Source organism: Caballeronia sp. GAWG1-1 (assembly GCF_023631465.1).
GTDB lineage: Bacteria > Pseudomonadota > Gammaproteobacteria > Burkholderiales > Burkholderiaceae > Caballeronia.
The window spans coordinates 172,542-228,674 of record NZ_JALQDB010000014.1; the positions used below are offsets into that span (position 1 = coordinate 172,542).

General features: G+C 62.9%; 54 protein-coding genes and 2 tRNA genes (2 of these 56 running past the window's edge). 25 read left to right on the forward strand and 31 right to left on the reverse strand.

Going from position 1 to position 56,133, the window contains the following annotated elements; genetic code table 11:
* The 4 genes from NCT03_RS09450 to NCT03_RS09465 form a co-directional block, all read right to left on the reverse strand.
* Nucleotides 1-138: the beginning of a hypothetical protein gene (locus tag NCT03_RS09450; protein ID WP_250492591.1), read on the reverse strand. Its footprint begins 354 nt before the window's first position; only the first 138 of its 492 coding nucleotides appear in the window; the start codon lies at nt 136-138; the stop codon falls past the left edge of the window.
* Nucleotides 135-422, reverse strand: a complete 288-nt coding sequence (locus NCT03_RS09455; RefSeq protein WP_250492592.1) for a hypothetical protein — start codon at nt 420-422, stop codon at nt 135-137. Before NCT03_RS09455 ends, NCT03_RS09450 begins: the two co-directional genes overlap by 4 nt.
* A gap of 253 nt (nt 423-675) precedes the next feature.
* Nucleotides 676-1,428 carry a 5'-methylthioadenosine/adenosylhomocysteine nucleosidase gene (locus NCT03_RS09460; protein ID WP_244825669.1) on the reverse strand — a complete coding sequence of 251 codons (753 nt, stop codon included), beginning with the start codon at nt 1,426-1,428 and terminating at the stop codon, nt 676-678.
* Nucleotides 1,425-3,788: a UvrD-helicase domain-containing protein gene (locus NCT03_RS09465; RefSeq protein ID WP_244825671.1), complete on the reverse strand. Its 2,364-nt coding sequence runs from the start codon at nt 3,786-3,788 to the stop codon at nt 1,425-1,427. Before NCT03_RS09465 ends, NCT03_RS09460 begins: the two co-directional genes overlap by 4 nt.
* Before the next feature lie 198 nt (nt 3,789-3,986).
* Here NCT03_RS09465 and NCT03_RS09470 point away from each other — a divergent pair, with 198 nt between their 5' ends.
* The gene (locus NCT03_RS09470) at nt 3,987-6,854 is read left to right on the forward strand and encodes a valine--tRNA ligase (protein WP_250492593.1); all 2,868 of its coding nucleotides are present in this window, start codon (nt 3,987-3,989) and stop codon (nt 6,852-6,854) included.
* A gap of 100 nt (nt 6,855-6,954) precedes the next feature.
* Nucleotides 6,955-7,836, forward strand: a complete 882-nt coding sequence (galU, locus tag NCT03_RS09475) for a UTP--glucose-1-phosphate uridylyltransferase GalU (RefSeq protein WP_244825674.1) — start codon at nt 6,955-6,957, stop codon at nt 7,834-7,836.
* Nucleotides 7,837-7,913: 77 nt separating this feature from the next.
* Here galU and NCT03_RS09480 read toward each other — a convergent pair whose 3' ends face one another.
* The 4 genes from NCT03_RS09480 to NCT03_RS09495 all read right to left on the reverse strand — a co-directional run bounded on the left by NCT03_RS09480 (nt 7,914) and on the right by NCT03_RS09495 (nt 11,096).
* Complete coding sequence (locus NCT03_RS09480) at nt 7,914-8,141, reverse strand: sulfurtransferase TusA family protein (protein ID WP_062601442.1); 228 nt, start codon at nt 8,139-8,141, stop codon at nt 7,914-7,916.
* 66 nt (nt 8,142-8,207) lie between these two features.
* The gene (locus NCT03_RS09485) at nt 8,208-9,224 is read right to left on the reverse strand and encodes a Gfo/Idh/MocA family oxidoreductase (protein WP_250492594.1); all 1,017 of its coding nucleotides are present in this window, start codon (nt 9,222-9,224) and stop codon (nt 8,208-8,210) included.
* Nucleotides 9,221-10,225, reverse strand: coding sequence for an inositol 2-dehydrogenase (gene iolG / locus NCT03_RS09490; protein ID WP_250492595.1), 1,005 nt, complete (start codon nt 10,223-10,225; stop codon nt 9,221-9,223). The genes NCT03_RS09485 and iolG overlap by 4 nt, the downstream gene beginning before the upstream one ends.
* On the reverse strand, nt 10,215-11,096 hold the full coding sequence (locus NCT03_RS09495; RefSeq protein ID WP_244825677.1) for a MurR/RpiR family transcriptional regulator: 882 nt from the start codon (nt 11,094-11,096) through the stop codon (nt 10,215-10,217). Before NCT03_RS09495 ends, iolG begins: the two co-directional genes overlap by 11 nt.
* Before the next feature lie 229 nt (nt 11,097-11,325).
* On the opposite strand from NCT03_RS09495, the gene NCT03_RS09500 reads away from it, so the two are divergent.
* From NCT03_RS09500 to iolB, 7 genes are all read left to right on the forward strand, one after another.
* Nucleotides 11,326-12,378 carry a sugar ABC transporter substrate-binding protein gene (locus NCT03_RS09500; RefSeq protein ID WP_250492596.1) on the forward strand — a complete coding sequence of 351 codons (1,053 nt, stop codon included), beginning with the start codon at nt 11,326-11,328 and terminating at the stop codon, nt 12,376-12,378.
* A gap of 127 nt (nt 12,379-12,505) precedes the next feature.
* Entirely contained in the window at nt 12,506-13,672 is a 1,167-nt protein-coding gene (locus NCT03_RS09505; protein WP_244825679.1) for an ABC transporter permease, read from the forward strand.
* A gap of 10 nt (nt 13,673-13,682) precedes the next feature.
* Entirely contained in the window at nt 13,683-14,471 is a 789-nt protein-coding gene (locus NCT03_RS09510) for an ATP-binding cassette domain-containing protein (RefSeq protein WP_244825680.1), read from the forward strand.
* Between the two features lie 19 nt (nt 14,472-14,490).
* On the forward strand, nt 14,491-16,479 hold the full coding sequence (locus tag NCT03_RS09515) for a bifunctional 5-dehydro-2-deoxygluconokinase/5-dehydro-2-deoxyphosphogluconate aldolase (protein WP_250492597.1): 1,989 nt from the start codon (nt 14,491-14,493) through the stop codon (nt 16,477-16,479).
* On the forward strand, nt 16,476-18,344 hold the full coding sequence (gene iolD, locus NCT03_RS09520; protein ID WP_250492598.1) for a 3D-(3,5/4)-trihydroxycyclohexane-1,2-dione acylhydrolase (decyclizing): 1,869 nt from the start codon (nt 16,476-16,478) through the stop codon (nt 18,342-18,344). Before NCT03_RS09515 ends, iolD begins: the two co-directional genes overlap by 4 nt.
* Before the next feature lie 10 nt (nt 18,345-18,354).
* Nucleotides 18,355-19,257: a myo-inosose-2 dehydratase gene (gene iolE / locus NCT03_RS09525; protein WP_250465221.1), complete on the forward strand. Its 903-nt coding sequence runs from the start codon at nt 18,355-18,357 to the stop codon at nt 19,255-19,257.
* Nucleotides 19,254-20,060: a 5-deoxy-glucuronate isomerase gene (iolB, locus tag NCT03_RS09530; RefSeq protein ID WP_244825684.1), complete on the forward strand. Its 807-nt coding sequence runs from the start codon at nt 19,254-19,256 to the stop codon at nt 20,058-20,060. Before iolE ends, iolB begins: the two co-directional genes overlap by 4 nt.
* 1 nt (nt 20,061) lies before the next feature.
* On the opposite strand, the gene NCT03_RS09535 is transcribed toward iolB, so the two are convergent.
* The 8 genes from NCT03_RS09535 to alaS form a co-directional block, all read right to left on the reverse strand.
* A complete protein-coding gene (locus NCT03_RS09535) occupies nt 20,062-20,760 on the reverse strand; it encodes an ABC transporter ATP-binding protein (RefSeq protein ID WP_250492599.1) in 699 nt (232 codons plus the stop codon).
* Nucleotides 20,757-21,494: an ABC transporter ATP-binding protein gene (locus NCT03_RS09540; RefSeq protein WP_250492600.1), complete on the reverse strand. Its 738-nt coding sequence runs from the start codon at nt 21,492-21,494 to the stop codon at nt 20,757-20,759. The genes NCT03_RS09535 and NCT03_RS09540 overlap by 4 nt, the downstream gene beginning before the upstream one ends.
* Before the next feature lie 76 nt (nt 21,495-21,570).
* Complete coding sequence (locus NCT03_RS09545; protein ID WP_250492601.1) at nt 21,571-22,698, reverse strand: branched-chain amino acid ABC transporter permease; 1,128 nt, start codon at nt 22,696-22,698, stop codon at nt 21,571-21,573.
* Entirely contained in the window at nt 22,691-23,572 is an 882-nt protein-coding gene (locus NCT03_RS09550) for a branched-chain amino acid ABC transporter permease (RefSeq protein WP_250492628.1), read from the reverse strand. Before NCT03_RS09550 ends, NCT03_RS09545 begins: the two co-directional genes overlap by 8 nt.
* A gap of 70 nt (nt 23,573-23,642) precedes the next feature.
* Nucleotides 23,643-24,080 (reverse strand): acyl-CoA thioesterase, encoded by a 438-nt coding sequence (locus NCT03_RS09555; protein WP_244825692.1) that lies wholly within the window; start codon nt 24,078-24,080, stop codon nt 23,643-23,645.
* Nucleotides 24,081-24,097: 17 nt separating this feature from the next.
* Nucleotides 24,098-25,135, reverse strand: a complete 1,038-nt coding sequence (locus NCT03_RS09560) for a threonine aldolase family protein (RefSeq protein WP_244828077.1) — start codon at nt 25,133-25,135, stop codon at nt 24,098-24,100.
* A gap of 401 nt (nt 25,136-25,536) precedes the next feature.
* Complete coding sequence (locus tag NCT03_RS09565; RefSeq protein ID WP_244825693.1) at nt 25,537-25,773, reverse strand: hypothetical protein; 237 nt, start codon at nt 25,771-25,773, stop codon at nt 25,537-25,539.
* Between the two features lie 124 nt (nt 25,774-25,897).
* A complete protein-coding gene (gene alaS, locus NCT03_RS09570; protein ID WP_250492602.1) occupies nt 25,898-28,522 on the reverse strand; it encodes an alanine--tRNA ligase in 2,625 nt (874 codons plus the stop codon).
* A gap of 251 nt (nt 28,523-28,773) precedes the next feature.
* On the opposite strand from alaS, the gene NCT03_RS09575 reads away from it, so the two are divergent.
* Nucleotides 28,774-29,994 (forward strand): CaiB/BaiF CoA transferase family protein, encoded by a 1,221-nt coding sequence (locus NCT03_RS09575; protein WP_250492603.1) that lies wholly within the window; start codon nt 28,774-28,776, stop codon nt 29,992-29,994.
* Between the two features lie 16 nt (nt 29,995-30,010).
* Here NCT03_RS09575 and NCT03_RS09580 read toward each other — a convergent pair whose 3' ends face one another.
* Entirely contained in the window at nt 30,011-30,211 is a 201-nt protein-coding gene (locus NCT03_RS09580; protein ID WP_244825697.1) for an ornithine carbamoyltransferase, read from the reverse strand.
* 374 nt (nt 30,212-30,585) lie between these two features.
* Between NCT03_RS09580 and NCT03_RS09585 the strand changes: the two genes are divergently transcribed.
* Nucleotides 30,586-32,295 carry a glutamine--tRNA ligase/YqeY domain fusion protein gene (locus NCT03_RS09585; RefSeq protein WP_244825698.1) on the forward strand — a complete coding sequence of 570 codons (1,710 nt, stop codon included), beginning with the start codon at nt 30,586-30,588 and terminating at the stop codon, nt 32,293-32,295.
* Nucleotides 32,296-32,418: 123 nt separating this feature from the next.
* The gene (locus NCT03_RS09590; RefSeq protein WP_250492604.1) at nt 32,419-33,402 is read left to right on the forward strand and encodes a transporter substrate-binding domain-containing protein; all 984 of its coding nucleotides are present in this window, start codon (nt 32,419-32,421) and stop codon (nt 33,400-33,402) included.
* A gap of 2 nt (nt 33,403-33,404) precedes the next feature.
* Here the strand turns inward: NCT03_RS09590 and NCT03_RS09595 are convergent, their stop codons facing one another.
* The 3 genes from NCT03_RS09595 to NCT03_RS09605 form a co-directional block, all read right to left on the reverse strand.
* On the reverse strand, nt 33,405-33,854 hold the full coding sequence (locus NCT03_RS09595) for an NUDIX hydrolase (protein WP_250465229.1): 450 nt from the start codon (nt 33,852-33,854) through the stop codon (nt 33,405-33,407).
* A 36-nt stretch (nt 33,855-33,890) separates the two neighbouring features.
* Nucleotides 33,891-34,289: an RT0821/Lpp0805 family surface protein gene (locus NCT03_RS09600; RefSeq protein ID WP_250492605.1), complete on the reverse strand. Its 399-nt coding sequence runs from the start codon at nt 34,287-34,289 to the stop codon at nt 33,891-33,893.
* 152 nt (nt 34,290-34,441) lie between these two features.
* Nucleotides 34,442-35,785 carry a cytochrome-c peroxidase gene (locus NCT03_RS09605; RefSeq protein ID WP_250492606.1) on the reverse strand — a complete coding sequence of 448 codons (1,344 nt, stop codon included), beginning with the start codon at nt 35,783-35,785 and terminating at the stop codon, nt 34,442-34,444.
* A 243-nt stretch (nt 35,786-36,028) separates the two neighbouring features.
* Here NCT03_RS09605 and NCT03_RS09610 point away from each other — a divergent pair, with 243 nt between their 5' ends.
* Nucleotides 36,029-37,591, forward strand: coding sequence for an acid phosphatase (locus tag NCT03_RS09610; protein ID WP_244825704.1), 1,563 nt, complete (start codon nt 36,029-36,031; stop codon nt 37,589-37,591).
* Nucleotides 37,592-37,637: 46 nt separating this feature from the next.
* Here NCT03_RS09610 and NCT03_RS09615 read toward each other — a convergent pair whose 3' ends face one another.
* Nucleotides 37,638-38,324 (reverse strand): GntR family transcriptional regulator, encoded by a 687-nt coding sequence (locus NCT03_RS09615; protein WP_250492607.1) that lies wholly within the window; start codon nt 38,322-38,324, stop codon nt 37,638-37,640.
* A gap of 130 nt (nt 38,325-38,454) precedes the next feature.
* On the opposite strand from NCT03_RS09615, the gene NCT03_RS09620 reads away from it, so the two are divergent.
* Together NCT03_RS09620 and NCT03_RS09625 are read left to right on the forward strand one after the other, a co-directional pair.
* On the forward strand, nt 38,455-39,645 hold the full coding sequence (locus tag NCT03_RS09620) for an amidohydrolase family protein (RefSeq protein WP_250492608.1): 1,191 nt from the start codon (nt 38,455-38,457) through the stop codon (nt 39,643-39,645).
* Nucleotides 39,642-40,946, forward strand: coding sequence for a cyanate transporter (locus NCT03_RS09625; RefSeq protein WP_250465233.1), 1,305 nt, complete (start codon nt 39,642-39,644; stop codon nt 40,944-40,946). Before NCT03_RS09620 ends, NCT03_RS09625 begins: the two co-directional genes overlap by 4 nt.
* Here NCT03_RS09625 and NCT03_RS09630 read toward each other — a convergent pair.
* Complete coding sequence (locus tag NCT03_RS09630) at nt 40,846-41,301, reverse strand: response regulator (protein WP_244825711.1); 456 nt, start codon at nt 41,299-41,301, stop codon at nt 40,846-40,848. The two genes, NCT03_RS09625 and NCT03_RS09630, sit on opposite strands and share 101 nt — an antisense overlap.
* 368 nt (nt 41,302-41,669) lie before the next feature.
* Here NCT03_RS09630 and NCT03_RS09635 point away from each other — a divergent pair, with 368 nt between their 5' ends.
* Together NCT03_RS09635 and NCT03_RS09640 are read left to right on the forward strand one after the other, a co-directional pair.
* Nucleotides 41,670-42,092: a ribbon-helix-helix domain-containing protein gene (locus NCT03_RS09635; protein WP_244828079.1), complete on the forward strand. Its 423-nt coding sequence runs from the start codon at nt 41,670-41,672 to the stop codon at nt 42,090-42,092.
* Between the two features lie 38 nt (nt 42,093-42,130).
* Complete coding sequence (locus NCT03_RS09640; protein ID WP_250465306.1) at nt 42,131-43,174, forward strand: extracellular catalytic domain type 1 short-chain-length polyhydroxyalkanoate depolymerase; 1,044 nt, start codon at nt 42,131-42,133, stop codon at nt 43,172-43,174.
* 125 nt (nt 43,175-43,299) lie between these two features.
* Here NCT03_RS09640 and rpoD read toward each other — a convergent pair whose 3' ends face one another.
* The 3 genes from rpoD to NCT03_RS09655 all read right to left on the reverse strand — a co-directional run bounded on the left by rpoD (nt 43,300) and on the right by NCT03_RS09655 (nt 46,008).
* Nucleotides 43,300-45,288: an RNA polymerase sigma factor RpoD gene (gene rpoD, locus NCT03_RS09645; protein ID WP_250492609.1), complete on the reverse strand. Its 1,989-nt coding sequence runs from the start codon at nt 45,286-45,288 to the stop codon at nt 43,300-43,302.
* Nucleotides 45,289-45,391: 103 nt separating this feature from the next.
* A complete protein-coding gene (locus NCT03_RS09650) occupies nt 45,392-45,607 on the reverse strand; it encodes a hypothetical protein (RefSeq protein WP_244825715.1) in 216 nt (71 codons plus the stop codon).
* Between the two features lie 119 nt (nt 45,608-45,726).
* Nucleotides 45,727-46,008, reverse strand: a complete 282-nt coding sequence (locus NCT03_RS09655) for a hypothetical protein (protein WP_244825717.1) — start codon at nt 46,006-46,008, stop codon at nt 45,727-45,729.
* 348 nt (nt 46,009-46,356) lie between these two features.
* Here NCT03_RS09655 and NCT03_RS09660 point away from each other — a divergent pair, with 348 nt between their 5' ends.
* Both NCT03_RS09660 and NCT03_RS09665 read left to right on the forward strand, forming a co-directional pair.
* Nucleotides 46,357-46,608, forward strand: coding sequence for a hypothetical protein (locus tag NCT03_RS09660; protein ID WP_250465235.1), 252 nt, complete (start codon nt 46,357-46,359; stop codon nt 46,606-46,608).
* 271 nt (nt 46,609-46,879) lie between these two features.
* The gene (locus NCT03_RS09665) at nt 46,880-47,902 is read left to right on the forward strand and encodes a S1 family peptidase (protein WP_250465236.1); all 1,023 of its coding nucleotides are present in this window, start codon (nt 46,880-46,882) and stop codon (nt 47,900-47,902) included.
* A gap of 155 nt (nt 47,903-48,057) precedes the next feature.
* On the opposite strand, the gene NCT03_RS09670 is transcribed toward NCT03_RS09665, so the two are convergent.
* Together NCT03_RS09670 and NCT03_RS09675 are read right to left on the reverse strand one after the other, a co-directional pair.
* A tRNA-Arg gene (locus NCT03_RS09670) sits at nt 48,058-48,134 on the reverse strand.
* A 109-nt stretch (nt 48,135-48,243) separates the two neighbouring features.
* Nucleotides 48,244-49,074, reverse strand: a complete 831-nt coding sequence (locus tag NCT03_RS09675) for an undecaprenyl-diphosphate phosphatase (RefSeq protein WP_244825722.1) — start codon at nt 49,072-49,074, stop codon at nt 48,244-48,246.
* A 565-nt stretch (nt 49,075-49,639) separates the two neighbouring features.
* Between NCT03_RS09675 and NCT03_RS09680 the strand changes: the two genes are divergently transcribed.
* From NCT03_RS09680 to NCT03_RS09690, 3 genes are all read left to right on the forward strand, one after another.
* The gene (locus NCT03_RS09680; RefSeq protein ID WP_250492610.1) at nt 49,640-50,542 is read left to right on the forward strand and encodes an aldose epimerase family protein; all 903 of its coding nucleotides are present in this window, start codon (nt 49,640-49,642) and stop codon (nt 50,540-50,542) included.
* 113 nt (nt 50,543-50,655) lie between these two features.
* On the forward strand, nt 50,656-51,342 hold the full coding sequence (locus NCT03_RS09685) for a peptidoglycan DD-metalloendopeptidase family protein (RefSeq protein WP_250465238.1): 687 nt from the start codon (nt 50,656-50,658) through the stop codon (nt 51,340-51,342).
* 28 nt (nt 51,343-51,370) lie between these two features.
* The gene (locus tag NCT03_RS09690; protein WP_370652024.1) at nt 51,371-51,691 is read left to right on the forward strand and encodes a hypothetical protein; all 321 of its coding nucleotides are present in this window, start codon (nt 51,371-51,373) and stop codon (nt 51,689-51,691) included.
* Between the two features lie 38 nt (nt 51,692-51,729).
* Here NCT03_RS09690 and NCT03_RS09695 read toward each other — a convergent pair whose 3' ends face one another.
* From NCT03_RS09695 to NCT03_RS09705, 3 genes are all read right to left on the reverse strand, one after another.
* Entirely contained in the window at nt 51,730-51,873 is a 144-nt protein-coding gene (locus tag NCT03_RS09695) for a hypothetical protein (protein WP_250465239.1), read from the reverse strand.
* Between the two features lie 289 nt (nt 51,874-52,162).
* On the reverse strand, nt 52,163-52,342 hold the full coding sequence (locus NCT03_RS09700) for a hypothetical protein (RefSeq protein ID WP_250492611.1): 180 nt from the start codon (nt 52,340-52,342) through the stop codon (nt 52,163-52,165).
* 82 nt (nt 52,343-52,424) lie between these two features.
* Nucleotides 52,425-52,501 (reverse strand) — tRNA-Pro (locus NCT03_RS09705).
* A gap of 138 nt (nt 52,502-52,639) precedes the next feature.
* Here NCT03_RS09705 and NCT03_RS09710 point away from each other — a divergent pair.
* Entirely contained in the window at nt 52,640-53,098 is a 459-nt protein-coding gene (locus NCT03_RS09710; RefSeq protein WP_244825730.1) for a SixA phosphatase family protein, read from the forward strand.
* A gap of 139 nt (nt 53,099-53,237) precedes the next feature.
* Nucleotides 53,238-54,050, forward strand: a complete 813-nt coding sequence (locus tag NCT03_RS09715) for a GNAT family N-acetyltransferase (RefSeq protein ID WP_244825731.1) — start codon at nt 53,238-53,240, stop codon at nt 54,048-54,050.
* An 18-nt stretch (nt 54,051-54,068) separates the two neighbouring features.
* On the opposite strand, the gene ppx is transcribed toward NCT03_RS09715, so the two are convergent.
* Nucleotides 54,069-55,580, reverse strand: coding sequence for an exopolyphosphatase (ppx, locus tag NCT03_RS09720; protein ID WP_244825732.1), 1,512 nt, complete (start codon nt 55,578-55,580; stop codon nt 54,069-54,071).
* A 253-nt stretch (nt 55,581-55,833) separates the two neighbouring features.
* On the opposite strand from ppx, the gene ppk1 reads away from it, so the two are divergent.
* Nucleotides 55,834-56,133, forward strand: the beginning of a protein-coding gene (ppk1, locus tag NCT03_RS09725; RefSeq protein ID WP_250492612.1) for a polyphosphate kinase 1. It continues 1,764 nt past the right edge of the window; only the first 300 of its 2,064 coding nucleotides appear in the window; its start codon is at nt 55,834-55,836; its stop codon lies beyond the right edge, outside the window.

Consider the following 56,133-nt stretch of genomic DNA (forward strand, 5'->3'; position numbering starts at 1 on the left):
CGGCTTGACGGCGCGTCGGCGCAGGCGCACGAGCGGAAAGCGGCTGGCGTCGAACATGCGGGCATCGAGATCGAGATCGGGAAGCGGGACGGACGATGAAAGCGACTCGCGCTTTGAATGGAGATTGGCGGCATTCACAGAGGTTTTGGACTCCAGTAATTCAGCGCGGCAACCAGGCTCGGCCAGCGCGACTGTCGCGGCACGGCCCGCTTTTTCGGTTTCGTGGCGCGCGGCAACCGGCGCGCGGCTTCTTTCGGTGCTTCCGATGCCTGGCTCCACGCGTGACGCGTGGTTTCAAGCACTTTTGCGGCGTTGGCCGCGACCGCGCATTCGTTGCGCGCCTCGTGAATTTCGCCTGCCTCGGATACGCCGCCCTGCTCGCGCGTCAAGCCGATGGCAGTGGGAATGGAATCGTTGGTCATGTATGTTCGGGCCTCGTTGGTCGGACGAAGCCGGCGGTTTCGCGCCGGCTTCGGCTCCGATGCAAAGCTACGGATAAGCGCTGACGGCAGCGCTGTGTCTCGGATCAGGCCGGGATGGCGGTCGTCGAAGCAGCGGTTCGCGCTTCTTTGCGGCATGCCGATATCCGCGCTTGTGATGCATTGTATTGAGAATCATTCTCAATTACAAGCGGCAAATGGTCTGGCGGCAGAAGGGAAAACCCGAGCGTTGGAGCTAATGCACAGACCGAAGAAACCGCACCAGAATCCCCGACGAATACGCACCCGCGATCGCCACGAGAAACTCCGCGAACGATTCAGGCGCGGCGGCATCGGCGGTATCCGAGATGGTGCGCACGACGGCGCACGGCACCGCGTGTTCGAAACAAACCTGCGCGAGCGCCGCGCCTTCCATTTCGACCGCGAGCGCATCGGGCAAAGCGTCGCGCAGCGCCAGCACGCCTTCGTTGCTCGCGACGAAGCGATCGCCACTCACAATCAACCCGCGATGCACACGCGGCGCATGCACCGCGAAGCGCTCGGCAAGCGAGCTGCCCTCATCGGCGATGAAACTCGCGGCCGCCAGCGCGAGCGCATTGCAAAAGCTGGGATCGGCGGCGAAATGAGAGCGGGCCAGAAGCGGCACTTCATAGCGCGGAAAAAGCGGCGAGGCATCGAGATCGTGCTGCAGGAGCGTGTCGCCGATGACGATGTCGCCCACCCGGACATTTGCATGCACGCCGCCCGCGACGCCCGTGAAAACGATCGCATCGACCTTGAACACGTGAATGAGCGCGCTCGCCGTCGCCGCCGCCGCGACCTTGCCGATGCGCGCGAGCGTCGCCACCACGCGCACGCCATGCGCATGGCCGACGTGATACTCGCGCTGACCGAGCGTCACCGTCTCGACTTCGCCCGCCGCATGCATCTGCGCGACGAGATCGCCCAGTTCCTGCGGCAGCGCCGCCATGATGCCGAGCATCGTCATTCGACCGCTTGCAGTTTCGCCACCGCGAGCGCGAGCCATTTCTCGCCGTGCCGCTTGAAGCGAACCTGCGCGCGCGCATCGCCGCCGGAACCTTCGAGCCCGATCACCGTGCCCTCGCCGAACTTCGTGTGGAACACCGCTTGTCCGACCTTGAAGCCGCTTTCCGCCGCGCGCTGCTCGTTGGCGAACGACGGCAACGCCGGTGCGGACGCGGCGGAACCGCCGTAAGCCGAACCGCCGCGCTCCTGGCCTGGGCGCGCGAACCAGTCGCGGCCCCAGCCGGCGTTATCCGCGCGCCCGCCCCAACGCGCGCCCGGCTCGATCTTCGGCGTGAGCCACTTGAGCGAGCCTTCGGGCAATTCGTCGAAAAAGCGCGAGCGAATGTTGTAGCGCGTCTGTCCATGCAGCATCCGGCTCTGCGCGAACGACAGATAAAGCCGCTCTTTCGCCCGCGTGATCGCCACGTAAGCGAGCCGCCGCTCTTCTTCGAGGCCGTCGGTTTCCTGCGCGCTGTTCTCGTGCGGAAAGAGCCCTTCTTCCAGTCCGGTGATGAACACCGCCGTGAATTCCAGCCCTTTCGCCGCGTGCACGGTCATGAGTTGCACGGCATCCTGGCCGGCCTGCGCCTGGTTGTCGCCCGCTTCGAGCGATGCATGCGAGAGAAACCCCGCGAGCGGCGTCATGGTGTCGGGGTTCTGCGCGGGATCGGCAATGCCGGGCGCGTCAAGCACTTCGATCTCGCCGTCCTCGCTCACGATTTCCGGCGCCGCCGTCGCGCCGGGGCGCAGCGGCACGGAACGCGCGGGGGTATCGAGCCCGTAGCCTTCCTCGCTCACGAACGCCGCCGCCGCGTTGACCACTTCCTGCAAGTTCTCCAGACGGTCCTGGCCTTCGCGCTCGGTCTCGTAGAACGCGGCGAGACCGCTCGCGCGCACGACGTATTCGACCGTTTCCGGCAGACTCATCTGCTGCGTTTCGGCGCGCATCTTCGCGACGAGCGTGGCGAATGCGCCGAGGCTCGAACCTGCCTTTCCCGTGACGTAGGGCACGGCGGCGGCCATCGAACAGTTGTAGAGACGCGCGGCATCGGCGAGTTGCTCGATGGAGCGCGCACCGATGCCGCGCGTCGGGAAATTGACCACGCGCGCAAACGCCGTGTCGTCGTTCGGGTTGTCGATCAGACGCAGATACGCGAGCGCATGCTTCACTTCCTGACGCTCGAAGAAGCGCAAGCCGCCATACACGCGATACGCAATGCCCGCGTTCACGAGCGTGTGCTCGATGGTCCGCGACTGCGCATTGCTCCGGTACAGCACCGCAATCTCCCCGCGCGCGAGCCCCGTATTGATGAGCGCCTTGATCTCCTCGACGATCCAGCCCGCTTCCTGCGAATCCGTCGCGGCTTCGTAGACGCGCACCGGTTCGCCGTGCCCCGCATCCGTGCGCAGGTTCTTGCCGAGCCGCCGCGAGTTGTTGGCGATCAGGAAGTTCGCGGTATCGAGAATATGGCCGTGCGAGCGATAGTTCTGCTCCAGCTTGATGAGATTACGCACGCGGAATTCGCGCTCGAAGTCGTGCATGTTGCCGACGTTCGCGCCGCGAAACGCGTAGATGGACTGGTCGTCGTCACCGACCGCGAAGATGGCGTTGCTCTCGCCCGCGAGCTGCTTGAGCCACGCGTACTGCAGCTTGTTGGTGTCCTGAAACTCGTCGACGAGGATATTGCGAAAGCGTGCCTGATAATGCGCGCGCAGCGGCGCATTGAACGCGAGCAGTTCGTGGCAGCGCAACAGCAGTTCGGGGAAATCCACGACGCCTTCGCGCTGGCATTGCTGATCGTAGGCTTCGTACAGTTCGACGAACTTGCGGTTGAAGGCGTCCGTGGCGTCCACGTCCTTCGGACGCAAGCCCTGCTCTTTCGCGTTGTTGATGAAGTACTGAAGGTTCTTCGCCGGATATTTTTCGTCGTCGACATTGAGCCCTTTCATCAGCCGCTTGATGGCGGAGAGCTGATCGGCGGTGTCGAGAATCTGGAAAGTCTGCGGCAGCCCCGCGTCGCGATAATGCGCGCGCAGCATGCGGTTGCACAGGCCGTGGAAGGTGCCGATCCACATGCCGCGCGTGTCGATGGGCAAGAGCGCCGAGAGCCGCGACATCATTTCGCGCGCGGCCTTGTTCGTGAAGGTCACGGCGAGAATGGTCGGCGGCGACGCGTAGCCCTGCTGGATCAGCCACGCGATTCGCGTGATGAGCACGCGCGTCTTGCCGCTGCCCGCGCCGGCGAGAATCAGCGCGGGCTCGTTGGGCAGCGTCACGGCGGCGAGTTGTTCGGGGTTGAGGTTCGCGAGCAGGTCGGGCATGGGAGCAGGTGGACGGCGAAAAGCGGGCCAAAGTCTCTGGCGGCGGGCCGACCATTATAAGACCGCGCCGATGGCGTCGCCGGCGCCTGGCATCCGCGCCTGGCCGCAGGCCACCCCGAATTCGTCCGATTGACTCGCTCGAACCTTATAATCAGGGATTACCCCGCACTTTTCACGCATTTTTCGGCAGATTTCACGATGAGCGACAACACGCTTGCGAAGAGCTTCGAGCCTCAGAACATCGAGTCCCAATGGGGCCCGGAATGGGAAAAACGCGGCTACTCCGCCCCGACCTTCCAGGAAGGCGCGAAGAATTTCTCCATTCAACTGCCGCCGCCGAATGTCACCGGCACGCTGCACATGGGCCACGCGTTCAACCAGACCATCATGGACGGCCTGACGCGCTATCACCGCATGCTCGGCGAAAACACGCTGTGGGTGCCGGGCACGGACCACGCGGGCATTGCCACGCAGATCGTCGTCGAACGCCAGCTCGACGCCAAGAAAATCTCCCGCCATGACCTCGGCCGCGAAGAATTTCTGAAGCGCGTCTGGGCGTGGAAGCAGGAATCCGGCTCGACCATCACGAATCAGGTACGGCGTCTGGGCGCTTCCATCGACTGGTCGCGCGAATACTTCACGATGGACGACAAGATGTCCGCCGCCGTGCGCGACGTCTTCGTGACCTTGTACAAGCAAGGGCTCATCTATCGCGGTAAGCGGCTCGTGAACTGGGACCCGGTGCTGGGCACGGCCGTGTCCGACCTCGAAGTCGTCAGCGAGGAAGAAAACGGCAGCCTTTGGCATATCAAGTACCCGCTGCCCGACGGCTCCGGCCATCTGACGGTCGCGACCACGCGGCCCGAAACCATGCTCGGCGACGTTGCGGTGATGGTGCATCCGGAAGACGAGCGGTATCGGCATCTGATCGGCAAGACGGTCGTGCTGCCGCTTGGCGACCGCGAGATTCCGGTGATCGCGGACGACTACGTGGACCGCGAGTTCGGCACGGGCGTCGTGAAGGTCACGCCCGCGCACGACTTCAACGACTACGCGGTCGGCCAGCGCCACAAGCTGCCGCAGATCGAAATCCTCACGCTCGACGCGAAGATCAACGACAACGCGCCCGCGAAATATCGCGGCATGGATCGCTTCGACGCGCGCAAGGAAGTGGTGAAAGATCTCGAAGCGCTCGGCCTGCTCGAGTCCGTGAAGCCGCACAAGCTCATGGTGCCGCGCGGCGACCGCACCAACGTGGTCATCGAGCCGATGCTGACCGACCAGTGGTTCGTCGCAATGACCAAGGCCGCTCCGGAAGGCACGTTCAATCCGGGCAAGTCGATCACGGAAACGTCGCTGGACGTGGTTCGCGGCGGGCAGATCAAGTTCGTGCCCGAGAACTGGACCACGACTTACTACCAATGGCTCGAAAACATCCAGGACTGGTGCATCTCGCGCCAGTTGTGGTGGGGCCATCAGATTCCCGCGTGGTATGGCGAAAACGGCGAGATCTTCGTCGCGAAGACGGAAGACGAAGCGCGCGCCGAAGCCGACGCCAAGGGCTACAAAGGTGCGCTGCGCCGCGACGAAGACGTGCTCGATACGTGGTTCTCCTCCGCGCTCGTGCCCTTCTCGTCGCTTGGCTGGCCGGACGAAACCAGGGAACTGAACGCGTTCCTGCCCTCCACCGTGCTTGTGACGGGCTTCGACATCATTTTCTTCTGGGTTGCCCGGATGGTGATGATGACCACGCACTTCACCGGCAAGGTGCCGTTCCACACGGTCTACGTGCACGGCCTCGTGCGCGACGCGGAAGGCCAGAAGATGTCGAAGAGCAAGGGCAATACGCTCGATCCCATCGATATCGTGGATGGCATCGAGCTCGAACCGCTCGTCGCCAAGCGCACCGCCGGCCTCATGAATCCGAAGGCCGCCGCGCAGATCGAAAAGAAAACGCGCAAGGAATTTCCGGAAGGCATTCCGGCCTTCGGCACCGACGCGCTGCGCTTCACGATGGCTTCCATGGCCACGCTGGGTCGCAATGTGAATTTTGATCTGGCACGCTGTGAGGGTTATCGCAATTTCTGCAACAAGCTCTGGAACGCCACGCGTTTCGTGTTGATGAATTGCGAAGGCCACGATTGCGGCTTTGCGAACCCCGGCGACTGCAAGCCGGGCGATTGCGGCCCGGGCGGCTACACGGATTATTCGCAGGCGGACCGCTGGATCGTGTCGCTCCTGCAGCGCGTCGAAGCGGAAGTCGAAAAGGGTTTCGCGGACTATCGCTTCGACAACGTTGCGAGCGCAATTTACAAGTTCGTCTGGGACGAATACTGCGACTGGTATCTCGAACTCGCGAAGGTGCAGATCCAGACCGGTACGCCCGAGCAGCAGCGCGCCACGCGCCGCACGCTGTTGCGCGTGCTGGAGACGGTGCTGCGGCTCGCGCATCCGATCATCCCGTTCATCACGGAAGCGCTGTGGCAGAAGGTGGCGCCGCTGACCGACGTTTTGCCCGAAGGCACGAAGGAAGGCGAGTTGTCGATCATGACGCAGGCCTATCCGCGCGCCGAGACGAAGAAGATCGACGAAACGGCGGAACAGTGGGCGTCCGAACTCAAGGCTGTCATCGACGCATGCCGTAATCTGCGCGGCGAAATGAACTTGTCGCCCGCGGTGAAGGTGCCGCTGCTCGCACATGGCGACGCCGCGCGTCTCCATACGTTTGCGCCGTACGTCGCCGCACTGTCGCGTCTTGCCGAAGTGAAGATCATCGACGACGAAGCCGCGCTCGATGCCGAAGCGGAAGGTGCGCCGGTGGCGATCGTCGGCGCGAACAAACTCGTGCTGAAGGTGGAGATCGATGTCGCCGCCGAACGCGAGCGTCTCACGAAGGAAGTAGACCGCCTGACTGTCGAAGCAGGCAAATGTAACGCGAAGCTCGGAAATGAAAGCTTTGTTTCAAAAGCGCCGCCCGCCGTCGTTGAACAGGAGCGAAAAAGGCTGGCAGAATACGAAACCACTATCGAGAAGCTTCGGGCGCAAATTTTGCGGCTGCCTGTCTGATTGGGCTGTCGTGAAGTAGCATCGCCGCGTGATCGGGGATGTTCGTCCGTTCGCCCAACTGCTCGACGTTCCAAATGATTAAGAGGATCAGGGTTATCACATGCTAAAAGTTACCAAAGCGGTTTTCCCCGTCGCGGGTCTCGGCACTCGGTTCCTCCCCGCGACCAAGGCGAGCCCGAAAGAAATGCTGCCCGTCGTCGACAAGCCGCTGATTCAATATGCGGTGGAAGAGGCAATGGCCGCCGGCATCACCGAAATGATCTTCGTGACCGGGCGCAGCAAGCGCGCGATCGAAGACCACTTCGACAAGTCTTATGAGATCGAAGCCGAACTGGAAGCGCGCGGCAAGGACAAGCTGCTCGAACTCGTGCGCAGCATCAAGCCGAGCCATGTCGACTGCTTCTACGTGCGTCAGGCCGAAGCGCTCGGTCTCGGCCACGCGGTGTTGTGTGCCGAAAAGCTCGTCGGCGACAACCCGTTCGCCGTGATCCTCGCGGACGACTTGCTGTACGGCAAGCCGCCCGTGATGTCGCAAATGATCGAAGTGTTCGACCACTATCACAGCTCCGTGATCGGCGTCGAGGAAATCCCGGCGGAAGATTCGAAGTCCTACGGCATCATCGACGGCAAGGAGTGGGAAGACAACATCTTCAAGCTCTCGGGTATCGTCGAAAAGCCGGAACCGGCCGTTGCGCCGTCGAACCTCGGCGTGGTCGGCCGCTATGTGCTGAAGCCCCGCATTTTCGATCACATCCGCTCGATCAAGCCCGGCGCGGGCGGCGAACTGCAGTTGACGGACGCCATCATGTCGCTCCTATCGGACGAACAAGTGCTCGCGTACAAGTACCACGGCACGCGCTTCGACTGCGGCAGCAAGCTCGGCTATCTGAAGGCGACGGTGGAATTCGCGCTGCGCCATCCGGAAGTGTCGAAAGACTTCGACGAGTATTTGCGCACGCGCTCGCCGAACCTGGCCAGCTGAGTCGAAGTAAGTCGAATTCGCCCGCGTCGGCAGGCGAAAAAAAAGCCCATCGCGTCATGTGATGGGCTTTTTCCTTTTCAGCGGCGTCGCATTAGAAAGGTGAACACTTTGTCCTGCGTGGTTACTTCGACGATCTCGTTGCCGGTCTGCCTTGCAAACGCCGCGAAATCGCGCTGCGATCCGGGGTCGGTGGCGAGCACCTTCAGAATCTGGCCGCTCGTCATGTCGGCGAGTGCTTTCTTTGCCCGCAGGATCGGCAACGGGCAGTTGAGCCCGCGCGCGTCGACTTCCTTGTGAACTTCCATCGCGATTTGAATTCCGTTAAGCCTTGCGTGTTGCGAAACATCGAAGGCCCGATTCTAACGCAGCGTTCACAAGTCCACCGGGCGGCCGGTCTCATACGCCTGCCGCATGGCGATGCCGATCCTCGTCGCCTCGCGCGCATCGTCGAGCGTGAGGCCGGTCGGCGTGCCATCTCGCACGAGCGCGACGAAGGCTTGCGCTTCGCGTAAAAACGCATCTTCGAAGCGCTCGAAGAAAGTCGGCGTGCAAACGTTTCGCATGCCGTGTGCATCGGCGATCTCGACGCGGTTCGCACGCGGATTGCGCCCAATGGCAAGCGCGCCCGCCGTGCCGATGACTTCTGTCTGCGTGTCGTGACCATGAGCCATCGTGCGGGAAGCGTAGAGCACGGCAAGCCGGCCATCGTCGAATTCGATCGTGCCCACGCCATTGTCGATATCGCCACATTCGCGCAAGCCTTCGTGGATTGCTATCGTGCCGCTCGCGAACACGCGCTTGGGCTTCGGATTACCGAGCATCCAGCGCGCGAGGTCGATGTCGTGCACGCTGCAATCGAGAAAGAGTCCGCCCGATGTCGGCGCGAAGCGCACGAAAAAACCATCCGGATCATTCTTGTCGCAGGTCTGCGAGCGCACCATGAACGGCCGGCCGATCGCGCCTTCGCCAATGCGCTCGAAGGCATCTCGATAACTCGCATCGAAACGGCGCACGAAGCCGATCATTACATGCAGATGCGCATGCCGCGCGTGTTCATCGATCACGCTGTCGCATTCGGCGAGATCGAGCGACAGCGGCTTCTCGCAGAACACATGTTTGCCCGCGCGCAACGCGGCGATGATCTGCCGCGCGTGCAGCGAAGTCGGCGTGACGAGCCACACGGCGTCGATGGACGGATCGGTCAGCAAGTCGGCGTAATCGGCATGGAGCGCGATTTCCGGCAGGTTGTCGCGAGCCCATTCGCGCTCTTGCTCAACCGGGCTGCACGCCGCGACGAGCCGCGCGCCCGGCACATGCCACGCGAGGTTTTCCGCGTGTCTGCGGCCGAGCCGCCCCAGCCCGACAATGCCCACCCGCACCGCGCTCATGCCGCGTTCTCCCCGAGCTTCACGATGCGCTTTTCGCGCCACGAAAGCGTCGCGGCCTCGGCGAGTTCGAGCGCCTTGAGGCCGTCGGCAACAGTGGTGCGCACGGGCTTGCCATTGGTCACGGCATCGAAGAAATGCGCGATTTCCGCGGCATACGCCGCGCGATACCGTTCGAGAAAGAACGCCTCGGGCACGTCGCTCGACACGCCCTTGGTCGAATATGCCGTCACTTCGGTCGGACGCACGTTGCCCGCTTGCAGCATGCCGAGACTGCCGAGCACCTCGAAGCGCTGATCGTAGCTGTAGCCCGAGCGCCGCGCCGTGTTGATCTGGCAGAGGCGTCCGCGTTTCGTGCGGATGGTGACGGCTGTCGAATCGATATCGCCGGCTTCCGCGATGGCGGGATCGGACAAACAACTGCCCGTGGCGTGCAGCGTGTCGGCTTCGTCGTCGAGCATCCAGCGGAAGATGTCGAAGTCGTGGATCAGCATGTCCTTGAAGATGCCGCCCGAATGCTTGATGTATTCCACGGGCGGCGCGCCCGGATCGCGGCTCGTCACGATCAGCATTTCCGGTTCGCCGATCTCGCCCGCTTCCACGCGCGTCCTCAATGCCGAGAAAGTTGGGTCGAAGCGCCGCTGAAAGCCGATCATGCAGACCACGCCCGCTTTCTGCACGGCATCGGCGCAGGCGCGCGCGCGTTCGAGCGTGAGGTCCACGGGCTTCTCGCAGAACACGTGCTTCATTTGCGCCGCCGATGCGAGGATCAGGTCCGCATGCGTGTCCGTGCTCGAACAGACGACCGTCGCGCCCACCGAGGCGTCGCCCATGGCGGCATCGACATCGGCGACTTGCGCGCCGTATTGCGCAGCGAGCGCCGACGCGGCCTCGCGGTTCACATCGACGACATACTTGAGGCGCACGCCAGGCTGCCGCGCGAGATTGGCCGCGTGAATCTTGCCAATGCGCCCTGCTCCGAATACCGCCACGTCAATCGTCATAGCCGCCTGTCTCCTTGGATTCTTCTACGTTGAGTTCGAGCCGGTACGCGAGCGCGATGAACAGCGCCTGGCACAAGCAAATGGTGCTCGTGAGCGAGCGGAACGCGAACGCGCTGCCCTCCTTCACGAGCAGACTCGCGCTCGCGTGACGCGCGAGCGGCGAAAGCTGGCTGTCAGTGATCACGAGCGTCTTCGCGCCGTGATGCTGCGCGGCGCGCACGCAATACTGCGTTTCCTTGCCATAAGGCGCGAAGCTGATGGCCACGACCACGTCGCCCTTTCTCACGCTCTTGACCTGTTCGCGGAACATGCCGCCGATGCCGGAGATCAGATGCACGCGCTTTCTGGTGTGCTGCAACGCGTAGACGATATAGCTCGCCACCGCGAACGAGCGCCGCACGCCGATCACATAGATGTTTTCCGCGTGTTCGAGCATTTCCACGGCGGCGTCGAACTGTTCGTCGTCGAGACCGGCTTCGAGTTCGTCGAGTCCCGTGCGGCTCGCCGCGATGAATTCGCGCGCCACGGAGACACCGGAGGCATCGCCCGCCTTTTCGTCGATGAGTTTGCGAATGCGCTGCTGATAACTCTGCTGCGAGCCATTGCCGCCCGCGAACGCCTGCCTGAACACGGCCTGCAAGTCCGAGAAGCCCGAAAAACCGAAGCGCTGCGCAAAGCGCACCACGGCCGACGGATGCACGCCGCACGCGGTGGCGATATCGCTCGTACGATCCATCATCACGCTCGACCGATGCTGCTCGATATACGTCGCGACGTTCTTCAACTGACGCGGCAACGTGTCGTAAGCGTCGGTGATGCGCTGCATCAGATCGTCGACGCTCTGCACGTCGGTGCTGGTCTCATCCTGCATGGATAGCTCATGTCGATGGCGCCGCGAAGGCAGACGCCGTGGAAGCGATTATAAGAAGGCTGCAAGGAAAATGGAACGTATTTTCCATTTATGGCATCGGTGCAATTCCTATTGCAGACCGGGAAAACTTGGCCTACTCTTGGTGCTGAGTTCGAAGCGGCCCCAAGCAACGGCTGCATCGACTCGCGGAAAAGTCAGATCAAACAACAAACCGAGATAGGTGGAGACAATGACCATTCGCAATGGCCGAGCCGCGTTGCGCGCGCTCGCGGCAGCCGCAATCCTGAGCAGCACAGCCTTGTTGACGGCGTCCGCCGCTCACGCGGCGCCCGACGCCAAGTTCGTCCTTATCAGCCACGCGCCCGACTCGGACTCGTGGTGGAACGTCATCAAGAATTCGATCAAGCAAGCCGACGAGGACTTCAACGTCCAGACCGACTATCGCAATCCGCCCAACGGCGACATTGCCGATATGTCGCGTCTCATCGAACAGGCCGCCGCGCGTAATTACGACGGCGTGATCACCACCATCGCGGACTTCGACGTATTGAAGAGCGCGCTCAACAAGGTGACGGCGAAGAAGATTCCGCTCGTCACGATCAACTCGGGCACCGAAGAGCAAAGCGAGCAACTCAAGGCGATCATGCATATCGGCCAGCCGGAATACGTGGCGGGCAAGGCCGCAGGCGAAAAGGCGAAGGCCGCGGGCGTCAAGTCGTTCCTGTGCGTGAACCATATCGCGACCAACACAGTGTCATTCGACCGCTGCCGTGGCTTCGCGGAAGCCATCGGCGTCGACTACAAGGCGTCCACCATCGACTCCGGTCAGGACCCGACGGAGATTCAGTCGAAGGTGTCGGCTTACCTGCGCAATCATCCCGATACGCAGGCTGTACTCACGCTCGGACCCACGCCCGCCTCGGCGACGCTCAAGGCCGTCACGCAAATGGGCCTGCAAAACAAGCTCTATTTCGTGACCTTCGACTTTTCCGATGACATCGCGAAGGGCATCAAGGACGGCACGATCAAGTTCGCAATCGATCAGCAACCGTACTTGCAGGGCTATATCCCCGTGGCCGTGCTCGCTATCGTCAAGAAGGATCACACCACGGACCCGGTGAAGATTCGCCAGATTCTCGAAGCGAATCCGAAGTTCAAGGCGCGTCTCGAAACGTATGGCCTCGCGCCGTCGTATGGACCGAAGAACATTCGTTCGGGTCCGGGTTTCATCACCAAAGAGAATCTCGACAAGGTCGTGAAATACGCCGGTCAATATCGTTGACCGTTCAGGGCGGCCGACTTTTCAGCGCCGCCCGCTATCACTGCATTTGCGCGGAACGTCGTGCGTCTGCTGCGTCTATTCCCGACGCGGCAGGAGCGCGCGCATCGGTATCAGTCAAGGAGCCATCATGGGCGTAGCCGGCAAGCATTACCCTCCACATGCGAATCCACAGCCAGAGTCGGCCGAGACGCAGGAGGCAGCAAAGCCCTCGGACGAACGCGTGCGCCGGCAATCGTGGTTCGGCCATCTGCTGAACCGGCCGGAGTTCGCCGCGATCTCGGGCACCGTGCTCGTGTTCATCGTGTTCGGCTTCGCGGCGGGTTCATCGGGCATGTTCAACCTCGACGGCGTGATGAACTGGTCGCAGGTCGCGGCCTACCTCGGCTTGCTCGCGGTCGGCGCGTGTCTTCTCATGATCGCGGGCGAGTTCGATCTGTCCATCGGCTCGATGATCGGCTTCGCGGGCATGATGGTCGCGCTGCCCTCGGTTTATCTGCACTGGCCGTTCTCGCTGTCGATTCTCTTCGCGTTCGTCGCTTCCATGCTGCTCGGCGCGTTGAACGGCTACCTCGTGATGAAGACGCGGCTGCCTTCGTTCATCGTCACGCTCGCGTTTCTGTTCATCCTGCGCGGCCTCACGCTCGCGCTCTCGATCATGTTCGCGGATCGCACCATCATTTCCGGCGTCGGCGATCTCGCTCAACAAGACTGGCTCGCCGACACGCTCTTTCGCGGCGTCGCGCTGCACGGCCTCTTCGCGTGGCTCGCGCACATGGGGATCGGTCAGTTGCTCGATAACGGCCAGCCGCTCGTGCCGGGCATTCCGAAGGTCATCATCTGGTGGCTCGCGCTCGCCGCCGTCTGCGCCTTCGTGCTCGCCAAGACGCGCTACGGCAACTGGATTCTCGCGGTCGGCGGCGACGCCAACGCGGCCAAGAACGTCGGCGTGCCGGTACGGCGCGTGAAGATTTCGCTCTTCGTGCTCACCGCCTTCTGCTCGTGTCTCTTCGCCGTGCTGCAGGTGTGCGATATCGGCTCGGCAGCGGCCGATCGCGGCTTGCAGAAGGAATTCGAGGCGATCATCGCGGCGGTCATCGGCGGGACGCTTTTGACGGGCGGTTATGGCTCGGTCGTCGGCGCGTGCTTCGGCGCGCTCATCTTCGGCGTCGTGCAGATCGGCATCACTTATACGAACGTGAGTTCCGACTGGTTCCGCGTGTTTCTCGGCGTGATGCTGCTGCTCGCCGTGCTGTTCAATCACTACGTGCGCCGTCGCGTATCGCAAGCTCAGTGAGGCCAACGCCATGAACGACGACAACATTCTCGCGCTGGAAAACGTCAGCAAGTTTTTCGGCAAGGTCATCGCATTGAACGGCGTGACCTTGCGCCTGAGACGCGGCGAAGTGCATTGCCTGCTGGGCGATAACGGCGCGGGCAAGTCCACGCTCATCAAGACGCTGGCGGGCGTGCACACGCCGTCCGCCGGCGACTATCTCGTCGATGGCAAGCCAGTGCGCTTCGAGTCGCCGAAGGAAGCGCTGGATTTGGGCATCGCCACGGTTTATCAGGATCTCGCGCTCGTGCCGCTCTTGTCCGTTGCGCGCAATTTCTTCATGGGCCGCGAGCCGCAGAAGAAACGCTTCGGTCTCTTCAGCGTGATGGATCTCGATCTTGCCGCGGAGACTTCGCAGGCGAAGCTCGCGGAAATGGGCATCAACGTGCGCGATCCGCATCAGCCTATCGGCACCATGTCCGGTGGCGAGAAGCAATGTCTCGCGATTGCGCGCGCCATTCACTTCGGCGCACGCGTGCTGATTCTCGACGAACCGACCGCCGCGCTCGGCGTGAAGCAGAGCTTCAACGTGCTGAAGCTGATTCACAAGGCGCGCGAAAAAGGCATTTCCGTGATCTTCATCACGCACAACGTGCACCACGCTTATCCGATCGGCGACTCCTTCACGCTGCTCAATCGCGGCCGCTCGATGGGCACCTACACCAAGGACACCATCTCGAAGAACGAAGTGCTCGACATGATGGCGGGCGGCGCCGAGATGCAGACGATGATCAACGAACTCGAGGGCGCGACGATCTGAGGATCGAGGACAACAAACCATGCCAGAACAACACACCTCACGTTTTGCAGCGGACCGCGCGCACGATATCGTGTGCCTCGGCCGCCTCGCGGTCGATCTCTACGCGCAACAGGTCGGCGCGCGGCTCGAAGACGTCGCGACGTTTGCGAAGTATCTCGGCGGGTCGTCGGCGAATATCGCGTTCGGTTGCGCGCGGTTGGGGCTCAAGTCGTCGATGCTCGCGCGCGTCGGCAACGATCACATGGGACGCTTTCTCGTCGAAACACTCGCGGGCGAAGGCTGCGACGTGAGCCACGTGCGCACGGACTTCGAGCGTCTCACCGCGCTCGTGCTGCTCGGCATAAAAGATCGCGATACCTTTCCGCTCGTGTTCTATCGCGAGAATTGCGCCGACATGGCCGTGGACGAAAACGATTTCGACGAAGCGTATATCGCCTCGTCGAAGGCATTGCTCATCACGGGCACGCACTTCTCCACGGAACAGGTGAATCGCACGAGCCGCCGCGCGCTCGAATACGCGCGCCGAAACAACGTGCGCACGATTCTCGACATCGATTATCGGCCGGTGCTGTGGGGTCTGACAGGCAAGGCCGACGGCGAAACGCGCTTCGTCGCCGATGAAAGCGTCACCGCGCATTTGCTGCACATCCTGCCGCTGATCGATCTCGCGATCGGCACGGAAGAAGAGTTCCGGATTGCGGGCGGCAAGGACGATCTGATCGATGCGCTCGCCATGGTTCGTACCGTTACTCATGCCACGCTCGTCGTGAAGCGCGGGCCGCTCGGCTGCTCGATCATCGAAGGCGCGGTGCCCGCTTCCATCGACGATGCGCCCATTCATGGCGGCGTCGAAGTCGAAGTGCTCAACGTGCTCGGCGCGGGCGATGCGTTCGCGTCCGGCTTCCTCTCGGGCTGGCTGCGCGACGAATCGCTCGAAGCGTGTGCGCGCGCGGCAAATGCGTGCGGCGCACTCGTCGTTTCGCGTCACGGCTGCGCGCCCGCCATGCCCACGCCCGAGGAACTCGTGTACTTCCTCGCGGCCGCAAAAGAAGACCCGGCACGCATGCGCCGTCCGGATCGCGATGCGGGCCTCGCGCGTCTGCATCGCGTGAGCCCCAGGCGCAAGCAATGGGACGAAGTGCTCGGCTTCGCGTTCGATCATCGCAACCAGTTTTTCGAGCTTGCGCAGCAGACCGGCGCAAACGAAACGCGCATTGCGAAGCTGAAGGGTCTTTTCGTCGATGCCGTCGCGAAGACGGAAGAAGAACGCGGACTGGCCGGCCGTATCGGCGTATTGATCGACGACCGCTACGGACAGGATGCGCTCAATGCCGCGACTGGCCGCGGCTGGTGGATCGGCCGTCCGGTCGAGTTGCCGGGCTCGATGCCGCTCGTGTTCGATCACGGCCGCGACGTCGGCACGACGCTCGTCGAATGGCCGCGCGAGCATATCGCGAAGTGTCTCGTGCACTATCACCCCGATCATCCGCATGACGTGCGCCTCGAACAGGAAGCGCAACTGCGCACGCTCTACGATGCGACACAGGCGAGCGGCAATGAACTGCTGCTCGAAGTGATCGTGCCGAAGAACGGACCGCCCGTGGAGGACGACACGGCGTATCGCGCATTGAAGCGCCTCTACAACCTCGGCATCTATCCCGAATGGTGGAAGCTCGAACCGATGAGCGCACAGCAATGGCAGGCCGTCGATGCGCTGATTGCCGAGCGCGATCCGTATTGCCGCGGCGTCGTGCTGCTCGGGCTCTCTGCGGCGGTCGATCAGTTGCGCGATGGCTTCAAGGCGGCGGCATCGTCCAAAACGTGCAAGGGCTTCACGGTCGGACGCACCATTTTTCACGAGCCGAGCCGCGCATGGCTCGCGGGTGAAATCGGCGACGACGAGTTGATCGCGCGCGTTCGCCACACGTTCGAAACGCTGATTTCCGCATGGCGCGAGGCGCGCGCGTCGCTGAATGCCGTGCAGCCAAGACAGGAGCAAGCAGCATGAATCAGCACGCTACCATCCGGCTGACCACCGCGCAGGCGCTCGTGCGCTATCTCGCCGCGCTGCGCACGGAAAGCGGCGAGGCGCTCTTCGGCGGCGTCTTCGCAATTTTCGGGCACGGCAATGTCGCGGGCATCGGCGAGGCGTTGTATCGGCATCGCGAGGAATTGCCGACGTATCGCGCGCACAACGAGCAAGCCATGGCGCATAGCGCGATCGCGTTTGCAAAGGCGCATATGCGGCGCCGCATGATGGCTGTCACGACGTCCATCGGGCCGGGCGCCACCAATCTCGTGACGGCGGCCGCGCTCGCGCATGTGAACCGGCTGCCGGTGCTGCTTCTGCCGGGCGACATCTTCGTGTCGCGCGCGCCCGATCCGGTTCTGCAACAAGTCGAGGACGCACACGACGGCGGCGTTTCCGCGAACGATGCCTTGAAGGCCGTGTCGCGTTATTTCGATCGCATCGTGCATCCGGCGCAGTTGTTGAGCGCGTTGCCGCGCGCGATCCGCGTGCTTACCGATGCCGCGCTCTGCGGTCCCGTCACGCTCGCGCTGCCGCAGGACGTGCAGGCGATGGCCTACGACTATCCCGCTTCGTTCTTCGAGCCGCGTGTGGTCGAGTTCCATGCGAGCGCGCCTTCACCGCATGAAATCGCGCGCGCCGCAGCGGCCTTGCGCGAGTCGCGCGAACCGCTGATCGTCTCGGGCGGCGGCGTGCTGTACGGCCTCGCCACCGACGCGTTGCGCGCCTTCGCGCACAAGCATGGCGTGCCCGTCGCGGAAACGCAGGCAGGCAAAGGCGCGCTCGCTTGGGACGACGCCCTGAACGCGGGCGGAATCGGCGTGACGGGCGCGGCATCGGCGAATGAACTCGCGCAATCGAGCGATTGCGTGCTCGCGGTGGGCACGCGCTTGCAGGACTTCACCACGGGATCGAACACGCTCTTTGCGCATACGCGGCTCGTTTCGATCAACGCCAATCCTTTCGATGCCCTGAAGCAAGACGCGCTGAGCGTCGAAGCCGATGCGCGCCTCGCACTCGATGCGCTTTCCGAAGCGCTCGGCGACTGGCGCGCGTCGTCGCAATGGACCACGCGCGCCAAACGTCTCGCCGACGACTGGCGCGAGACCGTCGCGCACGTGACGAACACGCCCGTCGCCGACAACGCCTTGCCGCGCGAAGCGGATGTCATCGGCGCGGTGCAGCGCTCGAAAGCCGATTCGCCGACTGACGATATCGTCGTGTGCGCGGCGGGCACCCTGCCGGCCGATCTGCAGAAGCTGTGGCGCACGAGCGCGCCGGGCGGCTATCACGTCGAATACGGTTATTCGTGCATGGGCTACGAGATCGCGGGTGGTCTGGGCGCGAAGCTCGCGCGGCCGGAGCGCGAGGTGATCGTGATCGTCGGCGACGGCAGCTATCTCATGATGAACAGCGAGTTGGCGAGCTCCGTCATGCTCGGCGCGAAGCTGATCGTCGTGTTGCTCGACAATCGCGGCTATGGCTGCATCAACCGTTTGCAACAGGCATGCGGCGGTGCGCCCTTCAACAACCTGATCGACGACTGCAAGCAAGGCCCGCTCGGCGCACCGACCATCGATTTCGCGATGCACGCGCGTGCGCTCGGCGCGTTGTCGGAGCATGTGGCGAGCATCGACGACTTGCAGGCCGCGATGCGACGCGCGCGCGCCGCCGAGCGCAGCTACCTCATCTCCATCGACACCGACCCCGCGCGCACGACCGACGAAGGCGGATGGTGGTGGGAAGTCGCGGTGCCCGAGGTATCGGATCGCGATGCGGTCTTGTCGGCGCGCGAGCGTTACGAGCGCGCGTTGAAAGCACGCAGCGAAGGCAACTCTATCTAGGACCGCGCACATGTCTCTGCACGTACGGATCGGAATCAATCCCTTGTCGTGGATGAACGACGATTTGCCATCGCTCGGCGGCGAGACGCCCTTGTCCGTCGCGCTGACCGAAGGCCGGCGGATCGGTTACGAAGGCTTCGAACTCGGCAACAAGTTTCCGCGCGAGCCGCAGGCGCTCAAGACGCTGCTGGCGCAATACGACCTCGCGCTGGTGTCGGGCTGGTACTCGGGCAGACTCGCCGAGCGCAGCGCGGAAGAAGAGATCGAAGCCGTGGGTGCCCATCTCGACTTGCTCGCGCAAAACGGCGCGAAGGTGATGGTCTATGGCGAAGTGGCGAATTCCATTCAAGGCGCGCCGCGCCCGCTCTATCAGCGCCCGCGTTTCTTTGCGGATGCGCAGTGGCAACAGTATGCCGAGCGGCTGAATCGTTTCGCGGAATACACGCTGTCACGAGGCGTTCGGGTCGCCTATCATCATCACATGGGCGCGTATGTGGAGACGCCCGCGGACGTCGACCGTCTGATGGCGGAGACCAACGATGCGGTGGGCCTTCTCTTCGATGCGGGCCACATCACCTTCGCGGGCGGCGACGCATTGACCACGCTGCGCAAGCATATTGCGCGCGTGTGCCATGTGCATTGCAAGGACGTGCGCCCGGAGATCGTGAAGCTGGCGCGCAATCGCAACTGGAGTTTTCTCGATGCGGTCATCAACGGCGCCTTCACCGTGCCGGGCGATGGCGCGGTGGATTATCCCGGCATCGTCGCGTGTCTGGCCGAGCATGATTACGACGGCTGGCTCGTCGTGGAAGCGGAGCAGGACCCGGTGATCGCGCGGAGTTACGAGTATGCCGACAAGGGTTATCGCACGTTGCGCACACTTGTCGATGCCACATTCAAGGAGACGGCATGAGCCTGTTAGTGAAGGCATCGCGCGAAGGCCAGACGATCGCGCGTGTGACACCGGAATCCGCTGGCTGGAAGCATGTCGGCTTCGCGGCGTACCGGCTGGAAGAAGGTGAAGTGCTGCATGTCTACGACGCCGGGCGCGAGAGCTGCATCGTCGTGCTGACGGGCACGGTGAGCGTCGAGGCGGGCGACGAGCACTGGCAGTCCATCGGCTCGCGCGACAGTGTGTTCGAAGACGCCGCGCCCTATGCCGTCTACGTACCGCCGAAGCTCGCGGCAATCGTGCGGGCGGAGCGCGAAACGGAACTCGGCGTGGCGAGCGCGCCGGCGACGGGCGTGTATCCGCCGCGACTCATCGAGCCCTCGCAAATGAAGCGTTCGACGCGCGGCAAGAACGCGAATACGCGACACGTGTGCGATATTCTTCCGCAGACCGAGGCTGCCGAGTCGTTACTCGTGGTCGAAGTGCGTACGCCGAGCGGCCATGCGTCGAGCTATCCGCCGCACAAGCACGATCACGACAACGTGCCTGTCGAAAGTTCGCTGGAGGAGACTTATTACCATCGGCTGAATCCGCCGCAGGGCTTTGCGTTTCAGCGTGTTTATACCGACGAGCGCGATCTCGACGAAACCCTGGCGGTGGAGAACCGCGACGTGGTGATGGTGCCGCGTGGGTATCATCCGGTCGTCGTGCCTTATGGCTACGATAATTATTATCTCAACGTGATGGCGGGCGATAAGCGCACGTGGCACTTTAAAAACGATCCGAAGCATGAATGGATCGTGGAGCGGGATAGCAAGGAGTGAGTTAACCCACGGACAGCCATTCTCGCTGCACATCGGCGCGTGTTTCCAGCTCCCCCAACGCCCCATCGAACTGAACCGCGCCGTGCCCCATCACCGCGACGCGCGCATCGAGCATGCGCGCGATCGTCAGGCGCTCTTCGATCAGCAGTATCGCCACGCCGCGTTCGCGCAGACCCGCGAGGCACGCCGCCACTTGCGTCAGCATTTGCGGCGCGAGCCCTTCGCCGGGTTCGTCGATGACCACCAACGACGGATCGCCCGCCAGCGTTCTCGCCAGCGCCAGCAATTGCTGTTCGCCGCCCGACAACGCGCCGGCCTTCACTCGCGCGCGCTCCCGCAACACGGGGAAGAGGCGATAAGCATCGTCCACACTGAAGCGCGTGCCCGGACGCTCGCCCAGCACGAGATTCTCGCGCACGCTCAAACCCGGAAACACATCGCGCGTTTCAGGCACGTAGCCAATTCCCATGCGCGCGATGCGAAACGGCCGCAGCCCGACGAGCGATGCATCGCGAAACCGCATCTCGCCCTCGCAGCGCACGAGGCCCATGATGGACTTCGCGAGCGTCGAGCGCCCCGAACCATTGCGGCCCACGAGCGCGACGATCTCGCCTTCGGCTATCGACAGGTTCACGCCGTGCAGCACCTGTGCCGCGCCATGCCACGCGCGCAGATCGTGGATACGCAACCCGGCGCTCATCGCGATTCCCCCAGATACGCCTCGCGCACCGCGCGATCGTCGCGAATCGCCGCAGGCGTGCCGGTGGCGATCACGCGCCCTTGAACCAGCACGGAGATGCGATCCGCGAGGCCGAACACCGCGTCCATGTCGTGCTCGATGACGACGAGCGTGCGCCCTTGCGTCGTCGCCCGAATCAGCGCCAGCGCGCGCGATGCCTCCGCGCGGTTCATCCCCGCCGTGGGTTCGTCGAGGAGAATGAGCGGCGCATCGGTGGCAAGCGCGATGCCTAGATCGAGCGCGCGCTGTTCCGCATACGTGAGCCGTGCGGCGGGTACGTCGGCGTGAGCGGCCAGGCCGATGGCATCTAGCATGGCGCGGGCGCGGTCTTCGAGCGCGCGCGACGGCAGCCAGCGATCGATCCTGCGCGAGGAAGCCGAGCCCAACGCCGCACAACGCAGATTGTCGAGCACGCTCAAGCCGGTGAAGACGCTCGTCGTCTGGAAGCTGCGCGCAAGCACTCGGCTAATGCGTTGCGGCGCGCGACCGGTGATGTCGATACCGATCGCCACGATGCGCCCTTCGTCGGGTTTGGTGCGCCCGGAAATGGTGTCGAAGAGCGTGGACTTGCCTGCGCCATTCGGGCCGATGAGCGCATGACGTTCGCCGCTTTGCACTTGCAGATCGATACCGCGCAGAACGCGCGTCGGACCGAACCGTTTCGCGATGCCGCGCAATTCGAGGGCGATGGTCATGGCGTGTACCCTTTGCGACCGGCGGCAAACATCGCCCTGAAGCGCTCGCCGAATTTACGCGGTTCAAGACCCATGTTCATCGCACGCCCCGCGCCCGTCGATCGATCCACGCGAGCCCAACGCCGACCGCGAAGCAAGGCAACGCGATCCACCAAACGCCGTGCGGCAACGCGCTTGCATCCGCTTGTCGCGCATAGAGCGTCTCCACCGCGACGACCACGGCCGCACCGAACGCCAGCGTGCTCGACATGGCATACATGGTCGAACGAAGCGGGCGCGTGCGCATGCGCGTGAAGAAGCCAGCGACGCCATCGGGCACCGCGACGATCACCCACACGAAGCACAGTCCGAGATACATCGGCCAGGCAGCGGACACGCTCGCCACCGCCACGCTGAAAAACGTGAGCAGCACCGCCCCGGCAATCGGCCCAAAGAAGCTTCCGGTCCCGCCGATGACCGTCGCCACCAGCACGCTCGTCGATCTCGCAAGCCCGACGCTTTCCGCCGATGCCAGTTCGACATTCACGAGCGACAACACGCCTGCAAGGCCCGCGAAGAACGCGGATACGACGAGCATCGTGAAGCGCACGCGCCGTGGCGACGCGCCTATCGCCGCCGCGCGCACGGGACTGTCGCGCACGGCGTTGGCGAGGCGACAAAGCGGCGTGCGAGAGAACGCGAACATCGCGCAAGCCGACACGACACACCAGCACGCGATCAACGCATACGCCTGCCGCAACGGGCCGAATGTCCATCCGAAGAGCGCAGCGCCGCTCGCGCGATCGATCGCCACGCCACCCTCGCCGCCGAACCAGCCCGGCACGAGCCAGACGCTTGCCGCAACCAATTCGCCGATGCCTAGCGTGATCATCGCGAAAGCCGTGCCGCCGCGTTGCGTCGAGATCGCGCCGAAGACGATGGCCGCGAGCACCGCAAAGCATCCGCCGATCAACGGCAGCAATGGCAACGGCACGCCAAAGCGATTGAACGCATGCGCGGCGGCGAAAGCGCCAAACCCCGCATAAACCGCGTGACCGAAGGAAAGCAAGCCCGTCTGCCCGAGCAGCAGGTTGTACGAGAGCGCGAAAACGATGAGCGTCGCCGTCTGCGCGAGATACGCAAGCAGCCAGGATCGATCGAAGCAAAGCGGCGGTAACGCAAGCGCCGCGACGAGTGCGAGCCACGGCGCGAGGGACTTAAGCATCGCGCGTCTCTTCACCGAAGAGTCCGCGTGGACGCGCCGCCAGCATCGCGACGAGCAACAGGTACGGCAGCACGGGCGCGAGTTGCGCGACGGTGAGCGTGGCCCAAGCGTCCGGCAAACGCACGCCGAACCAGGCAGCAATGCTCCCCGCCGATGCCGTCGTGCCCACGGCGAATGTCTGCACGCAGCCGATCAAGAGCGACGCGACGAGCGCCCCCGAAAGCGAGCCCAGCCCGCCGATGACCACGACGACGAACACGATGGGACCGACGGCGTCGGCCATCGACGGTTCGAGCACGGCAAGCGGCGCGCCGATCACACCCGCGAGCGCCGCCAGCGCCGTGCCGGCGGCGAACACCGTCGTGAAGACACGCGGGACATCGTGGCCGAGCGTTTCGACGGTCGCGGAATGCGTGAGCGCCGCGCGCACCACGAGCCCCGTCTTCGATACGCGCAACACGACATGCAACGCGCCGAGCATGACGATGGCAAGCAGCATCATGAACACGCGGTAGCGTGGAAATGCGGCGCCGTACCAGGTGAAGAGCGGCCCGTCGAGCACGGAGGGAATCGTCGCGGGCAACGGTCCGAGCCCCCATACGAGCTTCACGCCCTCGCCTATTACGATGGCCGCGCCGAACGTGAGCAGCAACTCGGCGAGCGCGCCGCGCGCATGCACGCGCTTGAGCAGATAGCGCTCGAACAACGCGCCCGCGCAGCCGACGATCAAAGGCGCCACGGCGAGTGCCAGCCAGAATCCGCCGTACGAAGCCAGCGCCTGACCGACATACGCGCCGAGCATATAGAAGCTCGCGTGCGCGAAGTTGAGCACGCCGAGCATCGAGAAGATGAGCGTGAGGCCCGCACAGAGCATGAAGAGCAGCAGCCCGACGCTCACGCCGTTGAGCAGGCTCACGCTGAACCACTGAAGCACGGAACAATCCTCAAGCGTTGACGAGCGGCTTCAAGGCATCGACGAGACGCTCGGGCAAAGGCACCGGCCGGCGCGTCATGCGGTTCACATAGACATGCACGAAATGGCCCTGCGCCGCCGCGCTCTTTGCGCCTTGCGTGAAGATGCCGACCTCGTAGCGCACGCTCGTCGTGCCGAGCTTTTCCACGCGCAAGCCCGCATCGATCAGATCGGGAAACGAAACCGACTCGAAGAAATTGCAGCGCGTTTCCACGACGAGCCCGATCGTCTCGCCGCCCGCGAAGTCGAGCACGCCCGAGCGCAGCAGATACTCGTTCACGACGGTATCGAAGTAGCTGTAGTAGACGACGTTGTTGATATGACCATAGACATCGTTGTCGGACCAGCGCGTGCTGATGGTGAGGAAGTGCGGATAGTCCGCGCGGCGCGTGGGTTGCGGTTTGCTCATCGTCGGCAGCGGCTGCATCAGCGGTTGATCGCTGCGAGTGCGCGGACTTCGTCGGCGAAGCGCTCGACGGTGTCCTCGCGCGTGTCCCATGCGCACATCAGGCGGCAGCCGCCCGACCCGATGAACTGATAAAACTTCCAGCCTTTCGCGCGCAAGGCGGTGGCGACGTGCGGCGGCAATTCCGCGAACACCGCGTTCGATTCCGGCTTGAAGAGCACCTGTACGCCGGGAATATTCGCGAGACGCTCGGCCATCAATTGCGCCATTGAGTTGGCGTGACGCGCGTTGCGCAGCCAGACATCGTTATCGAGCAAGCCGAGCCACGGCGCGGAGATGAAGCGCATTTTCGATGCAAGCTGCCCCGCCTGTTTCAGCCGATAAGCAAAATCCACGGCAAGCGCCTTGTCGAAAAACACGACCGCTTCGCCGACCGGCAAGCCGTTCTTGGTGCCGCCGAAGCACAGCACGTCGACGCCCGCGCGCCACGTAATCTCCGACGGATGCACGCCGAGCGTGGCGACCGCGTTGGCGAAACGCGCGCCATCCATATGCACGGTCAGGTGCCGCCGCTTGGCGATGGCCGCAATCGCGCGCACTTCCTCGACGGTATAGACCGTGCCCACTTCCGTCGATTGCGTGAGCGAGACGACTTTCGGCTTCGGATAATGGATATCGGCGCGTCGGGTGACGAGTTCCTCGATCGCATCGGGCGTGAGCTTGCCGTTCTCGCCCTTCGCGGTCAGGAGCTTGGAGCCGCCGGAGAAGAATTCGGGGCCGCCGCACTCGTCGGTTTCGATATGCGCGAGTTCGTGGCAAATGACCGAGTGATACGACTGGCACAGCGACGCCAGCGCAAGCGAATTGGCCGCCGTGCCATTGAAGACGAAGAAGACTTCGCAGTCGGTCTGGAACAGATCGCGGATGCGGTCGCACACGCGCGCGGTCCAGGAATCGTCGCCGTAAGCCGGTTCGTGGCCGCTGGTGTTGGCCTTGACGAGCGCATCGAGCGCTTCGGGGCAGATACCCGCGTAATTGTCGGAGGCGAAGTGCTGGATGGATTCGTTCGGCGCGGTCATGGAATTCGCTGGAAGACTGGTGGAAGGCGCTGCACGAGCTTCGTGACCCGGGACGAGTGAAGATCGCGTGGTCGCCATCGTTGCGTGCCGTGCAAGCAGTCCGCTCATTTTATCCGCATCGCGCCGTGCATGATTCGAATGCGATTGAGCGATAGATCGTGTGCCGCGCCCGTTCTAATCGCGCGACACTTAGGATACCGACGGGCAGCGTCGAACGATTGCGCTATCGGTGTTGAATTGCGCTTTGCCGCTACGAGCATCGACGACGTGGTGCCGTCAGCGCGCCGCTCCAATTCAACATGTCATCTGACGAAAAAGCGCGCCACCGAAGCCGGCGGCGCGCTTTATGGCGTAAACAATAACTTGGGTCGAGGCTGCGCTTACTTCGCTGTCGTGCCGCTGGCGGCGTTGGCTTGCTGCGCGGCCTTGTCCTTCTTGTTCGCTTCGTGATGGCCGATCGCGCAGCCACCCGCCGCGCCCACCACGCCGTGCTTGCCCGCGACGTGCCCCGCCACGCCGCCGACTGCCGCGCCTTCGAGACATCCCTTGGCCTGTGCTGCGCCCGTGGCGGCGATCATTGCGCCAGCCAGCACGATCGATGCAATCTTGTGGTTCATGTTTGTTCTCCCCTTTTGGTTGAAAGTACCGGAGAAGATGCACGAGATGTGCCTGACAGGCTGTAATGAAAAACGGCCCGGTGACTTTCGCCAACCGGACCGTTTTAAGCACTTCCACCGCGCTTTAAAGCTGCTGCTGCACCCAGCCTGTCACGCCTGCGAGTGCGGCCGGCAGCTTGGCCGGTTCCGTGCCGCCCGCCTGCGCCATGTCGGGACGGCCGCCGCCCTTGCCGCCCACTTGCTGCGCGACGAAGTTGACGAGCTCGCCCGCCTTGACCTTCTTCGATGCATCCGCCGTCACGCCCGCGATGAGACTGACCTTGCCGCCTTCGACGGAAGCCAGCACGATAGCCGCGCTCTTGAGCTTGTCCTTCAGCTTGTCGACGGTTTCGCGCAGCGTCTTCACGTCCGCGCCTTCGAGTTGCGCGGCGAGCACTTGAACGCCCGCGACATCGACGGCTTGCGAAACGAGTTCATCACCCTGGCTCGATGCGAGCTTCGACTTGAGCGCGCCCAGTTCCCTCTCCAGCGACTTCACGTGCTCCTGAACCTGCGCGATACGCTGCGTGAGTTCGGACGGTTGTGCCTTGAGGGCGCCCGCCGCCGCGTTGATACGCTGATCCAGCTCCTGCACATAGCGCACGGCATTGTCGCCCGTGATGGCTTCGACACGGCGAATGCCCGCCGCCACGCCGCCTTCCATCACGATCTTGAAGAGGCCGATGTCGCCCGTGCGCTGCACGTGTGTGCCGCCGCAGAGTTCGCGCGAAAAGCCCAGGTCCAGCACGCGCACCGTGTCGCCGTACTTCTCGCCGAAGAGCGCCATGGCGCCGCCCTTCACCGCTTCGTCGTAAGACATGACGCGCACGACGCCCGGCGCGTTCGCAAGCACTTCCTGATTGACGATCTGCTCGACGCGGCGGATCTCGTCGTCCGTCATCGGCGCGTTGTGTGCGAAGTCGAAGCGCGTCTTGTCGGCGTCGACGAGCGAGCCTTTCTGCTGCACATGACCGCCGAGCACTTCGCGCAACGCCTTGTGCATCAAGTGCGTGGACGAGTGATTGCGTGCGGTGCGCGCGCGGCGGATGGCGTCGATCCGCGCCTTCACCACGTCGCCGACCTTGAGCGTGCCCTGCTCCACCGTGCCGTGGTGGCCGACGACATCGGCCTGAACCTTGAGCGTGTCTGCCACCGCGAAGCGCGCGGAGGCATTCGCGAGCACGCCCTGATCGCCCACCTGACCGCCGGATTCCGCATAGAACGGCGTGTGATCGAGCACGACGACCGCTTGCTGGCCCGCTTGCGCCTCGCTCACCGACGCGCCCTCCACATACAGCGCGATGATTTTCGCGTCGTCGAAGATTTCCTTCTCGTAGCCGTGGAACGTGGTCTTGGCGCCCGAGTATTCGAGGCCGGCCGCGAGCTTGAACTTGCCCGCCGCGCGCGCCTGATCGCGCTGACGCGCCATGGCGTCGTCGAAGGCGGGTTCGTCCACCGTCACGCCGCGTTCGCGGCATACGTCGGCCGTGAGATCGAGCGGGAAGCCGTAGGTATCGTGCAGCTTGAACGCGAGTTCGCCGTCCAGTTGCTTCACGCCCTTCTTGTCGAGTTCGGCCAGTTCGCCTTCGAGAATCGACATGCCGTGCTCGATGGTCTCGAAGAAGCGCTCTTCTTCCTGGCGCAGCACATCGGTGACGCGCTGTTGAGCATCGACAAGTTCGGGGTAAGCCGCGCCCATTTCCGCGACGAGGTCCGGCACGAGCTTGTGGAAGAACGAGCCGCGCCGGCCGAGTTTGTAGCCATGACGAATGGCGCGGCGCACGATACGGCGCAGCACGTAACCGCGGCCTTCGTTGCCGGGAATCACGCCATCGACGATCAGGAACGAGCACGCGCGGATATGGTCGGCAATGACCTTCAGCGAGTTGTTTTCCAGATCGGCCGTATGGGTCTCGCGGCCCGCGGCCTTGATGAGCGTCTGGAAGAGGTCGATCTCGTAGTTGCTGTGCACGTGCTGCAGCACGGCGGCGAGACGTTCGAGGCCCATGCCGGTATCGACGCACTGCTTGGGCAGCGGCGTCATGTTGCCTTGCGCGTCGCGGTTGAACTGCATGAACACGAGATTCCAGATCTCGATGAAGCGGTCGCCGTCTTCCTCCGGCGATCCCGGCGGGCCGCCCCAGATTTCCGGACCGTGGTCGTAGAACACTTCGGAACACGGACCGCACGGTCCGGTGTCGGCCATTTGCCAGAAGTTGTCGGATGCGTAGCGCGCGCCCTTGTTGTCGCCGATGCGGATGATGCGTTCCGCCGGCACGCCGATTTCCTTTTCCCAGATGGCGTACGCTTCGTCGTCTTCTTGATAGACCGTGACGGTGAGCTTTTCCGGCGGCAGCATGTAGACCTTCGTCAACAGCTCCCAGCAGTAGTGAATGGCGTCGCGCTTGAAGTAGTCGCCGAACGAGAAGTTGCCGAGCATCTCGAAGAACGTGTGATGCCGCGCCGTATAGCCGACGTTCTCCAGATCGTTATGCTTGCCGCCCGCGCGCACGCTGCGCTGCGCTGTGGTTGCGCGCGAGTACGGCCGCGCTTCGGCGCCGAGGAACACGTCCTTGAACTGGACCATGCCCGAGTTGGTGAAGAGCAGCGTCGGGTCGTTGCCCGGCACGAGGCTCGACGAACGGACGATCGTATGTCCCTTCGATTCGAAAAACTTCAGGAATTTCTCGCGTATTTCGGCGGCTTTCATGGCGTACGGGGCGTTTTGCGTGTTCTGCTGGTTTTCTGACGAAGCCTTGGTAAAGCCCGTTTGAAGCCCTTCTGATGCGGGTTTCGGCAAGACTTAAGGCTATTCCGAGTAATTTTTGATTATACGGGATTCGCGGTGCCGAACCGGGGCGCGGCAGGCGTCTGCAACGGATAAAGCGCCCTCGCGCGCCTGTCCGTTCTATGCGACAGTCGCGTGGTCAGAAACCAAATCCGAGACGAGAGACACGACGCATGGGAGCACTCAGCCATATCCGCGTACTCGACCTGACCCGCGTGCTCGCGGGACCGTGGTGCGCGCAGACGCTCGCCGACCTGGGCGCGGAGGTCATCAAGATCGAGCGGCCCGAAACCGGCGACGACACCCGTCACTGGGGCCCGCCCTATCTCAAGAAGCCCGATGGCGAAGACACGCGCGAGGCCGCCTACTATCTCGCGGCGAATCGCAACAAGCGCTCGGTAACGGTCGATATCGCGAGCGACGAAGGTCAGCGGATCGTGCGCGCGCTCGCCGCTCGAAGCGATGTCGTGCTGGAGAACTACAAGGTCGGTCAGTTGAAGAAGTACGGGCTCGACTATGAATCGCTGAAAGAAGTGAAGCCGGATATCGTCTATTGCTCGGTAACAGGCTTCGGGCAGACCGGGCCATATGCGGAGCGCGCGGGCTACGATTTCATCATTCAGGGCATCGGCGGCTTCATGAGCATCACCGGCGAGCGCGACGGACAACCCGGCGGCGGTCCGCAAAAGGCAGGCGTCGCCATCGCCGACCTCATGACCGGCATGTACGCGACAGTCGGCGTGCTGGCGGCGCTCTCGCACCGGGATCGCACGGGCGAAGGGCAATATATCGACATGGCGCTGCTCGACGTGCAGGTCGCCATGCTCGCCAACATGAACACCAACTATCTCGCGAGCGGCAAGCCGCCGGTGCGCTGGGGCAACGCGCATCCGAACATCGTGCCGTACCAGACGTTTCAGACGAGCGATGGCTGGATCATCGTCGCGGTCGGCAACGACGGGCAGTTTCGCAAGTTCGTCGAGGCAGGCGCATGCGCGCATCTCGCCGACGATCCGCGCTTCGCGAAGAACCCGTCACGCGTGCGCAATCGCGACGTGCTCGTGCCGCTTCTCGCCGACATGGTCGCCACGCGCGGCAAGCACGAATGGCTCGCCGCGCTGGAAGCGGCGGGCGTGCCGTGCGGCCCGATCAACGATCTCGGCGAAGTGTTCGACGACCCGCAAGTGCTGGCGCGCGGGATGCGTATCGATCTGCCGCATCCGGAAGGCGGCGACGTGAAGCTCGTGGCAAGCCCCATCAAGATGAGCGCGACGCCGCCCGAAGCACGCACGCATCCGCCGATGCTCGGTGAACACACCACGAGCGTGCTCAAGGACGTGCTCGGTTACGACGATGCGCGCATTACGCAGTTGCGGGAGGGCAAGGTGATTTGAGCGCGATACGCCGGTATCAACGCGTTCCCGCGCCGATCAGCCCGCCGGCCGCCGCCCCGGCGATGGTCCCGAGCGGCCCGCCCGTGAGCACGTAGCCGAGCGCCCCGCCCGCGCCCGCGCCGATGGCCGCGTGAGCCTGCTGACGCGACACGCCCGCGCAGGCTGTGAGGCTCGTCACGAGCGCGGCCACCGCCGCGAGCTTGATGATCTTGTTCATGGTCGAATTCCCTGTGTTGTCGTTGTGTTGTCGTTGTGATGTCTTGTAGTCGGCACCGCTTGCCGGCTTGCAACCCGACCGGCGAGCCGATCATAAAAGCCCGCGCGCCCCGCCCACAACGCGATTTACCTTCCGTTACCCTCGTTACGGTGGCCGAATAAGTGCTTCACAGGTGTAACGCGGGAGCCGGAATATGCAGGCCGATCCGCAGCGCATGGAAACGCGGCATCGGCGAAACCCGCGAGCGCCTGCCCGCGCGGGTTGCGTAAGGTAGAATCATCCCGATATACCTAGCATTCGAACGCGTTCCGAGCCGCGAGGAACGTTTCCCGAACCGATCACACGCGAGCGCATCCGTTGGCACTTCTTTTCGCATGAACACCGATCGCAACGACGCCCCGGCGCCATCCAATTTCATTCGCAACATCATCGAAGACGACAACCGTTCAGGTAAGTGGTCGCAGCGTGTCGAGACCCGCTTCCCACCCGAGCCGAACGGTTATCTGCATATCGGTCACGCGAAAAGCATCTGCGTGAACTTCGGGCTGGCCGCGGATTACGGCGGCGTATGCCATCTGCGTTTCGACGACACGAACCCCGAGAAGGAAAGCGTCGAGTACGTGGATTCGATCATCGACGCGGTCGAGTGGCTAGGCTTCGAGTGGAACAAGGACGGCCGCGAACACAAATACTTCGCGAGCGACTACTACGACAAGCTGTACGAATGCGCCGAGCTGCTCATCAAGAAAGGCCAGGCCTACGTCGATAGTCAGACCGCCGAGGAAATGCGCGCCACGCGCGGCTCGGCAACCGAAGCGGGCATCAACTCGCCGTATCGCGACCGCACGCCCGATGAAAACCTCGACCTCTTCCGCCGCATGAAGGCGGGCGAGTTCAAGGAAGGCGAGCACGTGCTGCGCGCGAAGATCGACATGGCGGCGCCGAACTTCAACATGCGCGATCCGGTCATCTACCGCATCCGCTTCGCGCACCACTACCGCACGGGCGACAAGTGGTGCATCTATCCGATGTACGACTACGCGCATTGCGTGTCGGACGCGCTCGAAAACATCACGCACTCGCTGTGCACGCTGGAGTTCGAGGATCACCGGCCGCTCTACGACTGGTTCCTGGCGCAACTCGCCGACGACGGCGTGTTTGCGCGTCCGCTGCCGCAGCAGATCGAGTTCTCGCGCCTGAATCTCACGTATGCCATCACGAGCAAGCGCAAGCTCCTGCAACTCGTGCAGGAGAATCACGTGGACGGCTGGGACGACCCGCGCATGCCGACCATCGTGGGCGTGCGCCGCCGTGGCTTCACGCCGGAAAGCATCCGCTTGATGGTGGAGCGCGTGGGCGTGACCAAGGTCGATTCGTGGATCGACATGAGCGTGCTCGAAGGCGCGCTGCGTGACGATCTCGACGAGAAAGCCCCGCGCGCAATCGCGGTGCTCGATCCGCTCAAGCTCATCATCGACAATTATCCGGAAGGACAAAGCGAGGAATGCAGCGCGCCCGTGCATCCGCATCATGCTGAACGCGGCACGCGCAAATTTCCGTTCTCGCGCGAATTGTGGATAGAACGCGAAGACTTTCAGGAAACGCCGCAGAAGGGCTACTTCCGCCTTTTCCCCGGCAACAAGGTGCGGCTCAAGTACGGCTTCGTGGTGGAGTGCACGGGCGCGGACAAGGACGAGAACGGCAAGGTGATCGCCGTGCATTGCAACTACTTCCCGGACAGCAAGTCGGGCACGGACGGCGCGAACGCGTACAAGGTCAAGGGCACGATCCACTGGGTTAGCGCCGCGACGGCCTACGCGGCCGAAGTGCGGATCTACGACCGCCTGTTCAAGGAGCCGCAACCGGGCGCGGGTGGCGCGGAGTTTCTGGATGCGTTGAATCCGGATTCGAAGCGCATCGTCAATGCGTTCCTGGAACCCAGCGCGCGCGAAGCCAGCGCCGAAGACCGCTTCCAGTTCGAGCGCCACGGCTATTTCGTCGCGGACCGTCTGGATTCGCAACCGGGCAAGCCGGTGTTCAACCGTATCGTCAGCTTGCGCGATAGCTGGGGCAAGCCTGCCTGAGCGTCGCAACTTTAGTTGCAGAGTAACGGGCGCCGCACGCAAGAGGCGGCGTCCGGTCCCGCATCCGCGGTGCGAACAAGACAAACAGAGGGCCAGCAACACGCGCTTCCAGCGAGGACATCCATGAAGCAGTACTCAAGCGCGCCGCGAGCGGGCGCGTTCCGGGTCATTGTCGGAAACGTTTGCATCGCGACGTCCGCCGCGCTGACTTTCTGCTCTCCGGCATGGGCCGCCACGGCGAAAGAGCTCGCTTCCGCGCAGGCCGCCGTCGATCAGCTTCCGCCTTCCGCCACGCTGCGCAAGATCGCCGAGAACGGCGCGATCGTCCTGGGCGCGCGTGAATCGTCGGTGCCGTTTTCTTATCTGAACAAGCAGCAGCCGGTCGGCTACTCCTACGACATTGCGCTCAAAGTCGTCGATGAAGTGAAGCGCCGGCTCAACATGCCGAATCTCACGGTGAAGAACGTGGTCGTGACCTCGTCGAACCGCATCTCCTACGTGGTGAACAATCAGGTCGATCTGGAATGCGGCAGCACCGCGCATCTGGCCGAGCGCGATCCGCTGGTCGCGTTTTCCAACAGTTTCTTTTTGTACGGCATTCGCATGGTCGTGAAGCGCAAATCGGGCATTCGCGATTACGACGATCTCGCGGGCAAGACCGTCTCCACCACGGCGGGCACGTCGGACGAACGGCTGCTGCGGGAGATGAGCATCGAGCGCAAGCTGAATCTGCGTATCATCAGTGCGCGCGATCATGCCGAGGCATTTCAGGCGCTCAAGAGCGACCGCGCAGTCGCCTTCGTGATGGACGACCCGCTGCTCTATGGCAAGATCGCGCAGGAAGGCGTGGCGCGCCGCGACTACATGGTGACGGGCGAATCGCTTTCCAATGAATCGTACGGCTGCATGATGCGCAAGGGCGATCCCGAGTTCAAACGCATCGTCGACGATGTGATCGCCGGCATGCAGCGATCGGGCGAAGCGAAGAAGCTCTACGACACCTGGTTCATGCAGCCCATTCCGCCGGACGGCATCAATCTGCAGTTTCCGTTATCGGCGGACATGAAAGCGCTGTTCGCCAATCCGACCGACCATCTTGCCGAATGAATTCAGAGTGTGTCGTGCAGTTCGGCCAATGACAGCGTGGTTTGAAAGAGCTTCGCGAGGCTGCGGCTCGCGAAGCTGTCCACGTCGGCGGGACTGACCCAGCGATAGCCGTCCATCTCGGGAATCATGGTGCCGTCGCTGTAGCGCGGAAAATACGACTCGCACACGCAGTCTTCGAGCTTCACTTCGTCGTCGCTCACGCGCACGGCGAAGAGATGCAAGTCCTTGTCGCGACGATACACAAAGCGTCCGAGGTCTTTGAGACGCGCGGCCGGCAGCACGATGCCCGTCTCCTCGCGCAACTCGCGCAAGGCCGCGTCGATAGGCGCCTCGCCGGGATCGCCCTGTCCTTTCGGCACGTCCCAATGCGTGGTCTCGGTCGCGTGGCACAGGAGCACGTCGCCCCGCGGGTTCAGGATCACCACGCCGCACGATACGGTACGGGCGGTCATCGCGCGACGGCTCCGTTCAACATGCAAACCCGCACGTCATTGCTTCTTGAGTTGCCACTTGCCGCTCGCCTGCTTGCAGGCAGACGGCGTCCAGGTCTGCGTCTGCCCCTTCGCAATGGCCACGATCTCGACCTTGCGGCACTTAAGACCGGCGTCTTCGAAGGTATCGCGCGGCGTGATGGTGCCGTGGACCGGCACCGTATTGCCCGCGTCCTTGTTGTCCCAGTCTAGCGATTCGCCGTCTTTCTTGGTCTCGAGCGCGGTCTGCGCGGCGCGGTTGAGCGCCTGCAAGTCGCGCTGCTTCATGTAAGTGATGGGCGTGTTGTTCAGAAAACCGAGATTGGCCGCAAACGCCGAAGCGCTCGCGGCGACGAGCACGGTGGCCGTCAATGTCCGGATGCAGGCGCGCGCCAGCGGTCGATATTCGATCGGCATAGATTCTCCTCGTTGCAATGCGTTCGATACGGCGCCGTAGACGAGGCGCGTATGACGAGCGGCGGCAAAGCGCGCGCTCGGGCCTTTGAGGGCCGCAACGAGGATAGCATGACACAAGGCGATCGGCCGCCTTGCGGGCTATATCGCGGGCTTTAGTTCGATGCCGCCTTCATGTCCTGGATCGCCGTGCCCTTTTGCGAATTCTTGTCGGTGGCGGGATCGTAGCCGTCGGTGAGCGTGCCGAGGAAGGCGACCACGTCCTTGATCTCGGCTTCGTCGAGTGCGGGCTTGTCGCCGCGCTTGCGGTCGAACGGCGCCTCGGTATTCACGTTCTCCCAGTACTTGCGCGGCAGATCGTCGAACTTTTGCACCGCGCCCTTCTTCGAGACCGGATAGAACTTCTCCGGGTTCGTATCGCGCTCGACATAGAAGCGCACGACTTCATCGAGCGAATGATAGATGCCGTTGTGGAAGAAGGTCTTGCGCGTCGCCACGTTGCGCAGCGACGGCGTGCGAAAGAGTCCGCAGAACTCGTCGCGGCCCTTCAGATCGGTGCGCTCGGGTCCGCATGCGCCCAGATCGTGAAAGTTCGGATTCTTGTTGATCGGCAATGCGCGATTGCGCGGCACGCCGACGGCGATCAGGCCGAAGTCGCTGAACTGCGGCGGTGTGCCGTCCTTCGCGCGCTGGCTGATATGACACGCCGCGCAATTGCCCTTGCTCTCGTCGTTGAAGAGCTGCAGGCCGTGCATCTCGGCGTCGTTGAGCTTTGCGCGGCCGGCAAGGAACGCGTCGAACTTGCTCGTATAGGGGAAGAACTTCTGCGGCATCTGCTCGAACGCTTCCAGCGAACTCAGCACGGAGGCGAACAGACGGTCGTCGCTATCGAATACGCTCGCACCGAACGCGCGGCGGACATCGTCCGCATAAGGCGCCGCCCGGACCGCCGCCGCGACCTTGGCGGGCGTGCTGCCCATCTCGAACGACGACAGCAGCGGAATGCGCGCCTGGTCCGCGCCATGGTCCACGCGGCCGTCCCACGTCAGCCCGCCGGTCGGGCCGGCATCGACACTTTCGTCGCCTTCGTCGTCGGAATCGTGGAAGTGCTCGGCGAATTGCGGCACGGACTGCAAGTACTTGAGCGACGGCACCGCCCGAAAGCCTGGCCGATGCATATCGCTGCCGCCCAGCTGCACGGAGAACGCGTTAGGCGGACCAAAAGCATGACTCGGACTATGACAGGACGCACACGCGAGCTTGCCGGAGCCTGACAGCGACGGGTCCATGAAGAGCTTCTCGCCGACCGTCTGCATTGCCTTCACTTGCGCGAAAACCTCCGCGCGCGACTGCCCTTTCGATGGCGCGGCTTGTGCCGGAGCCGTTGCCAGATCGGCTGCGTGGGAATCGCATCCGCTCAACGCGACGGATGAGGCGACCAGCAACAGGGAACATAAAACGAACGGCAGACGCATCGAAGGCATGGATTGCGGACGCATGAAATTGAAAGATGCCGCAGGGTATGACGCTCATGTGTCTCTCATGTGACAAGCGCCGACGCCGTCATACGGAGGGCACCGCATGATGGTTATTTCACCAACCTTACGCATTCGAAAGCGTTATTACATGTTCGCGTAATTGATCGTGGTCACACTTCGCACGCCGGCACTAAAAGGCACTTGAAGGCGTTTGCCGAAGTCGCCTGCATTCGGCGCCGGCTCCCCAACACAAGAGAGACCTCGATGAACAAGAAACTCGTTTGCGCAGTGCCGCTCGCATCGGCGCTGGCAATCGGCTTATACGCATGCGGCGGCGACGACCACCACGACAACGACATCTCGTCGGTGAAAAACGTCGTGGTCATCTACGCGGAAAACCGCAGCTTCGATAACCTCTACGGCAGCTTCCCCGGCGCGAACGGCTTGCAGAGCGTGACGGCGGCAAGCGCGCAGCAGCTCGACCGCGACGGCAGCGTGCTGCCGACCCTGCCGAAGATCTGGACGGGTCTGACGGCAACGGGCGTGACGCCTGCCGTCACCGAGGCGATGACGGCGAATCTGCCGAACGCGCCTTTCGCCATCGACGATCCGGCGGGCTTCAACACGCCGCTCTCGCTCACGACGCGCGACCTGTATCACCGCTTCTATGAAAACCAGATGCAGATCGACGGCGGCAAGAACGACAAGTTCGCCGCATGGGCGGATTCGGGCGGCATGGTGATGGGTCACTACAGCACGCCGCCGCAAAAGCTGCCGCTGTGGAAAGTCGCGCAGCAATACACGCTCGCCGACAACTTCTTCATGGGCGCGTTCGGCGGTTCGTTCCTGAATCACCAGTGGCTGGTTTGCGCGTGTACGCCGGTTTATCCGAACGCCGACAAGAGCGTGGCGAAGGCGTCGATCTCGGCGGTGAACGCGGATGGCGTGTCGCTCACGCTGGCGTCGAACTCGCCGGCCTCGGCGCTCACGGGCATTCCGAAGTTCGTCAACTCGGGCAATCTGACGCCCGACTTCTACGCGATCAACACGATGCAGCCGCCGTATCAGCCGAGCGGCAACACGCCGCCGACGGGTGGCGATCCGACGCTTGCCGACCCGAACGCCGCGACGACGCTGCCGCCGCAGACGCAGCAGCATATCGGCGACCTGCTGAACAACGCGGGCATCAGCTGGGCATGGTATGGCGGTTCGTGGGGCGCGGCGCTGGCGAGCCGTTCGGTGATCGGCGGCTCGGTGAATTCGGTGCCGAACTTCCAGACGCACCATCAGCCGTTCAACTACTTCGCCGATCTCGCGCCGGGTTCGACCAACCGCGCGCAGCATTTGCTCGACGGCGGCACGAACGGAACGGAGTTCATCAAGGCGATCGACGCGGGCACCTTGCCGCAAGTCTCGTTCTACAAGCCGCAGGGCAACCTGAACGAGCACGCGGGTTATACGGACGTGGCCTCGGGCGATCAACACATTGCCGACTTGATCACGCATCTGCAGAACAGTCCGCAGTGGAAGAACATGGTCGTGGTCGTGACGTACGACGAAAACGGCGGCTTCTGGGATCACGTCGCGCCGCCGAAGGGCGACCGCTGGGGTCCGGGCACGCGCATTCCGGCGCTCATCGTCTCGCCGTATGCGAAGAAGGGTTTCGTCGATCACACGCAGTACGACACGACGTCGATCCTGCGCTTCATCACGAAGCGCTTCTCGCTGCCGACGTTGCCGGGTCTGGCTTCGCGCGATGCCGCGTTGAAGGCGAACGGCGCGCCCGCAATGGGCGACCTGACGAACGCGATGAACTTCTCGCAGTGATAAGTCTCCGAGCTTGACCGACGGGCCGCCTCTTGCGGCCCGTTTTTCATGCGCCCGCGAAAAGCGACGCCAGATCGCTGCTGCGCTGGCCGCCCGCCTCGGTCAGCACGCGCGCCTCGAGTTCATCGATATGCTCGCGCATGACGGCAAGCGCGGTGTGCAGATCGCCGGCTTCAAGCGCATCGACGAGACGCCCGTGTTCGTCGGATGCGCAATTCGACACCTTCGACGGATCGAACAACGCTTTATACAGCTCCGTCCTGGCGACGAGCCGCGCGAGAAACGCCTCGACTTCCGGCGTGCCCGCAAGCTGCGCAAGCAGCAGATGGAACTGTCCCGCGAGCCGCACGCATTCTTCCACGACGCCGGTTTTGAGCGCGCGCTGCTCGCTCTTCACATGCGCACGCAACGCACGCTTTTGCGGCGTCTTGAGCGCGCCGCACAGGCTCGCCACGATGCCCGCCTCCACCACTTGCCGCGCGCGATAGACCTCGCGAATATCATCGACGGAAGGCGACGGCACGAACGCGCCGCGATTGACTTCGAGCGTGAGCTTGCCTTCCGCGCCAAGCCGCGCGAGCGCCTTGCGAACGGCGCCGCGCGTGCAGTCGAACGCCGCCGCGAGTTCGCGCTCGACGAGTTGCGCGCCCGGCGCGAGCTTGCCCTGCAAGAGCGCGGAAGCGACCGCGCCGTAGACGCGCTCTTCCGGTGAAATGTCCTTTTGCGATGCCATGAATGCGTGCGGTGCTTGTTGTTGATCCGCATTGTAGCGAGTGCCCGGCAAATACGGGTTATCAGCGATGCCGCGATTTTGGTTGACCAATATTTGCTAAGATGGTCAACCAAACAGGAGGCTCTCGGGTATGGAACCGGCAATCTGGATTATCGGCGCACGGCCGTTCGGCGGCGATCCCGTGGACGTCTGCGTGCGCGCGCGCACCATCGATTCCATCGCGCCGCATGGCGAGAAGACGCCTGTCGCGAGCGATACGGTCGTCGACGGCGCGGGCATGTTGCTGCTGCCTGGCTTCGTCGAAGGCCACACGCATCTCGACAAGACCACGTGGGGCATGCCGTGGTATCGCAATGCGGTGGGGCCGCGTCTTGTCGATCGCATCGAGAACGAGCGGCGCTGGCGCGCCGAAAGCGGTCACGATGCGGCCGAAGCGTCGCGCGCGCTCGCGCTGGCATTTCTGCATCAGGGCACGACGCGCATTCGCACCCACGTCGATATCGATACAGACGCCGGCCTGCGTCATCTGGAAGGCGTCGCCGCCACGCGCGCCGCGCTCGCTGATGTGCTCGACATGCAGATCGTCGCGTTCCCGCAATCCGGCGTGACGACGCGCGCGGGCACGCGCGAGCTGCTCGATACCGCATTGCGAAGCGGCGCGGACGTGCTCGGCGCGCTCGACCCGGCAGCCATCGACGGCGATCCCGCTCTCTCGCTCGACATCACCTTCGCGCTCGCCACGAAGCACGACAAGCCGATCGACATTCACCTGCACGAACCCGGCGATCTCGGCGCCTTCACCTTCGATATGCTGCTCGATCGCGTGAAGGCGCTTGGCTTCGAGGGGCGCGTCGTCGTGAGTCACGCGTTTTGTCTGGGCCAGTTGACCGATGCGCGGCGCCACGCGTTGCTCGAACGCATCGCGCGCCTGAATGTGGCGCTGCTCACCACGGCGCCCGCATCCGTGGCCGTTCCGCCGTTTCGCGACGCGCGCGCGGCGGGCGTGACGCTCTTCGGCGGCAACGACGGAATCCGCGATACATGGACGCCCTTCGGCTCGCCCGACATGCTCGAACGCGCGATGCTGATCGCAATGCGTTTCGACCTGCGCCGCGACGACGATCTCGCCGCAGCCTTCGCATGCGTATCGAGCGAAGCGGCACGCGGTTGCGGCTTCGCGGATTATGGCCTTGCCGCGGGCATGCGCGCGGACCTCGTGCTCGTCGATGCCGAAACGGTCGCGCAGGCCGTCGCCATGCGCCCCGCTCGCCGCTTCGTGATGTCGAACGGCACGATCATTCCCGCGGACTTCACGCGATGAAAGCACGCGCATCGAACCTTGTATGGCTGGCGGTGATCGTCGCAATCGGTTTGAATCTGCGGCCGCTGCTCACGTCGATCAGTCCGCTGATGAACGTGATCCTGCCCGCCACCGGCTTGTCGTTTCGTGGCGCTTCACTGCTCACCGGCCTGCCCGTGGTCGCCATGGGCGTCTGCGCATTCGGGGCGAGCGCGCTGACCCGGGCTATCGGCAATGCGCGTGGCGTGGCTATCGGGCTCGTGGCGATCGTCGCGGCGTGCGCGGCGCGTGTTTTCGCGGGCGAAGCGGCGGCGTTGATCGCAAGCGCGGCGGTCGCGGGCACGGGCGTCGCGGTCATTCAGGCGCTTCTGCCCGGTGTCATGAAAACGCGCTTCGCCGCGCGCCTGCCCTTTGCGATGGGCCTCTACTCCGCATCGATCATGGCGGGCGGCGGACTCGGCGCGAGCATCACGCCCAACGTGGCCGCGCTCGCAAGCTGGCAAACAGGTCTCGCTGTCTGGGCGATACCCGCGCTCATCGCGCTCGCGTTGTGGCTGCTTCTGATGCGCGCGGATGCCTTGCCTCGTCCCGCCGTCACACGCGATACGACTTCTAAGCCTTCGCTCTTTTCGAATCGTCGCGCGTGGGCGCTCGGCGTGTTTTTCGGGCTCGTCAACGGCGGCTATACGAGTCTTGTCGCGTGGTTGCCCGCGTACTATCAACAACTCGGTCAGGGCGTCCGCGAAAGCGGCACGCTGCTCGCGTTGCTCACGGTGTTTCAGGCGTCGTCCGCGCTGCTCTTGCCGATGGCGGCCGCTCGCTTCGGACGCGCTCGCGACCGGCGCGCGTGGATCGCAGCCGGCCTTGTCGCTCAACTCGCGGGATTCGGCTTGCTGCTGCACGCGCCGCTCGCGTTGCCCGTTCTGGTCGTGGCGTTGCTCGGCGCGGGACTCGGCGGCGTGTTTTCGCTCACGCTCGTATTGACGCTCGATCACGCCGACGACCCCGAACTCGCCGCGCGTCTCGTCGCGTTCGTGCAGGGCGTGGGTTTCGTGATCGCGGCGGCAGCGCCGGTGATTGCCGGCATCGTGCGCGACGCAAGCGGCGGCTTCGCGATGTCGTGGGCCATGCTCGCGGCGAGCCTCATCGCGATGATCGCGCTCAATGCCGTGTTCGGCCCGCTGAGCTATGCGCGCGCGATGCAGCGTCAGCGTGCGGACTTCAACGCACCGCGTGGCACGCGAAGTATTCGTCGAGCAGATCCGTCATCTGCCACACGGGGCACGGGCGGCGGCAATGCCCGTCGTAGCCCGCTTCCTTGAGACGCCCGAGCGGCTCTTCGGGAAGAAAGCTGCTCATCGCGATGATCAGGCGGCCCGCGTCGTCGTCCTGACGGCGCACTTCGCGCACGAGTGCATAGTTGGCGCAGCCGCCGATGCGCGTATCCAAGAAGACCAAATGCGGTCGCCACTCCTCGACGATGCCCTTGAGCGATGTCGCATCGATGGCAAGCTGCGTTGGAAATCCCTTCAGCTCGAACAACGACACGAGCGATATGCCGAGCGCCCGCTCCGCGTACGCGACGAGCACGCGCCGCGCATCCGGCCGCACCCGCAGCTTTTTGCGATTCCAAAGCGAGCACTGAGCTGGACTGGTTTCGTATGCTCGATTATTCACGTCATCCTCTGGCGACACAGGTTTGCCAGCCGCACACGCGGTGCATCCAATGCGCCATGTTGGGGCGCAAATGCATCCTGGGTGTGCAGCGCAAGTGTTGTACGAACCGGTTAATCCAGCCAAAGCCAGCCAATTTCAGCCGGAGCCTTGGCCCGTGGGGCGTTCGTCGGCGCGGTGAAGCAACGTGAGAAAACATAGGGCAGGAAGCGGGCCAGAACGAATGCCGACCCCGCGCGCAAAACCGCTGAAATGTCTGACTAATTCGCGCTAATCGGACGAAAAAGCACATATCGTTTTTTCTTGACGTGCTCTCGAAACCAGCCTATAACCATCCATATGGATGGTCAACGGATGGAAAAAACGAACTCATGGCGAGGCAAATCTTGGATGCCGCACGTTCCAAAGGCGGCGAAACGGAAAAAATCACGATCAATCTTGGCCCGGTGGATCTCGGCCAAATCGATCTGCTCGTGGAAGAAGGTTTCTATTCGAACCGCACGGATCTGATCCGTACGGCTATCCGCAATCAGCTCTCGGTGCATGCCGTGGTCGTCAAGGAAACGGCGACGCGGCGCGCCCTCGTGCTGGGACTTCAATACTTCTCGAAGCAGGATCTGGAAGCGGTGCGCGCGGCCAATGAAAGGCTCAAGATTCAGGTACTGGGTCTTGCCAGCATTGCCGCCGACGTCTCCCCGGAACTTGCCCTTGCCACCATCGAATCGATACTGGTTCGCGGTGCGCTGCACGCATCGCCGGCTGTGAAAGCGGCGCTTGCAGATCGAATCCGCTGACCTGCCGATGCAGGCCGGAAACGACTACGGAAAACATGATGAAACTGAACGAAGGATTTCTCGACTCCATGAAAGAGGCGTTCGAACGCTTTCGCAAAAGCGACAGCAGCGGCGCCGTCGAAGTCGTCAAGCGCGCGATGCGCGGCGCCACGCACGCAACGCACGCGTCTGACGCATCGGATGCTTTCGTCAAAGCACCGCCGCAACCAGCGCCCGCCTCTGCACCGGACGCCGAAGATCGCGGACACTTCAGCACGCGGCGCTTCACGGGCGCGGCCGGTCAGCGCGACTACAAACTCTACGTGCCGGCCGGTTATCGCGATGAGCCGTTGCCGCTCATCGTCATGCTGCACGGCTGTACGCAAAACGCCGACGACTTCGCGGCCGGCACGCAAATGAACGCGCTTGCCGACGCGCACGACTGCATCGTCGTCTATCCGGTTCAGCCGCAAAGCGCGAATCCGTCGAAGTGCTGGAACTGGTTCAAGTCGTCGGATCAGCAACGCGACGGCGGCGAACCGTCGATCATCGCGGGAATCACGCGTGAAGTCATGGCGAGTCATCGCGTGGACCCGAAACGCGTCTACGTCGCGGGCTTGTCCGCCGGCGGCGCAATGGCGGCGATCATGGCGCAGCGCTATCCGGATCTCTATGCAGCGGCGGGCGTGCACTCCGGCCTTCCCGTGGGTGCCGCGCACGATCTGCCGTCCGCGCTCGCAGCAATGCGCGGCGGTCAGGGCAACGCCGCGAACCAGCGCGCGGGAGGCGGAGCGCAGTGCTCGTTGATCGTCTTTCACGGCGATGCCGACGCCACGGTGAATTACGCCAACGCCCGCAAGCTCGTCGACGACTTCACCGCAAGCGGTTCCGACCGCGAGATGCACGACGGCATTTCCGGCGCACGCGAATACACGGTCCAGCGCTTGAAGTCGGCCAACGGGAAAATCGCGGAGTTATGGACCATTCACGGCGCGCCGCACGCATGGTCAGGCGGCAGCACGCGCGGAACCTACACCGATCCGGCCGGACCTGACGCTAGCGCCGAGATGCTGCGTTTCTTCCTCGCGCATCCGAGGAGTTGATCGCCGCGCAACGGTTCGGGCGGCGCAGTCCGCGCGGTCCGGATTCGGGTCTTTGCCGCGGCGAGAGTCATGACGTCGCTGGGGGGCTTGAACCAATCGCTGCCTCGACACATGTCCCTGACGTTTCAGAGGTCGAGAAACGAGCGCAGCTTGTCGGCGCGGCGGGGATGCATCAGCTTGCGTATGGCCTGGCTTTCTATCTGGCGAACGCGCTCGCGCGATACGCCCAGATGCGAGCCCAGTTCGCCCAGTGTGAATTCGGATACCGTGTCTATTCCAAAGCGCATGCGCAGCACGCGCGCCTCGCGTGGCGAAAGCGCGTTGAGCGCGTCGTCGATGGCGGCGCGCATGTCCGCGTGCACGGCGGCATCGAGCGGCGATTGCGCGTTCGTGTCCTCGATCATGTCGCCGAGCGTGGCGTCGGCGTCATCGCTTGCAGGCGTTTCCAGCGAGATGAGATGCAACGCGATCTTCTGGATGCCGCTGATTCTCTCCTTCGGCAACTCCATGCGTTCGGCGAGCACCGCAGGCTGCGCGGGCCGTCCGGTCTGCTGCATGATCTCGCGTGAAATGCGATTGAGCCTGTTGATGGTTTCGACCATGTGCACCGGAACGCGAATGGTGCGCGCCTGATCCGCGAGCGCGCGCGTGACCGACTGCCGAACCCACCACGTCGCATAAGTCGAAAACTTCCAGCCACGCCGATATTCGAACTTGTCGACGGCTTTCATCAGACCGATATTGCCTTCCTGAATCAAGTCCAGAAAGTGCACGCCCCGGTTCACGTATTTCTTGGCAATCGAAATGACGAGGCGCAGATTGGCCTCGATCATCTCGGCCTTCGCGCGTCTCATGCGCGACTCGGCCGCGAGCATCTGACGGCTGGTTTGCTTGAGCCTTTGCAACGGCATCGCGGCGCTCGATTCAAGCTCGATCAGCTTGTACTGCTCGGTCTGGATGGCCGGAAGACTGCGGTAGAGCGACGCGCCGTACTCATGCGAGTTCGCTGCCGCAGCCGTATTGGCGGTCCACTCGAGATCGGTTTCATGACCGGGAAACGACGCCACGAATTGCTCGCGCGGCATGCCGCAATAATCGATCGCAATGGACGATATGCGCCGCTCGACCATGCGAACTTGCGCGACTCGCTGCTGCATGTCGGCACAAAGACGATCCACGGTCCGGTTGGTAAAGCGAATGCGCGCGAGTTCGGTGCGGATGCTCGTATCTGCAAGCGGGCTTTGGATTGCATCGACAGTCATGCGGTCGAAGGATTTTTCGACACGTGCAAAGATGGCCAGGCTGTCGCTCGTGAGCCGACTCAGCCTTTCCTGCTCGGCGCGATCGGAGTCTTCGAGACTGGTTTCTTCGTCGGCATCGCTCGGTGCGTTCGACTCACTGGACTCATTGGGCGCATTGGGCGCCTGCGCGAAGGGCATTGCGTCCACATCGTCCTTGTCGTCGATGCCATCGACGAATTCATCGATCGACAGCGTGCCCGCCTCGACCTGCGCCGCGCTGGCAAGAATCAGCGAGATGGTCGCGGGGCACGCTGCAATTGCCTGGATCATCTCGTGAAGACTGTCTTCGATACGCCGCGCAATCTCGATCTCCGCCGCGCGCGTCAGCAATTGCTTCGCGCCCATTTCGCGCATATACATGCGCACGGGATCGGTCGTGCGGCCGAATTCGGAATCCACCGTCGACAAGGCGACTTCGACATCCTCGTCGGAGTGGTCCTCGAGCATGGCGACGGCGGTCGCGTCGTTCAGAAGCAGGGTTTCGGTGTCGGGCGCCTGTTCAAAGACCGCGACGCCCATGTCGTTGAAGGTTCGAGCAATGGCTTCGCGCGCGGCTTTTTGCGCGAAGTCGCCGGGAAGATGGTCGTTGATCTGCGCATGCGTGACGAAGCCCTGGTCCTTGCCCATCTGGATGAGCGCGCGTATTTCACGCTGCCGCGTGTCGTCTTGTGCGGCTTCGGCGTAGGCATCCGCCGAAACGACGGCAAGCGCCGGCTTGCCCTTGCGCACGCGTGAGGCGCGCGCTTTCTGCATCGTCCTGATGGGATTTTCAGGCAGGTCTTTCGTCGCGTCTTCCTGATTGAAACTGACCATTCTTTCTCCGCTGCAAGCATGCTTGGCGATGTGAGACGTTAGCCAGAGGCACGAAGGCCTGCGCAGACGGAATCACGGGGTTTCAATAGACCCGATGCGGACACTAGCCGAAGCGAGCGTCGAGCCAGTCTTGCGCCCACTTTTTAGCGAAGGCGACTGCATCGTCACGCGAGTCGAAGCCAGCGAGATCGCCGCTCGACAGGACATCGGATTCGCTGCCGTCCGCGTTGGTGGTGATGATTCGCGCATGCGCCATATATTCTCCGTCGGCCCTGCGCGGTGTTGGGTCGATGCGAAAGCGGGCTCGCGTAATCTCCATGGCGTCTCCTGGTTGATTGCCGTGAGGCGCCCTGGCATCACAGCTCTTAGCTAAAGCACATTCAGGCTTGCGGAAAAATCATGCAGGCCCGACGTCTCCCGATCTGCTCGATCGATCATTCAGTCGAAAAACGTTCTGTCTTGCGGACATTGATCGATCATCTGTTCCGCATAAGCAGTCGATGCGCGGCGCGCGTCACCCGCGCTTTGAAAAGGCTCGTCCATGCTGAGCCTGAAGACACGACTGCGCGCCACGCCAGTCTCGACTTGCGGTTCCTGGATGCGCACGGCGGCGTCGAATCCCTCGTCGTAGTTATGACCATGACCGGAATCTGCGGGCCTATGCGAGAAAACGAGCGGATAAATTTCAAGGCCGCGATATAGGCGAAATTCAACTGTCATGGGATGACCTCGCGCCGCCGTGGGCGGCATATCAATGATGGAGCGTGGAGCAATATCGGCGCTGTTCGCGATGTCGGCGACGTCTATGCAACTGACCGCAACGACTGACCGCATTGCACGGTCTACGATAATAGGCCGATCCCGTCAGGGCCCACCGTTGAGAGCAACGTATGCGGTTTTCACACAAAGTCGCGACTCAATCGGCCAAGCCCATCCTACGCGCTTTAGTGATTTTGTACAGCGAAAGTTTCAGTACCGGCCTCAATGATTTTATCTGTCTATCATCGCGCGACCCGCATCGCGCACCCCGCCAAAAAGCGCGCGAACTCACCCGACCGAAAGCGCGTCATGTTCCGCATCTTCCGGTGTCGCGGCTTCGAAATACATATGGCGCTGACGTCGTTTGCGAAAGACTTGTATGACGTGAGTTTGCGGATCAAGCACAGCGGCAACTCGAGTATGCCCGGGCAGTGCGGCAGCGATCACGCGCGGCTCGTCCTGTCTCATCGCCGAAAGCGCGGGACAAGCCGCTATCGACTTTTTGCCCCGGCCAATAGCCGCGAAGCAGCCGCCCGAAATGTCTTGACCCTGCCGAATTGACTGCGTATCGTCGGCTGGACACGCTTCGAATTTATCTTTTGCCCGCGCGCCTTTGCAGCTTTCTGCCCTCCCCTTGAATGCGCTTCTCTTTCTCGGCTTGAACGGTCGACAGGATAATCGGGGAGTACTGATGAATATCGACGCGGTATTTCGACTTGTCCCGAGTTCACATCGCTGATGCGTGGCGCCGATGTTTTCTTCACGCTTGCTTGCAAACGCGCGGCAAGAAACGCAAAGCGCCATTCGATCACATCACGCCGTCCCGACTCTGATGAATACCGACTCCATCGAACTCTATGTAAGCCCGAACGGCGATAAATGGCTGTTGCATACCGGCTCGGACAAAATGCCCGTGGTTCGACATGTGCCGAATGCCGCATCGGGAGGACGCGTATCCGAGTTATCGCTGGATGCGTTTTTGTCTTCGGGTGAAGCCGCGCCGCAGCGTGACGCTTTGCTTGAACTCGTCGGGAGAATGATTCCGCGCGAGCAACCCAATACGCCCGCCACGTTCAAGCCCGCGGCCGAAGCGCTGCTCCTTACTGCGGCCCGGGTCCGCACGTTCGTGCAAGAGCGTCATCTAACGAATGCGAGTGGCTTTTTCTTTGCTCGCGATCAGCGCCTGTTTCTCGTCACGAGCCGTCACGTCGTCACCGATAAACCGAGCCAGCATTTTCCCGATCGTATCGAGATCGAACTGCACACAGACCGCGACAACCTCGGTGCATCGACGTGGTTCAACCTGCCGCTCTATGCACAGAGCGTGAGTCTCTGGCGCGATGGGTCGGACGACGGCGGCGCGATCGACGTCGCCGTGCTGGAAATTCGTCGCGACCGGTTGCCCGTAACGGCGGTGTTCGAGGCGTTCGGGCCGGAGCATCTTCCCTCGCCCGACGATGTCATGCCAACGGGCGCGTCCGTGCTGATCGTCGGCTTCCCGCTTGGTTTTCACGACTCGCTGCATCATTTGCCGGTGGTGCGCCAAGGCATTATCGCGTCGGCATTCGGCCTGCGCTTTCAGGGCAAGGGATGCTTCATCACGGATGCACGCACGCATCGCGGAACGAGCGGCGCGCCTGTGGTCATGAGCAATCCGTCGATGGCGAACACGAGCACGGGCGCGAGCTTGCCGTGGGTGTTGCTCGGCATTCATTCATCGACCATCGACATGGGAACAAGAGATGTCCACGCCGATGAAAGCCTCGGTCTCAACAGCGCGTGGTACTCGGACATTCTGATGACACTGACGAGCGATCATCCGCGCGTGGCGAAGGAACCAGCCGAAAAGACATGATTCGATTCGGATCGCCAAGTAAGCATTCCGCTCGCAGCGGATGACGAAATTCACGCTTGGCGAGTGCGACGAACACAGCGAATGGTCGTCGAAAATACGGCGGAGTGATTTGCAAAAAGATGCGCCTGAACGCGCTTCGGAACAACCGCTGATTCTGGCCCGCCCTACACGACTCGAACGTGTGACCTACGGCTTAGAAGGCCGTTGCTCTATCCAGCTGAGCTAAGGGCGGTTACGAGGAACCACTTGAGACATGGGCGCGTGGCAGGCCAAGCGAGACCGGCCGCACCCAAGAGAGCGAGGATTTTACCTCAATCCGCAAGCGGCGCGGCCAGACTTGATTACAACGGCTGCGGATGCATCATGAACCATCCGAAGAAGAAGATGCCGGCGATCACGCAATACACGCCGAACGATGCCAGCTTGCCGTGACCTTCGAAATAACGCATCAGGAAACGCACGCTCAGATAAGCCGCGATACCCGTCAGCACGCCGCCGAGCAACGCATCGAAAAGCTGACCGGGCGCGTGAAAGAGCTTCGGCAATTCGAGCACGCCGGCCGCGAAGATGATCGGCGTGCCAAGCAAAAACGAAAACTCCGCCGCCGCTTCAGCCGTCAGGCCCGCGCCGACACCCGCGATGATCGTGAGACCGCTGCGCGAGAAGCCGGGAATCAGCGCGCCGATCTGCGCAAGACCCACCAGAAACGCCTGCTTGAACGTGAGCTTTTCGGGCGCGCGTGCTGCACGGGCGCGTTGCAGCTTGTCGCCGAACCACAGCAACACGCCATTGACGATCAACGCGGCCGCCACGATACGCAGATCGTGAAACAGCGCTTCGAGCCGCTTTTCGAGCAACAGCCCGACGATGCCCGTCGGAATGGTGCCGATGATGAGCGCCCACATCATGTGACCGTCGTCGTTGCGGCGACCGCCGAGCGAAGCGAACCAGCCGCCGATCAGCGCGACCCAGCGCTTGCGGAAGTACCACAGCAGCGCGAGGGCGGTGCCGAGATGCAAGGCGACGAGAAACGGCAGCAGTTGCGGCGCGTGCTTGTCGATATGCATGCCGATCAAGCCGGGAACGAGCAGCGTATGTCCAAGGCTACTGACCGGAAAGAGTTCGGTCACGCCCTGCAGCACGCTCAGAAAAATAAGAAACCAGAGAGTCACGCGTCGGTCCTTTTCATGAAAGAGGAAGGAAGACGCGCCGCGGAGTGCTTTCCTCGCTCCAAAGCGCAAGGCCGAAGGCGGCGAGACGAAGATCGAAGGGGATGAGGAAATGGTGCGGCGCGCAAGTCGGGACCGATTATGCACAGCCGTAGTTGGACCGCCAAGCGGAAAACGTACAAACGCGTGCGACAGGCGTCACCGATCGATAAACGTCAGCGAAACCGAATCAATCAGTAATTTATAAGAAAGCGATATCGAATCAAGCCGAAAGAACCTCGACGAGCAGGCGGCGCGCTGCTCAGCCCTTCAGCTTATAAAGAAAGATTGCCGTGCTCGCGCCGAAGAGGCCGAACATCGCGACGCCCATTGCCATCGCCAGATCCATGGTGACTCCCTGTCCGTCTGATTTCCAACATTCGGTTGCTATAACAACACATCGTCAGATGAGACGGCAGTCGCAATTTCCCGCAAAGGGTTTCTCCGTAGGACAAAGCAAGGCAGAATCGTCGGGGTTTCAAGGCCCGTTTTCAGCGCGATCATCATTTCACCGGAGCGTCTTCGCACCATGTCATCTCAACCAGACGTGATTCATATCGAGCGCGATGGCGCCGAAATCCTGCTCGCGCCGAGCGCCGGCGGCCGCCTCATGACGTGGCGAGTGAACGGCGAGCCCGTCATCCACTGGCCCGATGCGCCCGGCTGGAGCAATCCGCCCAAGATTCGCGGCGGCAATCCGCTGCTGTTTCCGTTTCTCGGCCGGCATTTCGTCGACGGCGAAATCAACAAGTGGCGCGATCAGGACGGCGTCGTCCACACGCTCTCGACACACGGCTTCGCGCGCGACCTGCCGTTCTCCTGTACGCGCGATGCCGACGGTCACGGCCTGCGCATGACGCTCGTCGACAGCGACGCCACGCGCGCAGGCTATCCGTTCGCGTTCCGCTTTGAGGCAGCGTACCGGCTCGTCGATGCCACGACTCTCGAAGTCGAACTCACGACATCGAATCCCGGCGAACTGGCGCTGCCCTATTACGCCGGGCATCACTTCTATTTCCATCTGCCGCACGATCAACGGGCACAAAGCAGCGTGGAGCTGCCGCGCACCGAGCGCCGGCATCAGTTGCCCGGTGGCGCGATCAGCGAGGCGACGCCTGGCTCGCCGCGCTACTCGCTGGGCGACGCGAGCATCATCGACAACTTTCATTGCTTCACGGGTCCTTCCGATCAGCCCGTGCGCCTGAACATGCCGGGCCTGAAGCGCACCGTGAGTTTCGAGCTGCATCAGCCCGATTCGGTGCCGTGGTTTGCCGTCACGACCTGGACCGAGGCGGATACATCGGACTTCTATTGCGTCGAGCCGTGGATCGGCTTGCCCGATGCCATCCATAACGGTCTTGGCCTGCGCTGGCTCGCGCCGGGCAAAACGGAGACCGCGTTGCTCAGGCTCGCCGTCACGCGCGCCGACTAAACGTTGCAAACGGCTTTCTGTCAGGGGAAACCCGAAACGGTAAAATCCTGCCTTCGATCCGCCGCGCAAAATTTCAAACGCCCGTCGCGCGGCGGCGCCTTACGAGGTCAGGTTTGCATAAAAGAATCCGCCAGTTCGTTTTTACATCGCTCGTCGCGGCGGTCGTGACGCTTTCCGCTTGCGGCTCCGGTCCGGTTGCGCCCGGTTACTATCGCGTCGAGCGCGGCGACACGGTCACGAAGATCGCGCGCGCCAATCGCACCACCGTCGCCAATCTCAAGCGCTGGAACAGCTTGTCGAATCCCGATGCAATCGAAGTCGGACAAGTGCTGCGCGTGGTGCCGCCGGAAGGCTCGGCGACGGCTTCATCGAACGTGGCGAGCACGAGCACACCGAAGAGCGCGGACACCGCACCGGCGACGAAGCCGGGACCGGGCATCACGCTCGTCTGGCCCGCACAAGGCGACGTCATCCGCAACTTCAACGGCAGCAACTCGAAGGGCATCGACATTGCCAATTCAGCGGGAACGCCGATCGTGGCCGCGGCGACGGGCAGCGTCGTCTATGCGGGCAACGGCTTGCGCGGCTACGGCAACATGTTGATCGTCAAGCATAACGAGGACTACCTGACCGCCTACGCACACAACAGGACGCTCTTCGTGAAGGAAGGCCAGACCGTGCAGCAGGGCCAGAAAATCGCCGAGATGGGCGATACCGACAGCGACCGCACCATGCTGCATTTCGAGGTGCGTTACATGGGCCGCTCGACGGACCCGGCGCGTTACTTGCCGTCGCGTTGAACGCAGACGGACCATAAGAGGAAGATCGATGATTTCGATGAAGAGAATCCACCCGGGCGCAGTCGTTGCCGCTCTCGCGCTTACCGGCGCGCTCGGCGGATGCGCCCACGGCCCGACCATGACCTACTTGCCATCCGGCGACACGGGCTTCGCCATCAACTGCAGCGGCGGCGATGCGAGCACGAGCTGGGCGGCCTGCTACAAGCAAGCGGGCGAAGTGTGCGGTGCATATGGATACGACGTGGTGTCGAAGGACAATGACAACGGCGCGACTTCCGGCGGCACGGTCGCGGGTATCTTCGGCGCGAACATCAAGAATCGTTCGATGGTGATCCGCTGCAAGCAGTGACGCTTGCATGCGTGCCTGCATGAGCGCTCAAGGGAACATCACGCGCTCGCGGGCTTGGTCCGATCGCGCTTTGGCGTTTTCCTGCGCCAGCGGCCGGACAATGGATCGATACGCGCGGCAAACGCAAAGAGGAATGCAAGCGCGAGCGGAGCAACGATAGCGAAAACCGACAGCAGATTCATGGCGAAACCAGAATGCACTAAGTCGTCGGATATTAACCTTGCGGCAAATGTTTCGCTTAAATGTCAGTTAGAAGTTAAGGTCAGTATGGATGACCGACGCGTCGTTCCTACCGCGCAAACGTGTGGCGCCGGCGTATTGAAACTTGCACGCCGTTACGCTCGGAAACAAGCGCACACAGTTGCCGAGGCCAAGCCTCCATAAAATGTCTGCAGCCCGCGCTTCTCTCTGCGCGAACAGTCCGCGCGGGTTAGAAGCGCCGGCGCTCATGCGTCGGCGCTTCGCCTTCTTTCACTTTGGATCGGCCGACGTCGGCGCGATGAGCATCGACGGCGGGGTGTCGTCGGTCGGTACGCCCTTATAGTCGGGCGGGTCTTGCGGCGGATGCTTTTGATTGGCGGGTTCGGTGCATGCAGCCAGCATGAGTGCAAGCGTGGCGGCACCTAGAACGGACACGAAGTTACGCAGCATGAAGTCCCCAAGAAGACGTCAAACCCGACGTCATAAAGACAAAGGGGTTACAAGCCGTGACTTGTAACCCCTTCGTGTATGGTGGTCGGAGCGAAAGGATTCGAACCTTCGACCCTCTGATCCCAAATCAGATGCGCTACCAGGCTGCGCTACGCTCCGACAAGCCGCAGATTATAGCTTGCTTGCCGCGACGCCGCAAACACTTCCGGCAGAGGGAACGAATGTTGCCACTTTAGCGAGTGACGGCCGCCGCCCGGTCATGCAAGCTCTTGCCATTTCGAATTCGCGGAGACAACGATGAACCTCATTCTCTGGCGTCACGCCGAAGCCGAAGATCAGGCCGCAAGCGATCTCGCGCGTCAACTCACCTCGCGCGGACGCAAGCAGGCGCAAGGCACCGCAAAGTGGCTGAAGGCGCGTATCGACGACGATGCGGTCTTCATCGCAAGCCCGGCCACGCGCACCATTCAGACCGTCGAAGCCTTCGGCGATCAGTATCGCGTGATCGATCAACTCGCGCCCGGCCGACGTGCACAAGACGTGCTCGATGCCGCCGGCTGGCCCGATGGCATCGCGGAAACGGTGGTCGTCGTGGGCCATCAGCCTACGCTCGGACACGTTGCCGCGTGGCTCATGACCGGCGACGAAGCGGACTGGTCGATCAAGAAATCAGGCGTCTGGTGGTTCCAGTCGCGCTCGCGTCACGGCGACGGCCAGGTCGTTCTGCGCGCGGTGACGAACCCCGATCTGCTCTAGCCGAAAGGCCGTGTAATCGCAGGTTCAACAGAATGTCGTTTCATCGAAACGTCACTGCGATGCCATGCGAGCGTCATTGCGCGTTACTACATTGGCGAGGACCGAAACCCTCAAGCTTTCGTCCTGCCGAGGAACGCCAATGCTCGATATGCCGACGCCCTTCCTGCCAACCGGAGCGTCATCGTCGCTCTCGCTCGATTCGCGCCGCCAGCTTCCGCGTACCGCGGAAACCATCACCGGCCAGCATCGGCTGCAAGTGTCGTGGGCGCGTTCCGGCGACGCCGTGCGTGAAGCCCAGCGGCTGCGTTACCGCGTGTTCTCCGAGGAGATGGGCGCGCACCTCTCGGGGCCTGCGGGCCTTGACGTCGATGTCTTCGACGCCTACTGCGATCATCTGCTCGTGCGCGATCTCGATACGTTGAAAGTGGTCGGCACGTATCGCGTGCTGCCGCCGCATGAGGCCGCGCGGATTGGGCGGCTGTATGCGGAAGGCGAGTTCGATGTGTCGCGGCTTGCGCATCTGCGGCCGAAGCTCGTCGAGGTGGGCCGCTCGTGCGTGCATCCCGACTACCGCAACGGCGCGGTGATCATGTCGCTATGGGGCGGGCTCGCGGCCTACATGAAGCACAACGGCTACGAAACGATGCTTGGCTGCGCGAGCGTCGGCATGGTCGACGGCGGGCACTACGCGGCGAACCTTTACACCTCGCTCGCCGCCGATGCCCTCGCCGCCCCCGAATATCACGCGTTCCCGCATACGCCGCTGCCGGTGGAGGAATTGCGCACGGGCGTGGAAGTGAGCCCGCCGCCGCTCGTGAAGGGTTATCTGCGTCTGGGCGCGAAGATATGCGGCGCGCCTGCGTGGGACCCGGATTTCAACACGGCGGACTTTCTTACCCTCTTCCGCCTGTCGGATATCAACGCGCGTTATGCGCGGCACTTCATCGGTTGATTCAAGGCGCGGCGTTCGTCAATCGCCGGTATAGACCACGCGATACGGGCGCCCGATCTTTTCCCACTCCATGGCTTCCTGAACGAGGCTGTAGTCCGTGAGCGGATTGCTCGCGACCCACTCGTTGGACAGCCGCACTTCGAAGCCTCCCGCCGCGCTCTTCACCTCGATGCCGGGCAGCCCGACATCCGCGCGCCGGCGCGACAGCAATACGGCAAGACGCAGGCAAAACAGCAATGTCCAGTCGACATCGCGCGCTTGCGCGAGCTTGCCGAGCTTGCCCGCGTGACCCAGCACGAGCGTCGCGAGCCGCGCCTGGTCCGTGCGCGAAAAGCCCGGCATGTCCGCGTTGCTCGCGATATACGCTGAATGCTTGTGATACGCGCTATGCGCAATCGACAAGCCGATCTCGTGAAGCGACGAAGCCCACGCGAGGAACATGCGTTCTTCCTCGCGACGTTCCGCATCGGGTTCGCCGAGCTGATCGTAGAAGCTGATCGCGAGCGAGCCGATGCGTTCGGCCTGCGCGGCATCGACGCCATAACGGCGCTTGAAGCCTTCCACGGTGACGGTGCGCATGTCCTGATGCTGCGAACGCCCGAGCAGGTCGTAGAGCACGCCGAGACGCAAGGCGCCGTCGGTGGTATCCACATAATCGATACCCAGTTCCTCGAACACGCCGAGCATGATCGAAAGGCCGCCCGCGAGCACTGGAATGCGGTCCGGCTTGAGCGCGACGAGCTTCAGCCGATTGACGTTCTCCGCCTTGATGACCGCGCGCTTCAGACGCTCCAGCCCGCCGCGCGAAATGCCGTGCGTGATGCCAGGGTCGTTGAAATCGTTCGCTTCGACGAGTTCCGCGAGCGCGCGCGCCGTGCCTGAAGAACCAATGGCCTGATCCCAGCCGGTCTGCTTGTATTCGCGCGAGATGATCTGGATTTCGCGCTTGGCCGCGAGTTCGGCCTGGCGCATGGTGTATTCGTCGACGTTGCCGGCCGGAAAGAACGTGCGGCTGTGGCTCACGCAGCCGATATACAGACTCTCCATATGAATCGGCGTGTAATGCGAGCCAATGATGAACTCCGTCGAGCCGCCGCCGATATCCACCACGAGGCGCTTGCCCGCGCTCGCCGGCACCGAATGCGCGGCGCCCGCGTAGATGAGCCGTGCTTCTTCCCTACCGGCGATCACTTCGATCGGAAAACCCAGCGCGCTTTCCGCCTCGCCGATGAATTCGTGCGCGTTCTTCGCCACCCTGAGCGTGTTGGTGGCCACCGCGCGCACCTGATCCGGATGAAAGTCGCGCAAGCGTTCGCCGAAGCGCTTCAACGCTTCGAGCCCGCGCAACTGCGACGCACGGTCGAGCATTTTGTCCTTCGATAGGCCCGCGCCAAGGCGCACGGCCTCGCGCAAGGCATCGACCTGGTAAATCTGGCTGCCTGCGGGCGTTTCTTCCACCCGCCCCACGATCAGCCGGAAACTGTTCGATCCGAGGTCGACCGCAGCAAGAAGATGAGGATGAGTGACCATCGGATGTCCAGGGATCGTGGGAGGAGGCGCGCTTTGCTGCAGCGCAGGATTCTATTCTACGTCGACTACTTATGCGCCGATGTCAATTGGTGAATCACGCTCGACCGCGGTAATCACGCGCCCTGCGCTAGCGACGCTAACCACAATGTGAGTAGAATTTGTGACAATCGTTCTGTCACAATAAAGCCATCTTACTGTGAGACTATCCGAACGTTCCCTTGCCCTTCCGATCGAGACACCATTCTCCCAGCCGATGTCCATACGCTATCCGCTCTTCAACCGCGAACTGGGCATTCTAGGTTTCAACGAGCGAGTTCTGGCGCAGGCCGCCGATATCTCGGTTCCCTTGTTGGAACGCCTGCGCTTCATCTGCATCACGAGCAGCAATCTTGACGAATTCTTCGAAGTCCGCATGGCCGGGCTGCAGGAGCAGATGCGCGACAACCCCGGCTCGCTCTCGCCGGACGGCATGTCGCTGCAGCATGTCTACGATCTCGTCTCGGAACGCGCGCAGCGCCTCGTGCATCAGCAATACGTGATGCTGCATGAAATC

Bases quoted from the DNA above. Each gene is read 5' to 3' on its own strand.
- NCT03_RS09455 (WP_250492592.1), bottom strand. From the start codon at position 422: ATGACCAACGATTCCATTCCCACTGCCATCGGCTTGACGCGCGAGCAG.
- NCT03_RS09460 (WP_244825669.1), bottom strand. From the start codon at position 1,428: ATGACGATGCTCGGCATCATGGCGGCGCTGCCGCAGGAACTGGGCGAT.
- NCT03_RS09465 (WP_244825671.1), bottom strand. From the start codon at position 3,788: ATGCCCGACCTGCTCGCGAACCTCAACCCCGAACAACTCGCCGCCGTG.
- NCT03_RS09470 (WP_250492593.1), top strand. From the start codon at position 3,987: ATGAGCGACAACACGCTTGCGAAGAGCTTCGAGCCTCAGAACATCGAG.
- galU (WP_244825674.1), top strand. From the start codon at position 6,955: ATGCTAAAAGTTACCAAAGCGGTTTTCCCCGTCGCGGGTCTCGGCACT.
- NCT03_RS09480 (WP_062601442.1), bottom strand. From the start codon at position 8,141: ATGGAAGTTCACAAGGAAGTCGACGCGCGCGGGCTCAACTGCCCGTTG.
- NCT03_RS09485 (WP_250492594.1), bottom strand. From the start codon at position 9,224: ATGAGCGCGGTGCGGGTGGGCATTGTCGGGCTGGGGCGGCTCGGCCGC.
- iolG (WP_250492595.1), bottom strand. From the start codon at position 10,225: ATGACGATTGACGTGGCGGTATTCGGAGCAGGGCGCATTGGCAAGATT.
- NCT03_RS09495 (WP_244825677.1), bottom strand. From the start codon at position 11,096: ATGCAGGATGAGACCAGCACCGACGTGCAGAGCGTCGACGATCTGATG.
- NCT03_RS09500 (WP_250492596.1), top strand. From the start codon at position 11,326: ATGACCATTCGCAATGGCCGAGCCGCGTTGCGCGCGCTCGCGGCAGCC.
- NCT03_RS09505 (WP_244825679.1), top strand. From the start codon at position 12,506: ATGGGCGTAGCCGGCAAGCATTACCCTCCACATGCGAATCCACAGCCA.
- NCT03_RS09510 (WP_244825680.1), top strand. From the start codon at position 13,683: ATGAACGACGACAACATTCTCGCGCTGGAAAACGTCAGCAAGTTTTTC.
- NCT03_RS09515 (WP_250492597.1), top strand. From the start codon at position 14,491: ATGCCAGAACAACACACCTCACGTTTTGCAGCGGACCGCGCGCACGAT.
- iolD (WP_250492598.1), top strand. From the start codon at position 16,476: ATGAATCAGCACGCTACCATCCGGCTGACCACCGCGCAGGCGCTCGTG.
- iolE (WP_250465221.1), top strand. From the start codon at position 18,355: ATGTCTCTGCACGTACGGATCGGAATCAATCCCTTGTCGTGGATGAAC.
- iolB (WP_244825684.1), top strand. From the start codon at position 19,254: ATGAGCCTGTTAGTGAAGGCATCGCGCGAAGGCCAGACGATCGCGCGT.
- NCT03_RS09535 (WP_250492599.1), bottom strand. From the start codon at position 20,760: ATGAGCGCCGGGTTGCGTATCCACGATCTGCGCGCGTGGCATGGCGCG.
- NCT03_RS09540 (WP_250492600.1), bottom strand. From the start codon at position 21,494: ATGACCATCGCCCTCGAATTGCGCGGCATCGCGAAACGGTTCGGTCCG.
- NCT03_RS09545 (WP_250492601.1), bottom strand. From the start codon at position 22,698: ATGCTTAAGTCCCTCGCGCCGTGGCTCGCACTCGTCGCGGCGCTTGCG.
- NCT03_RS09550 (WP_250492628.1), bottom strand. From the start codon at position 23,572: ATGCTCTGTGCGGGCCTCACGCTCATCTTCTCGATGCTCGGCGTGCTC.
- NCT03_RS09555 (WP_244825692.1), bottom strand. From the start codon at position 24,080: ATGAGCAAACCGCAACCCACGCGCCGCGCGGACTATCCGCACTTCCTC.
- NCT03_RS09565 (WP_244825693.1), bottom strand. From the start codon at position 25,773: ATGAACCACAAGATTGCATCGATCGTGCTGGCTGGCGCAATGATCGCC.
- alaS (WP_250492602.1), bottom strand. From the start codon at position 28,522: ATGAAAGCCGCCGAAATACGCGAGAAATTCCTGAAGTTTTTCGAATCG.
- NCT03_RS09575 (WP_250492603.1), top strand. From the start codon at position 28,774: ATGGGAGCACTCAGCCATATCCGCGTACTCGACCTGACCCGCGTGCTC.
- NCT03_RS09580 (WP_244825697.1), bottom strand. From the start codon at position 30,211: ATGAACAAGATCATCAAGCTCGCGGCGGTGGCCGCGCTCGTGACGAGC.
- NCT03_RS09585 (WP_244825698.1), top strand. From the start codon at position 30,586: ATGAACACCGATCGCAACGACGCCCCGGCGCCATCCAATTTCATTCGC.
- NCT03_RS09590 (WP_250492604.1), top strand. From the start codon at position 32,419: ATGAAGCAGTACTCAAGCGCGCCGCGAGCGGGCGCGTTCCGGGTCATT.
- NCT03_RS09595 (WP_250465229.1), bottom strand. From the start codon at position 33,854: ATGACCGCCCGTACCGTATCGTGCGGCGTGGTGATCCTGAACCCGCGG.
- NCT03_RS09600 (WP_250492605.1), bottom strand. From the start codon at position 34,289: ATGCCGATCGAATATCGACCGCTGGCGCGCGCCTGCATCCGGACATTG.
- NCT03_RS09605 (WP_250492606.1), bottom strand. From the start codon at position 35,785: ATGCGTCCGCAATCCATGCCTTCGATGCGTCTGCCGTTCGTTTTATGT.
- NCT03_RS09610 (WP_244825704.1), top strand. From the start codon at position 36,029: ATGAACAAGAAACTCGTTTGCGCAGTGCCGCTCGCATCGGCGCTGGCA.
- NCT03_RS09615 (WP_250492607.1), bottom strand. From the start codon at position 38,324: ATGGCATCGCAAAAGGACATTTCACCGGAAGAGCGCGTCTACGGCGCG.
- NCT03_RS09620 (WP_250492608.1), top strand. From the start codon at position 38,455: ATGGAACCGGCAATCTGGATTATCGGCGCACGGCCGTTCGGCGGCGAT.
- NCT03_RS09625 (WP_250465233.1), top strand. From the start codon at position 39,642: ATGAAAGCACGCGCATCGAACCTTGTATGGCTGGCGGTGATCGTCGCA.
- NCT03_RS09635 (WP_244828079.1), top strand. From the start codon at position 41,670: ATGGCGAGGCAAATCTTGGATGCCGCACGTTCCAAAGGCGGCGAAACG.
- NCT03_RS09640 (WP_250465306.1), top strand. From the start codon at position 42,131: ATGAAACTGAACGAAGGATTTCTCGACTCCATGAAAGAGGCGTTCGAA.
- rpoD (WP_250492609.1), bottom strand. From the start codon at position 45,288: ATGGTCAGTTTCAATCAGGAAGACGCGACGAAAGACCTGCCTGAAAAT.
- NCT03_RS09650 (WP_244825715.1), bottom strand. From the start codon at position 45,607: ATGGAGATTACGCGAGCCCGCTTTCGCATCGACCCAACACCGCGCAGG.
- NCT03_RS09655 (WP_244825717.1), bottom strand. From the start codon at position 46,008: ATGACAGTTGAATTTCGCCTATATCGCGGCCTTGAAATTTATCCGCTC.
- NCT03_RS09660 (WP_250465235.1), top strand. From the start codon at position 46,357: ATGTTCCGCATCTTCCGGTGTCGCGGCTTCGAAATACATATGGCGCTG.
- NCT03_RS09665 (WP_250465236.1), top strand. From the start codon at position 46,880: ATGAATACCGACTCCATCGAACTCTATGTAAGCCCGAACGGCGATAAA.
- NCT03_RS09680 (WP_250492610.1), top strand. From the start codon at position 49,640: ATGTCATCTCAACCAGACGTGATTCATATCGAGCGCGATGGCGCCGAA.
- NCT03_RS09690 (WP_370652024.1), top strand. From the start codon at position 51,371: ATGATTTCGATGAAGAGAATCCACCCGGGCGCAGTCGTTGCCGCTCTC.
- NCT03_RS09695 (WP_250465239.1), bottom strand. From the start codon at position 51,873: ATGAATCTGCTGTCGGTTTTCGCTATCGTTGCTCCGCTCGCGCTTGCA.
- NCT03_RS09700 (WP_250492611.1), bottom strand. From the start codon at position 52,342: ATGCTGCGTAACTTCGTGTCCGTTCTAGGTGCCGCCACGCTTGCACTC.
- NCT03_RS09710 (WP_244825730.1), top strand. From the start codon at position 52,640: ATGAACCTCATTCTCTGGCGTCACGCCGAAGCCGAAGATCAGGCCGCA.
- NCT03_RS09715 (WP_244825731.1), top strand. From the start codon at position 53,238: ATGCTCGATATGCCGACGCCCTTCCTGCCAACCGGAGCGTCATCGTCG.
- ppx (WP_244825732.1), bottom strand. From the start codon at position 55,580: ATGGTCACTCATCCTCATCTTCTTGCTGCGGTCGACCTCGGATCGAAC.